The 57,671-nt window shown below is 35.3% G+C and carries 36 protein-coding genes (1 of these 36 running past the window's edge); 19 read left to right on the top strand and 17 right to left on the bottom strand.

The window, feature by feature from the left end; genetic code table 11:
• A protein-coding gene (locus tag HNP25_RS10455) for a hybrid sensor histidine kinase/response regulator transcription factor (protein WP_184133962.1) crosses the window boundary here: on the top strand, nt 1-3,970 show its 3' portion. Its footprint begins 122 nt before the window's first position; only the last 3,970 of its 4,092 coding nucleotides appear in the window; its start codon lies off the left edge, out of view; it ends in the stop codon at nt 3,968-3,970.
• Between the two features lie 177 nt (nt 3,971-4,147).
• On the opposite strand, the gene HNP25_RS10450 is transcribed toward HNP25_RS10455, so the two are convergent.
• From HNP25_RS10450 to HNP25_RS10420, 7 genes are all read right to left on the bottom strand, one after another.
• Complete coding sequence (locus tag HNP25_RS10450) at nt 4,148-6,409, bottom strand: xanthine dehydrogenase family protein molybdopterin-binding subunit (RefSeq protein ID WP_184133961.1); 2,262 nt, start codon at nt 6,407-6,409, stop codon at nt 4,148-4,150.
• Nucleotides 6,410-6,465: 56 nt separating this feature from the next.
• Nucleotides 6,466-6,918: a (2Fe-2S)-binding protein gene (locus HNP25_RS10445; RefSeq protein ID WP_184133960.1), complete on the bottom strand. Its 453-nt coding sequence runs from the start codon at nt 6,916-6,918 to the stop codon at nt 6,466-6,468.
• Nucleotides 6,919-7,327: 409 nt separating this feature from the next.
• Nucleotides 7,328-8,557: a PQQ-dependent sugar dehydrogenase gene (locus HNP25_RS10440; protein ID WP_184133959.1), complete on the bottom strand. Its 1,230-nt coding sequence runs from the start codon at nt 8,555-8,557 to the stop codon at nt 7,328-7,330.
• A gap of 336 nt (nt 8,558-8,893) precedes the next feature.
• Complete coding sequence (locus tag HNP25_RS10435) at nt 8,894-9,391, bottom strand: cyclophilin-like fold protein (RefSeq protein WP_184133958.1); 498 nt, start codon at nt 9,389-9,391, stop codon at nt 8,894-8,896.
• Nucleotides 9,392-9,408: 17 nt separating this feature from the next.
• Nucleotides 9,409-9,987: a DapH/DapD/GlmU-related protein gene (locus HNP25_RS10430; RefSeq protein ID WP_184133957.1), complete on the bottom strand. Its 579-nt coding sequence runs from the start codon at nt 9,985-9,987 to the stop codon at nt 9,409-9,411.
• A 147-nt stretch (nt 9,988-10,134) separates the two neighbouring features.
• Nucleotides 10,135-11,010 (bottom strand): helix-turn-helix domain-containing protein, encoded by an 876-nt coding sequence (locus HNP25_RS10425; RefSeq protein ID WP_184133955.1) that lies wholly within the window; start codon nt 11,008-11,010, stop codon nt 10,135-10,137.
• Between the two features lie 271 nt (nt 11,011-11,281).
• Entirely contained in the window at nt 11,282-12,262 is a 981-nt protein-coding gene (locus HNP25_RS10420; RefSeq protein WP_184133954.1) for an aldo/keto reductase, read from the bottom strand.
• Between the two features lie 193 nt (nt 12,263-12,455).
• Here HNP25_RS10420 and HNP25_RS10415 point away from each other — a divergent pair, with 193 nt between their 5' ends.
• A complete protein-coding gene (locus tag HNP25_RS10415; RefSeq protein ID WP_184133953.1) occupies nt 12,456-13,352 on the top strand; it encodes a helix-turn-helix domain-containing protein in 897 nt (298 codons plus the stop codon).
• Between the two features lie 102 nt (nt 13,353-13,454).
• On the opposite strand, the gene HNP25_RS10410 is transcribed toward HNP25_RS10415, so the two are convergent.
• The 3 genes from HNP25_RS10410 to HNP25_RS10400 form a co-directional block, all read right to left on the bottom strand.
• Nucleotides 13,455-14,222 (bottom strand): SDR family NAD(P)-dependent oxidoreductase, encoded by a 768-nt coding sequence (locus HNP25_RS10410; protein WP_184133952.1) that lies wholly within the window; start codon nt 14,220-14,222, stop codon nt 13,455-13,457.
• Between the two features lie 93 nt (nt 14,223-14,315).
• Nucleotides 14,316-15,245 (bottom strand): helix-turn-helix domain-containing protein, encoded by a 930-nt coding sequence (locus tag HNP25_RS10405; RefSeq protein ID WP_184133951.1) that lies wholly within the window; start codon nt 15,243-15,245, stop codon nt 14,316-14,318.
• A gap of 298 nt (nt 15,246-15,543) precedes the next feature.
• The gene (locus HNP25_RS10400; RefSeq protein WP_184133950.1) at nt 15,544-15,882 is read right to left on the bottom strand and encodes a zinc ribbon domain-containing protein YjdM; all 339 of its coding nucleotides are present in this window, start codon (nt 15,880-15,882) and stop codon (nt 15,544-15,546) included.
• Between the two features lie 475 nt (nt 15,883-16,357).
• On the opposite strand from HNP25_RS10400, the gene HNP25_RS10395 reads away from it, so the two are divergent.
• The 5 genes from HNP25_RS10395 (at nt 16,358) to HNP25_RS10375 (ending at nt 23,343) form a co-directional block, all read left to right on the top strand.
• Nucleotides 16,358-16,960 (top strand): cation:proton antiporter, encoded by a 603-nt coding sequence (locus HNP25_RS10395; protein ID WP_229202832.1) that lies wholly within the window; start codon nt 16,358-16,360, stop codon nt 16,958-16,960.
• Nucleotides 16,961-17,330: 370 nt separating this feature from the next.
• Nucleotides 17,331-17,762 (top strand): MarR family winged helix-turn-helix transcriptional regulator, encoded by a 432-nt coding sequence (locus HNP25_RS10390; protein ID WP_184133949.1) that lies wholly within the window; start codon nt 17,331-17,333, stop codon nt 17,760-17,762.
• A gap of 69 nt (nt 17,763-17,831) precedes the next feature.
• Nucleotides 17,832-19,163, top strand: coding sequence for a TolC family protein (locus HNP25_RS10385; RefSeq protein WP_184133948.1), 1,332 nt, complete (start codon nt 17,832-17,834; stop codon nt 19,161-19,163).
• An 11-nt stretch (nt 19,164-19,174) separates the two neighbouring features.
• Nucleotides 19,175-20,230 carry an efflux RND transporter periplasmic adaptor subunit gene (locus tag HNP25_RS10380; protein WP_184133947.1) on the top strand — a complete coding sequence of 352 codons (1,056 nt, stop codon included), beginning with the start codon at nt 19,175-19,177 and terminating at the stop codon, nt 20,228-20,230.
• Nucleotides 20,231-20,241: 11 nt separating this feature from the next.
• Nucleotides 20,242-23,343, top strand: coding sequence for an efflux RND transporter permease subunit (locus HNP25_RS10375; RefSeq protein ID WP_184133945.1), 3,102 nt, complete (start codon nt 20,242-20,244; stop codon nt 23,341-23,343).
• A 134-nt stretch (nt 23,344-23,477) separates the two neighbouring features.
• Here the strand turns inward: HNP25_RS10375 and HNP25_RS10370 are convergent, their stop codons facing one another.
• Nucleotides 23,478-23,912 carry a MarR family winged helix-turn-helix transcriptional regulator gene (locus tag HNP25_RS10370; protein ID WP_184133944.1) on the bottom strand — a complete coding sequence of 145 codons (435 nt, stop codon included), beginning with the start codon at nt 23,910-23,912 and terminating at the stop codon, nt 23,478-23,480.
• Between the two features lie 96 nt (nt 23,913-24,008).
• Here HNP25_RS10370 and HNP25_RS10365 point away from each other — a divergent pair, with 96 nt between their 5' ends.
• Nucleotides 24,009-25,460 carry a glycoside hydrolase family 30 protein gene (locus HNP25_RS10365; protein WP_184133942.1) on the top strand — a complete coding sequence of 484 codons (1,452 nt, stop codon included), beginning with the start codon at nt 24,009-24,011 and terminating at the stop codon, nt 25,458-25,460.
• Nucleotides 25,461-25,487: 27 nt separating this feature from the next.
• Here HNP25_RS10365 and HNP25_RS10360 read toward each other — a convergent pair whose 3' ends face one another.
• The gene (locus HNP25_RS10360) at nt 25,488-25,661 is read right to left on the bottom strand and encodes a hypothetical protein (RefSeq protein WP_184133941.1); all 174 of its coding nucleotides are present in this window, start codon (nt 25,659-25,661) and stop codon (nt 25,488-25,490) included.
• Between the two features lie 67 nt (nt 25,662-25,728).
• Between HNP25_RS10360 and HNP25_RS10355 the strand changes: the two genes are divergently transcribed.
• The 10 genes from HNP25_RS10355 (at nt 25,729) to HNP25_RS10310 (ending at nt 49,603) form a co-directional block, all read left to right on the top strand.
• Nucleotides 25,729-29,370 (top strand): alpha-L-rhamnosidase, encoded by a 3,642-nt coding sequence (locus HNP25_RS10355; RefSeq protein WP_184133939.1) that lies wholly within the window; start codon nt 25,729-25,731, stop codon nt 29,368-29,370.
• 194 nt (nt 29,371-29,564) lie between these two features.
• Nucleotides 29,565-30,344 (top strand): RHS repeat domain-containing protein, encoded by a 780-nt coding sequence (locus tag HNP25_RS10350; protein WP_184133937.1) that lies wholly within the window; start codon nt 29,565-29,567, stop codon nt 30,342-30,344.
• Nucleotides 30,345-30,475: 131 nt separating this feature from the next.
• The gene (locus tag HNP25_RS10345; RefSeq protein WP_184133936.1) at nt 30,476-30,934 is read left to right on the top strand and encodes an Nmad2 family putative nucleotide modification protein; all 459 of its coding nucleotides are present in this window, start codon (nt 30,476-30,478) and stop codon (nt 30,932-30,934) included.
• A gap of 450 nt (nt 30,935-31,384) precedes the next feature.
• Entirely contained in the window at nt 31,385-35,497 is a 4,113-nt protein-coding gene (locus tag HNP25_RS10340; RefSeq protein WP_184133934.1) for a hybrid sensor histidine kinase/response regulator transcription factor, read from the top strand.
• 419 nt (nt 35,498-35,916) lie between these two features.
• A complete protein-coding gene (locus HNP25_RS10335; RefSeq protein WP_184133932.1) occupies nt 35,917-38,907 on the top strand; it encodes a SusC/RagA family TonB-linked outer membrane protein in 2,991 nt (996 codons plus the stop codon).
• A 22-nt stretch (nt 38,908-38,929) separates the two neighbouring features.
• The gene (locus HNP25_RS10330; RefSeq protein WP_184133930.1) at nt 38,930-40,615 is read left to right on the top strand and encodes a RagB/SusD family nutrient uptake outer membrane protein; all 1,686 of its coding nucleotides are present in this window, start codon (nt 38,930-38,932) and stop codon (nt 40,613-40,615) included.
• A 111-nt stretch (nt 40,616-40,726) separates the two neighbouring features.
• Entirely contained in the window at nt 40,727-42,028 is a 1,302-nt protein-coding gene (locus HNP25_RS10325) for a glycoside hydrolase (protein ID WP_184133928.1), read from the top strand.
• 66 nt (nt 42,029-42,094) lie between these two features.
• Nucleotides 42,095-44,848, top strand: coding sequence for a beta-galactosidase GalB (gene galB, locus HNP25_RS10320; RefSeq protein ID WP_184133926.1), 2,754 nt, complete (start codon nt 42,095-42,097; stop codon nt 44,846-44,848).
• 215 nt (nt 44,849-45,063) lie between these two features.
• On the top strand, nt 45,064-47,640 hold the full coding sequence (locus HNP25_RS10315; RefSeq protein WP_184133924.1) for a glycosyl hydrolase 115 family protein: 2,577 nt from the start codon (nt 45,064-45,066) through the stop codon (nt 47,638-47,640).
• 46 nt (nt 47,641-47,686) lie between these two features.
• Entirely contained in the window at nt 47,687-49,603 is a 1,917-nt protein-coding gene (locus tag HNP25_RS10310; protein WP_184133922.1) for a sialate O-acetylesterase, read from the top strand.
• Between the two features lie 253 nt (nt 49,604-49,856).
• On the opposite strand, the gene HNP25_RS10305 is transcribed toward HNP25_RS10310, so the two are convergent.
• The 3 genes from HNP25_RS10305 to HNP25_RS10295 all read right to left on the bottom strand — a co-directional run bounded on the left by HNP25_RS10305 (nt 49,857) and on the right by HNP25_RS10295 (nt 54,532).
• Nucleotides 49,857-50,543: a PAS domain-containing protein gene (locus tag HNP25_RS10305; protein ID WP_184133920.1), complete on the bottom strand. Its 687-nt coding sequence runs from the start codon at nt 50,541-50,543 to the stop codon at nt 49,857-49,859.
• Between the two features lie 454 nt (nt 50,544-50,997).
• Nucleotides 50,998-52,641 (bottom strand): glycoside hydrolase family 43 protein, encoded by a 1,644-nt coding sequence (locus tag HNP25_RS10300; RefSeq protein ID WP_184133918.1) that lies wholly within the window; start codon nt 52,639-52,641, stop codon nt 50,998-51,000.
• Nucleotides 52,642-52,876: 235 nt separating this feature from the next.
• A complete protein-coding gene (locus HNP25_RS10295) occupies nt 52,877-54,532 on the bottom strand; it encodes a glycoside hydrolase family 28 protein (protein ID WP_184133917.1) in 1,656 nt (551 codons plus the stop codon).
• Nucleotides 54,533-54,899: 367 nt separating this feature from the next.
• Here HNP25_RS10295 and HNP25_RS10290 point away from each other — a divergent pair, with 367 nt between their 5' ends.
• Entirely contained in the window at nt 54,900-55,892 is a 993-nt protein-coding gene (locus HNP25_RS10290; protein WP_229202831.1) for an FAD:protein FMN transferase, read from the top strand.
• A 66-nt stretch (nt 55,893-55,958) separates the two neighbouring features.
• Here the strand turns inward: HNP25_RS10290 and HNP25_RS10285 are convergent, their stop codons facing one another.
• Together HNP25_RS10285 and HNP25_RS10280 are read right to left on the bottom strand one after the other, a co-directional pair.
• Entirely contained in the window at nt 55,959-56,795 is an 837-nt protein-coding gene (locus HNP25_RS10285) for an Rpn family recombination-promoting nuclease/putative transposase (protein ID WP_184133915.1), read from the bottom strand.
• Between the two features lie 156 nt (nt 56,796-56,951).
• Entirely contained in the window at nt 56,952-57,572 is a 621-nt protein-coding gene (locus HNP25_RS10280; protein ID WP_184133913.1) for a hypothetical protein, read from the bottom strand.
• Between the last annotated feature and the right edge of the window lie 99 nt (nt 57,573-57,671).

Genomic DNA, 57,671 nt, shown 5'->3' with positions numbered 1-57,671 from the left:
TGCCATTATTAAAGACAAAAATGGCTTTATGTGGTTTGGAACAGAAGATGGACTTAACAGATTTGATGGACAAAACTTTGTTGCCTATCACCATAAAGATAATGATAGCACCAGTATCGGAAGAGGGTCAGTAACAGCGATGACACAAGATAAATTAGGGAATATTTGGCTAGCAACCAATTTTACTTTATCTGCATATAATCTGAATCTGGATTCTTTTATTAATTATGATTTTACCAAGTTTGGATGGATTATCAGTTTATGTGCTGACCACTCAGGAAAAATTTGGGTGGGTACTTACTCGGGATTGTTTGTTTTTGATCCTCTAACGCAAAAGGTCAAAGATTTTAAGGCTAATTCTACTCCAAAATCTAGGTTAAACTCGAATACTGTACTCAGTATTTTCGAGGATAGTCGTAATAATATTTGGGTTGGTACTGACAACGGATTACACCTTTACAATCATCAAAATGGACAATTTATTAGATTTGGAAAAGACCCAAATCGCCCTGATACTATTCCAAACAACCAGATTAATACGATTGCCGAAGACAAAAAAGGTAAACTTTGGATTGGTACTAACAAAGGCGGACTCTACGTGATGGATGTAACAAAGGCTAGTTTTATCAATTATAAATCTGATATAAATAACACCAATGCACTGTCTCATAATCACATCTACAAAATAGTGTTCGATAAAGCAGGTCAACTTTGGGTTGGTTCAGAGGGTAGCCTTGATATTTTTAATCCACAAACGGGGAAATCAACAAAAGTAAAGGCATCACTGTTAGAACAAAACGGATTTGTGCCAAGTACTAGTGGGCGTTCGGTTAGAGATATTTATATCGACGATGCTGGTATTTATTGGTTTGCGGTACATCAAGGAGGCGTAAATAAGTATGATACTAATTTGACCTTTTTTAATCATAAAAAATATAATTTTTACGACCCGAACGGTTTGACAGGCAGTTCCGTTATGGCATTTGCAGAAAATCCTTCTGGAGATGTGTTCATCGGAACAGAAGGAACAGGGTTAAATTTGTTTAACCGCAAAACTGGCCAAATAAAACCTTATCGATTAAAAGAACAAAGGGCAAATGTTTCATCAGTTATTTCTTTGGAATCTTCTAATGGCACACTCTGGTTAGGGACGTATCAGGCTGGTTTATACAGTATTAACATGACTACTGGTGCCTCTAAATATTTTTATATTCCTAAGAGTAAAACGGATGTAGCGGATTGTCCCGTAAATTGTTTTAAAACAGGTGCTGATGGAAAAATATGGATGGGAACAAATGGAAATGGTGTTCATCGATACGACCCAGTAAGCAATACAATAGAGTCTGGCGAAAAAATTTTCCCAATGATTGCTGGACAAAAATTTCCACTGAATGGCTTCATTACAAGTCTCGAACAAGACAAAGCTGGTAATTTCTGGATTGCTTCAAACGGTACTGGCATAGCCGTATATTATCCAGCAAAAAAACGTTTTCAAGTATTTAATCATGCCAATAGTGGGCTTCCAATTGACAAAATTCACAGTATTTTTTGCGACCATGCAGGTAGAATCTGGATTGGCTCTTCGGGTGGTGGACTGTGTTTGTATAAAACCAGTACCAATTCTTTTGAACGATTTGATGAAAACTATTCATTATCAAATAATGTAATTTATAAAATCTTAGAAGACGAAAACGGAAAAATATGGATAAGTACAAACAAGGGAATAAGTTCTTTTGATCCGCTCAAAAAAGTATTTAGAAATTTTACTTATTATAACGGAGTTCAGCAAAGTACTTTTAACGTTGGCTCAGGCTTGAGAACTACTGACGGAACCTTATTCTTTGGTGGCTTAGATGGTTTTAACTTTTTTAAAGCAGCCAATATTTTTCAAAAAAAGAATGTGCCGCCACTGGTAATTACTAGTCTGAAAATCAACAATAAGCAGGTTAATGCAGCTGAAAATGCCGAAATATCAGAACATATTTCGATAGCCAAGGAAATGGTTTTGAGTTATAAACAAAACTTTTCGTTAGATTTTATGGCATTGAATTATACTGTTCCTCACGAAAACAGATATTCTTATAAATTAGAAGGATTTGATAAAGAATGGAATCATGCAGGAACAGCAAATACAGCCGTTTATACCAATCTTGACCCAGGTGAATACACATTTAGACTTAAAGCTTACAGCGAAGACGGTTCTTGGCAAACACCTGAAAAAGTGATTACTATTATTGTGAAACCTCCATTTTGGCGGACTTATTATGCGTATTTCTGTTATTTTTTAATGATTATTCTCGCTATTTGGGCGATAAGAAGAAGTTCTATTCAAAAATTAAAGCATGAATTTACCAGATCTCAGGAACGTTTAGAGATGAAGCATTTAATCGAAAAAGAACGACATGATGCAGAACAAAAAACTGAGCTTGAAAAAGTAAAGGTTAAGTTTTTGACCAATTTGAGCCACGAGTTAAAAACACCGTTAACGCTTGTATTGAATCCGATTGAAAACCTGATGTTTCAGGAAAATAGTTCTGAAAAGCTAGAAATGCTCAATTTGATAAGTAGAAATGCCAAAAGACTTTTGAATCTGGTGAATCAATTACTTGATTTTAGAAGAATTGAAGCGAATGAATTAACGCTCCATAAAACTGAAGGTGATTTGGTTACCTTCGCCCAAGAAATAGTAGATTCTTTTAAATATATAGCTGTAAGAAAAAATATTAATCTACATTTTGTGTGTGCCTACAGTAATTACCTTACAACTTTCGACAAAGATAAATTAGAGAGAATTTTGATTAATTTACTTTCAAACGCCATAAAATTTACGAATGATGGTGGAAATGTAAGTTTCCAGATTGCTAGTGATGGAGAAACAGGTGTCAGATTAATTCTTCGTGATACAGGAATTGGGCTACCAAGTGACATGACAGACAAGATTTTTGAAAGATTTTTTCAAGTAAATAATAATGCAGATATTTTAAATCAAGGAAGTGGAATAGGTTTGTCGATTGCACAAGAATTTGTAAAACTTCATGGAGGAACGATAAAAGTAGAAAGTGAAGAAGGAGTAGGAAGTGCTTTTATTATTTCATTACCACTTTTGCCGACTACCTTCCAACAAGCGACGGCTCAAATAGCAACGCAGCAAGAATCGGATCCGATTGAAAATTTTGCTAAAAACGAGCCTCCAAAAATGGAGATGCCTGTTGTGCTGATTGTGGATGATGACGACGATTTGAGAGCATATTTAGTTGAAAGCTTGAAGACAAAATATAAAATCATTGAAGCTTCGGATGGCAGACAAGGATGGCAAAAAGCCTTGGCGAACCATCCTCAAGTAATTATTAGTGACGTTAATATGCCTGGTGTTGATGGAATAGAAATGGTGCGGAAAATTAAAAATGATAACCGAACCAAACATATTCCAGTTATCATGCTGACCGTTTTATCGGAAGAAACAGACCAACTAAAAGGATTAGAATCGGGTGCAAGTGATTATTTAACTAAGCCATTCAGTTTCCATTTATTAAGTATCAAAATAGAAAACTTGCTTAGTTTGAACAGTTTGTTGAAAAACACTTATACTAAGCACATTCAGGTTGAAACGCCAGAAACAGAAGTAGTTTCAGAAGATGAAAAGTTTTTATTGAAGTTTTCTCGTTATGTAGAAGAACATATTGAAAATCCCAATCTTTCTATTGAGGAATTAAGCAAAGCCATGTTTGTGAGTCGAGGAACACTTTATGTAAAAGTATTAAGCTTTACTGGTGAAACGCCCGTTGAATACGTGAGGTCGTTGAAATTGAAAAAGGCACTTTCGCTTTTGCAAAAGAATGATATGAAAATATCACAAATTGCCTATTCTGTTGGATTCTCTAATCCGAATTACTTTGCCAGAGCCTTCAAAGCAAAGTATAATGTATCACCATCTGAGTATGTAACATTGAATAAAAATGCTGTTGGTTGAGATAATTAAATTAGGGAAATAATAAGCGTATTTCAACCCAATGCTAAAGCGGTCAATTAAAATATTCTTTTCCGGAAAAAGGTATTTTAATTGACCGCTTTAGTGTAATTAAGTTGAACATAACAAGCTTTCAGCCTGTCTGTCATTTGTTGGATTTTCTTTCCAAGATAGTTGAGTTTACAGTTTAGTGCCTTCAACAGTAAATGGCTGATTGTAATACCTTTTGCCCGTAGATTTATACAAAGCATTCGCTACTGCACCAAACACTGGAGGGAAGGGAGGTTCGCCAAGTCCAGTTGGGTCTATGTCGTTTTGTATAAAATGTACGTCTATTATTTTCGGAGCTTCATTATGACGAATAATGCGGTAATTATGGAAATTACTTTGTTCTGCCGCACCGTCTTTATGTGTTAAAGCTCCATAAAATGAGTTGCCAATACCATCAACCACAGCACCTTGCACCATATTGATTGCCGCATCAGGGTTTACGACTACGCCACAATCAATGGCACTAGTTACTTTTTCAACATAAGGTTGACCGTCACGAATCACCATGTCAACTACATGACCAGCATAAGAATTATGGCAAAAATAAGCGGCTACGCCACGTTTTTTACCACTATTTTCTGGTTTGCCCCAACCAGATTTTTCTCTGAGTAATTCCAAAACGCCTGCGTAACGGTCGGCATCATACTCATTGTTTTTGCCTACTGGATTTTCTTTGGCACGTTTCAACAAATCCAGACGGAAGGCGATTGGGTCTTTTCCCATAGCTTCGGCTACTTCATCTAAAAAAGATTGTTCGGCTGCGGCATTAAAGTTAGAACGTGGAGCTCGGAAAGCACCAATCGTAATATTAGAAGGAATTTCCCAGCCTTCAGCCAAGTAATTGTCCACCGCACCAGCAGGGAAACGATTGGCATGAATTGGGTTTTCGGGAATACCGCCACCTTTTACATGAAAAGCAATCAGGTTTTTATTAGCATCCAAAGCCGCACGATAAGTAGCCGTGTACATTGGACGATAGATACCATAAGTCATATCGTCTTCACGGCTATAAATCAATTTTATGGGAGCTTTCATTCTTTGAGAAATTCGAGCCGCTTCAAAGGCATATTGTCCGTAAGCTCTACGCCCAAAACCACCACCCATACGAGTCATCTGAATTTCGATTTTATCAGCAGGAAGATTCAAAATTTTTGTGAGTGTAGGCTCAATCAAACCTGGTGCTTGTAATGGCCCAGCAACTAAAGCTTTATCTTCTGAAACATGGGCAAAGAAATTCATTGGCTCCATGGTATTGTGTGCCAAAAACGGAGCATTATAAGTACGTTCGATTATCTGAGCAGCATTTTTGAAAGCTGTTTCTGGGTCGCCATCTTTTCTCAATTGCTGTGCTGGTTTTGCGGAGTGCCGCCCATTAGCATACTCAGCCATTAATTCCATTTGGCTACTTGTTGTTTCTAATCTGCTCGGAATAGTCACTTCTCTTTTTCCGCCTCGACCCATCATGGTTTCTTTGATTTCGCCAGCCGCTTCCCATTGTACTTTGATTTTTTTACGAGCGTTCATTACTTCCCAAGTAGATTTACCAACGATGGCAATCATTTCATTGAAAGTACGAGTATCAAAACCAGCTTGTACGAAACCATCATCGTATAATTTAAAGCTAAAAATATCTTTGATTCCCGGCATTTTTAGGGCTTGTGAAGCATCAAAAGATTTTAATTTCATCCCGAATGCAGGCGGATGTTGAATCATGGCAATCAACATTCCTTCCACATGAGTATCAATTCCGAAGAGAGGTTTCCCTGTAACTATTTTTTGTCCTTCTGTATTTTTTTGTGAATTTCTTACAATGGAAAAGTCTTTTGGAGCTTTTAATTTTACCTCTTTCGGAACGGGAATGGTAGCGGCTTTATTCGCCATTTCACCATATTTTGCCGATTTTCCACTTGAATGTAATAAAACGCCTGCTTTTGTCGTGATTTCGCTGGCAGGAACTCCCCAAGTTTGAGCTGCCGCTTCGATAAGCATTTGTCTTGCCGATGCTCCTGCATTTCTCAAAGGCTTCCAGTACATTCTTACGGAATTACTTCCTCCTGTAAATTGTGTTCCTAATTTCACGCTATCGTGCGTCCCCATTTCTACGACCACATTCTTCCAATCTACTTCCAATTCTTCAGCGACCATCATCGGCAGCGAAGTCATTACGTTCTGACCAAATTCTGGGTTTGGACAAATAATTTTGATAACATTATCAGGAGTAATTTTGATATATCCGTTGAGTTCATTCCATTGATCTGGCAAATTCATTGCAACCATTTTGTCCGCAGCTTGAGCATTTGCGAACCAAGAAAAACTCAACATTAATCCACCGCCTGCAAGAGCGGAAGATTTTAAAAACGAACGACGATTTTGTGTATTTGTATTTTCCATTTTGATATTTTCTTGTCTTATGCTTTATGCTAAAAATGTTGCCTAAAGCCTATTGCTTAAAGCTTTACAGATTTAATTGCATCCTTAATTCTCAAATACGTACCACAACGACAAATATTTCCGCTCATATAATTATCAATATCTTCATCGGTTGGATTAGGATTACTTTTCAACAATGCCGAAGCACTCATGATTTGTCCAGACTGACAGTAGCCACATTGAGCCACATCGTGTTCAATCCAAGCTTTTTGTACTGGGTGAGTACCGTTGGCAGATAAACCTTCGATAGTTGTAATCGCTTGTTTTCCAACTGCCGATACAGGTAAACTACAAGAACGCACCGCAGAGCCATCTAAATGGACTGTACAAGCACCACACATAGCCATTCCGCAACCAAATTTTGTACCTGTCATATTCAGGTGGTCTCTTAAAACCCAAAGTATTGGCGTTGAAGGGTCAATATCTATTTGCTGAGTTTTACCATTTATTTTTAGAGAATATTTTGCCATAGTGTTGTATTTACTTTATTGTTGATATTTAACAAGAATATATAAATAAATTAATAATAAATAATGTTTTTCAAATAAAATATTGCAGTTTTGAATATTTTCCAATTAGTAATTAAAAGGAAATACAGGTAAATTAAAGTTTTGGAGAATTGATTTATTAGAATTTCAATGAACAAAGTAAAGATATTTACTCCTGATATTAGTATAAAAATTACTGCTTTTCCTACCATTTTTACTGATTGAAAACTGTGTTTTTAAGAGAGTAAGTACATTTGTTTCAAATTAAAAAGAGGAGATTTTATATCCGATAAATCATAACAGCAATTACAATACTGACCATAATCAAAAAACACTGAACCCTTTGATGGTGCAGTGTTTCCTTGAACTTTTCTTGTTCGAATAATTTATTTTATTTCCTGTCAATCCTGTATAATCGACCTAGGTCAGTAATGGCGAACAAAGCACCATCACTTCCTTGCGTAATATCTCTAAATCGCTGACCTTCATTCGAAAGTAATCTTTCTTCTCCTGTTACTTTATTGTTCTCAATAACCAGTCGAACGATATGAGTACCGCTAAGCGAGCTTATAAAAAGATTGTTTTGCCATTCTGGAATACGATTGCCACTGTAGAAAGTCATGCCACTGGGCGATACCACAGGATCCCAATAATATACAGGTTGTTCCGTTCCACTTTGTTGCTGAATACCTGAGCCTATTGGTTGTCCGCCATATTCAATGCCGTAAGTTACAACAGGCCAACCATAATTTGCTCCCGATTGTAAGCGATTGATTTCATCACCACCACGTGGGCCATGTTCACTTTGCCATATATCTCCCGTTACTGGATGTACTGCTAAACCCTGAGGATTTCTGTGTCCGATAGTAAATAATTCAGGTAAAGCTCCTGATTGACTAAAAAAGGGGTTTCCAGAAGCTGGCTGTCCATTTGTTGTAATACGCACTACTTTTCCTAAACTACTACTAACAGTTTGTGCCATAGCACGAATGTCTGAAGAAGAACGTTCACCGATACTTACTATGAGATTTCCCAAGCGGTCAAAAACGACCCGACCACCATAATGTAAATTGCCATTATAAGGAGTATTAGAACGGTAAATAACGGTCACAGCTTCCATGTTTGTTTCGTTATTTGCTAATCGACCTTTAGCTACTGACGTTACAGTACCTCCAGAAACAGATTCAGAAAATACCCAATATACCATTCTGTTGGATGCAAAAGCAGGGTCAATACATAAACCAAGTAAACCACCCTGACCTGATGGATTGACGGCAGGTATCCCACTAATTGGGCTACCTATTTCACCAGTAGCAGTAACAATACGCATCCGCCCAGCTTTTTCTGTTATTAACAGTCGTCCGTCGGGTAAAGCAGTAATTCCCCAAGGATTGGAAAGACTTGTAGTTAAATTATTAACTTGATAGTCGGAAACTGTTCTTACACGATTGATACGGGTTTGTCCAGAAAATGCAGGAGTATAATTTGTATTTGGAGGATTACTCTCGACTGGTGAAGTTGGAGTCGTTGGCGTTGTTGTTTCTGGAGCATTATCCTGTGAACAGTGCGAAAAGATTAATAAACATGCTATGAAGTAAATAATACTGTTATTCCTGTTCATGATGAAGGAGTTTTACATGATTAAAGATTTTTTCAAGACCACATCATCTTATTTTTAAACGAATGTCATTATTCTTCATAAGATGATGGTGTTTATAGTGCCATAATAACGACTTCACAATAAGGATTATTGGCTATTTATTAAAGAAGATAAAGAATCTTATTAGCCTTTTGATGAATAAGATTCTTTACTATTTAATTATTTCAACAAATAGTTTAAATTGTTCTTGCATATCATTTTTTGTTGAAGTGTTATGTATTCCAAACCCCATAAAGGTTTTCTTTAAAAGGAAATGAGTAAAAAATTCTTAATGTCTTGACTTTAAATACCTCTTCTCTACTCTAATTCAAACTTCACCATTACATTTCCTTTACCCAATGCAGCCGCCAATCCAGCAGGATTATCAATACGCCCGAGCGGTGTGTAGCGATACGATGTTGAAAATGTTTTGTAGAAAAGTACCAAAGTATTTGAGCCATACATTCGCAAATCTCCATTTTGAATAGTTTCAGGGTTCGAAGCATTGGTAGGTAAAGCATTCGGCAAATCAAAAAACTTTTCGTTTGCATTCAGGTCGGTCATGTTGATAGTCATAGGCAGTTGAGCTTTGAAAGCCGTTGCTGTAGCATTGTTATTGAATGTAGCAGTGAAAACATTCGTGCCAATGGTTACTTTCATTTTCATACTATTTGTGGTGGAATCTTGATTGGAGGGATTTAATGGATGAGTATTATCCGTATTAGAAGTGTTTGTTGGGTTCACTTCTCCGTTTTTATTACAAGCAAACAATTGAATATAAATTAAACTGACTAAAAAGAAGCTTATGATTTTCATATTGCTGAGGTTTTAAATTAAATATTCTTGATGAATTTTGCAGGAATACCACCTACCACCGTATTAGGCTGAACATCAGCAGTAACAACTGCCCCTGCTGCAACAACTGAGTTTTCCCCAACAGTCACACCAGGTAAGATGATAGCACCTGCCCCTATCCATGCGTTTTTCTTTATCAGAATGGCATCCAATATAAGTGCTTTGCGTTCATTGGGTTTTATTGAATGACTTTCAGTAATTAATTGAACATTGGTGGCAATCAATACATCATCCTCAATCGTTATGCCGCCTAAATCTAAAAAAGTACAGCCATGATTGATAAAAACATTCTTTCCGATAGTAATGTGCTTTCCAAAATTCGTATTAAATGGCGTAAAAATAGTCGTCGAATTATCTATAATTTCACCAATAATTTCACCAATGATTTCTCTAATTTTCTCTGTGTCAGAAGCCAAATTTAAGGCAACGGAAAGTTTTTTTGTAGCACTTACTTGTTCAAAAACTTTATAAAATTGAGGGTCGCTGTTTTGTATAACTCCACCCAACAACATTCGGTCAAAAATATCTTCGCTAGATTGGTTTGTAATTTGTTTCATAACACTGTAAGTTAAAAATTCTTTAATAAGGTATTTTACACAATTAACTATTTAATGTGTATAATTCACATATCAAAAAATATGCTACAAATGTATTTCAGTCATCACTCAAACTGATAACGATTATCAAACCAATCATTAAGAATTTCAAACTTCTTGTGTGCGTAATGATTTTGGATTAGTGCCAGTATTTTTTTTGAAGAAGTTATTAAAGTAGGTAGGATATTCAAAACCGAGGGCGTAAGCAATATCTGCAATATTCCAGTCTGTATGCTGTAATAAAGCTTTTGCTTCACTAATAATTCTTTCAGAAATATGGGCAGTAGTAGGTTTGCCTGTAACTTCTTTTACAGCACGATTTAGGTAATTAGCGTGAATATTCAGATTTTTGGCATAATCCTGTGCCGTTTTTAATAGAAGCGGTCGTTCGGGGTCTTCGATAGGAAATTGTCTTTCCAAAAGTTCTAAAAAAACTGAGGTAATTCGGAAAGAAGCGTTTCTGTGTTGGTTAAAATTTTCTGAAGGTTGTAATTTCAAGGCTTCATGGATAATCAAATTGATGTAGTTACGGATTAAGTCGTCTTTATAAGCATAATCCGTTTGTTGTTCCTCTATCATTTTTTGAAAAAGAGTACTTAAAAATTCACGTTGTTGTGTTGTTATTTTTAAAATAGGTGTGCCATCAATCTTAAACAATGGCGAATGAAGTAAACTTTCAGAACGGTCTGACTTTAAAAATTCTTCTGAAAACAAGCAAGTGTAGCCCACATAATTTGTTGAGATTGTTTCCCAAGAATAAGGAATATGAGGGTTGCCAAAGAATAAAACAGTACCATCAGCATCGAAACTTTTATCGGCATAGTGAATAATACTTTCCCCAGTTGTTAAACAAATTTTATAAAAGTCTTTTCTGCTGTAAACACGTGTAGCATTTCCATCGCTTTCGATTTGGAAGACATTAAATCCTTTTAGTTTTAGTTCATTATTGAATTCTGAAACCGAACGTATATTTTTGTTTTGCATGAAGAAAATTAAGAAATTCAATCTTTATAGACAAGTCTATCAATAGTCTTTTTTTATGTGTTTGCCGATTCATCGACTATTTAATACTGAGTATTTTTTAAGAATCTTCCCAAAAGTTTTGAACGGCAGTAGGAAAGCTGTTTCATTTTCGTTGGCTACTTCTGCAACTGTTGTTTAATAATTTTCTTGCAAATATTTTCTAACCCAAGTGTAAGAAAATATTTGCAAGATTTTTCTGAATAAGGTATTTGTCAACCACGAACTCACTCAATTACTTCCCTGCTATTTGTGTGAGATGAGCAGGATAACGATCTCCTTGTACGTTAGTTTTGGCAAAAGCCTCGTCAATGGCTTTTACATCATTTTCAGATAAATCAATAGAAGCCCCACCAATATTCTCTGTCAAACGATGTGATTTTGTAGTCCCTGGAATCGGAACAATCCATGGTTTTTGTGCCAATAACCAACCCAATGCGATTTGTGCAGGGGTTGCTTCTTTTTGATGGGCAATTTCAGTTAACAATTCAACCAATTTTTGATTCGCCTTTCTGTTTTCTTGTGTAAAACGAGGAACAATATTTCTAAAATCTGTTGGGTCAAATTGTGTAGTTGCGTTGATAGTACCTGTTAAAAAACCTCTACCTAATGGACTAAATGGCACAAAACCAATGCCTAATTCTTCAAGCGTAGGTAAAATGGCTAACTCTGGTTCTCTCCACCAAATCGAATACTCGCTTTGCAAAGCAGTTACAGGTTGTACTGCATGTGCTTTTCGGATTGATTCAACGCCTGCTTCAGAAAGTCCAAAATGTTTTACTTTTCCTTCCTTAATAAGGTCTTTAACCGTTCCCGCCACATCTTCCATCGGAACGCTTGTATCTACACGATGTTGATAGAATAAATCTATAACATCCGTTTTTAATCGTCTCAGAGATTCTTCTGCTACCGCTCTGATACGTTCTGGACGGCTGTCTTGTCCTTTCTTCGAATCCCCATCTCGAAACCCAAACTTAGTAGCAATCGCTACCTCATTTCTGAAAGGAGCAAGGGCTTCACCCACTAACTCTTCATTATCTTTGCCATAAGCTTCAGCTGTATCGAAGAAAGTAATTCCTTGTTCGTAAGCCTCTCGGATTAATTTAATGGCAGAATCTTTGTCTGTAGCTGGACCATAACCAAAACTTAGCCCCATACACCCCATTCCAAGAGCTGATACTGCTAATCCGCTATTTCCTAATGTTCTTGTTTTCATGTTGAATCTTGTAATTGTTTATTAGTTCGACCTTAGTCAAAACCTTAATGACAATACAAATTTCTCCCTTTATTTTTTTTTAAAAGTATATATATTACAGATGTTGCTACCATCATTACTGATTTAAGGATGGGGCTAAACATAGATAAAATCCTAATGCTATATTTACATCGAAAGATTTAAAATTAAGGTCATGGAACAGATTATAAAGCTTGAAAAGATTTCCCAATACAATGACATAAAGGGTGTAGAAACGCAACATCCACTAATAAGTGTGTTTGATAATTCCACCGCCAGAGCGTTGCCCAATTACAGTCGTTTTCATTTTGGTTTTTACGCTATCTTTTTGAAAGAACTACATTGTGGGGAATTGAAGTATGGACGTAATAGCTATGACTATGATGATGGAACACTTGTTTTTATAGGGCCTGGGCAAGTGATAGAAGTAAATAATGAAGAAAATTATCAACCAACGGGTTGGGTATTACTTTTTCATCCTGATTTGGTAAAAGGAACAGCACTGGGAAAACTCATGAATCAGTATTCATTCTTTTCGTATGAATCGCATGAAGCACTTCATTTATCCATAAAAGAACAAGAAATTATCAAAGATTTATTGAATAAACTTGAATACGAAATAAGCCAAGCAATTGATAAACACAGTAAGAGAATTATTACAAACAACATTGAATTACTCTTAAATTACTGTGTTCGCTTTTATGATAGACAATTTATTACTCGTGAAAACATCAACAATGATGTTTTATCAAGATTTGAACATTTGTTGAATGACTATTTTCAAACTGAAGTTATACAAGATTTGGGACTTCCTTCTGTTGGATATTTTGCTGATTGTCTGCATCTTTCAGCGAATTATTTTGGAGATTTAATCAAAAAAGAGACAGGGAAATCTGCTCAGGAATACATCCATTTAAAATTAATAGATGTAGCCAAAGAAAAAGTTTTTGATACAGAAAAATCAGTCAGCCAAATCGCTTTTGAACTAGGTTTTAAATACCCACAACACTTTAATAGAATGTTTAAAAAGAGTACTGGTTATACCCCAAATGAGTACAGAAGCTTGAACTAAGTAAAGTAAAATCCCTTGAAATAAACTTCAAGAGATTTTACATAATAAAACAAATCGTACTTTATTTAGCACTATTTTTATTCAGTATCAAAAGTAATAAACCTAAATATGAACCCCTCCAGCTACTTCAATTCTTTGGGCATTTATCCATTTTGAGTCTTCCGAACATAAAAATACGATAACACTACCAATATCATCGGGCAAACCAACTCTACCTAATGCCGTATTGGAAGCGACCATATCGTTTAATGCTTTATTATCTCTTACAGCACCACCGCCAAAATCAGTTGCAATTGCCCCAGGAGCAATAGAATTAACTCTTATTTTCTTAGCACCAAATTCTAATGCTTGATAACGAGTGAGGGTGTCAATTCCAGCTTTCATAATGGCGTAAGCTGCATAATTTGGATAGCTAAAACGAGCTAAACCAGATGAAGTATTGATAATGCTTCCGCCTTCATTAATGATTGATAGTAATTTTTGAGTAAGAAAAAATGGTGCTTTAAGATGTGTGGTCGCCATTTCGTCGAATGCTTCTTCTGTCGTTTCCTCTATTGATGCATAATAGCCTGTTCCAGCATTATTTACGAGGGAATCAATTGTAGTTTTTCCAAAATCTTTTTCCAGAATGTCTTTCAAATCTGAAACAAAGCCATCAAAAGAAGCAACTTTTCCTAAATCTAATGGAAGACTTGCTGATTTTCTTCCTAATGCTTTTATTTCATTGACCACATTTTCGGCATCGGTTTTATTTGATTGATAAGTGATGATAACGTCGAAACCATTTTTTGCTAATTGTAGTGCCGATTCTTTTCCTAGTCCACGACTTCCGCCTGTTAATAAGACGATTTTGTTTGCATTATTTGCCATTGTTTTCTGATTTTTAATGATAAGGCAAAGTTGCAAACAATGTGATATATAGGGTTTGTAATAATCAAATTGATACTTGCGAAAATCAAATAATTATTCTCTGAAAAGTAATGGAGATTGATTGCTATGCTTTTTGAAGAAATTAGAAAAATGAGCAATTTCCTCAAAACCAAGCGTATAAGCTATTTCCGAAACATTCCAATGTGTTTGTTTTAGTAATTCTTTAGCTTCTTGATTAATTCTACTGGCAATAATTTCCCCTGTAGTTTTCCCTGTTGTTTCTTTTAAAACTTTGTTTAAATGATTTACATGCACGCCTAAAGTTGCTGCATAGTCTTTAGGGCTTTTCAACAACAAAATCTGGCTTGTATTTTCAATAGGAAACTGACGCTCTAATAATTCAATAAATAATGAAGTGATTCTTGCTGAGGCTGTTTTGTTACTTTCAAGGGGTGAAATAGGTTTTAATTTTTGCCCATAATGAATGAGTTCCATTAAATAATTTCGGAGTAAATCATACTTATATTCATAATCAGAGGTTATTTCAGCGTGCATTTTATCAAAAAGAGTATTAACTTGCTCAAATTGTTCTACCGTAATTTGATACACAAAATCACTTTGATTGGTAAAAATGGGAAGATTATCTATTTCTAAACCAATTTTGGATTTAGCTAAAAACTCCTTCGTGAACACACAAAAATGTCCAGCTTGCTTATTATCTAATGGCGTATAATTGTAGGGGATTTTTGGCGTAGCAAAAAGAATACCGTATTCATTTATTTCAATCGTTCTGTCGGCATATTCCACTTTATTTTTACCTGAAATTAAACTTATTTTGTAATAAGTTCTTTTGTTATAAGGCATTTCAGGCTTAGATTTAGATGATTTATACATTTTTTCAATATCAAAAACGTTGAAATGACCTATATCCTTATTGATGTTTTCACTGAGAATATCTTCTAAATCAGGATTATTTCCTCCCAAAATTTCTTCGTAAAATTGTTTAATTGTTATGATATTCATTTGTTTGCAAAATTCAAATATGTCAAGTTCCTTTTAAAAGGAAAATAATAGTATAAAAGTTCATTGCTCGTTTTCAGAAATTCTGTCATAACGGTATTTTAATTGTAAGTAAACCCATTTGTAAGTTAGTACAATAAATAATTATGATAAGGTAACGATTGTATTTTTACTTCTGGACAAGTAATTATCAACAGACACGAAATGGAATATCTAGATGTTTAACTAAAAGAGGCAATAACAGATTGCTCTGATTATCGCCTCTTTTTGATTTTGTGAATTGTTAATGCCTCAAAGCCTACTACGCTTTTCTGACAAATTCAGATTTCAATGCCATTGCACCAAAACCGTCAATTTTACAATCAATATTATGATCGCCATCTGTTAGGCGAATGTTTTTTACTTTCGTTCCTGCTTTAATGGCTTTCGGAGCACCTTTTACAGGTAAATCTTTAATGACAACCACGGTGTCGCCATCTTTCAATTCATTACCATTTGAATCTAATATTTTAGGATCTGCTATTTCGGATTCTACTTCATCGGGGTTCCATTCATAGAAACATTCAGGACATACTAAGAGCGAATCACTTGGATAAGTGTACTCACAATTACATTTGGGGCAAGGGGCAAATTCAGACATGAAATTAATTAAGAATTAGGATTTTGATGTACTATAATAATCTAAACAATGGTCAAAATTAAACATATTTCATGAATAAACCCGAAAAGCAAATTTTCAAATCCCAAATACTGTTTTTCAATTCTTAAATATCACCTATTCATAACGATTATTTTCTTGATATTTTAAAGGATAAATACTTCTTCACAAATGAAGAAGGATGATTTATTTTAGGGAATTTATGGTTGTGTTTAAGCTAACTTTTACTTCGTTAAGGATAGATTTTAATAAATATTTATATCTTAGGAATTACATTCCAACCAAAACTCTTAGACTTATACGTTTTAAAACCTTCTTTTCATGCAAAGTTTATTCATTGAATATGTATCGCTCATTTTATTATTTTGACATTGGTCATGATTGCCAATAAATTAGAAATTGCCTATCCTATCATTTTAGTATTAGGAGGTTTAGCACTTAGTCTGTTTCCAATTTTTTGGAGTTTTGGAAATGGCGAAGGGCAATCGCAAGTTTTGCTTTTCCTGTGGTGATTATTACTTCCTGCGATATTGTATTTGTTTCTAAAGCACTGATTCCCGGTTTTACTTTAGCACTTGGTTTTTTGTTAGGAGGGATTATTTCTCCGCCTGATGCCATTTCTGCAACCACCATCATGCGTCAGTTGAAAGTACCCAAAGTACTCTTGAGCATTGCAGAAGGCGAGAGTTTACTCAATGATGCTTCTTCATTAATTGTATTTCGATTTGCCTTGGCAACAGTGATTACGGGGCAGTTTCATTGGCAAGAAGCGACTTACAGCTTTTTCTCTGTTATTTTAATGGGTATATTGATTGGTTTAGCAGTCGGATTTATTTTCTTCACCATTCATAAATGGCTGCCAACAACACCAAGTATAGAAGTAGTTTTGACTTTCCTCACGCCTTATTTTATGTATTATGCCGCTGAACATTTTCATTTTTCAGGCGTTTTGACGGTAGTAAGTGGGGGACTTTTGCTAGCAAGTAAGCACGAAAGTATGCTTACTTATATGAGTAGAATTCAAAGCACCAATATCTTGAATAATTTGATGAAGAATTGATTCGGAAATATCACAACCTGATTGATATTGAGGAGTATAAAATTAGAGAGCGGAAAATTTTAAAAAAATACCTCATAGCTCAACCTTTCCCTTGTTGAGGAGTAATTCGATTAAGGATTATCAAGTGCTAACTTACAAGATTTGTGTATAAACCCTAACTTTTCTCTAAAAAGAGTTAGGGGTAAAGTTGCCTACCTTCGGAAGAATCCCAAAGAATATCGGGCTATTCATTCTTTTGAGCACAACCTTTTTTTATTCTTTTAAAAATAAATTATCATATGTTTTTGTAAAAACAATAATAGTTGTAATTTTGAATCGTTGATTTTGTCAACTATTATTTAAGTCAACAATATTGAGAATCAACTATATTATGGAAATTACAAAGACTTCATTTCAGTTTTTATTCGCAAATACAATAAGAGCTCTTTTCAAACAATCGGCTAAAGAGTTTGATAATCAAGATATTAAGATAACTCCCGAACAAAATTATTTACTCCGAATTTTAACTTCACAAGAAGAATCGATACAGTCGGATTTAGCTGAAATTATGCAAAAAGATAAATCTGCCATTATGCGTCACATCGACCAGCTTGAAAAAATGGCTTATGTTGTCAGAGTAAATGATGCAATTGACCGTCGAAAAAAACATATTGTCATCACTGAATTAGGGGCTGAAATTCTTAAAAAATGTGAACAAATTATTTCTAATCTCAGCGAGAAAAATATGGAAACTATTTCTGATGATGAGATGGAAACCTTCAAAAAAGTACTTATTAAATTAAAAGAAAACGCCGAAAGGTAGTTTTTTTGCCCTAATAGTTGATTGAATCAACTATCGTTAAAATCAATAATTTATTTATCAACTATCATTATGAAAAAGAATAAGATTTTCTTTTATCTGATATTATTCGTTTTGGGCTATGATGTTCATGGACAAAAGAATATTTCCTTAAAAGAGTGTGTAGATTTTGCTCTCAAAAACCATGTGAGTAACACCGTTTATGAGAACGAAATTGCCATCGCCAATCAAAAATCAAGAGAAGCATTGGCAGGTTATTTACCACAAGTAAGTACCAACATTACTTTTGATGATAACCTCAAAAGACAAGTTTCTATCATTCCTGCTGGTGCATTTAGTCCGACGGAAATTAGGTTACAATTCGGTACGCAATACAATACTACTGGTACAGCTCAATTAGACCAAGTATTATATGATAAGTCGATGTTAGTAGGCATCAAAGCGGCTGAACCTAATAATCAATTGTCGATTTTGAAAAAAGAGCAAAACCAAGACAATATCATTTACAATACCGTCAGTGCTTATTTTCAAGTATTGGTTTATTTAGAACAAGAAAAAATCACGCTGGAAAATGAGAAAAAATACCGTGAACTATTAGACATTCTAAAGTTGCGTTTAGAAAAAGGAGTCATCAAAAAGACCGATTACGACCGTACCAAATCAAGCTTAAATAATATCATTTCGCAGAAATCTATTTTGGAAATGAACAAGCAAGTGGCATTGAACAAACTAAAACACGCCATGGGGATGTCGTTGGATGAAGAAATTAATGTGATAGAATTTTCAAATTATGAATCTTTAGCAATTGTTGAAAAAGACAATAATTTCCAAGTAAATAATTTGTTGGATTACAGAATTCAAAACAACAATGCTCTTTTACAAGAATTTGACGTAAAACGTAAACAAGCCGCTTTTATGCCAACGGTTTCGATGTACGCTCGTTATGGAGCTACCAGTTTGAATAATGAATTTGCAAAATCTTTCTCTAATTGGTTCGATTTTTCAACGATTGGTTTGAAAGTAAGTGTGCCAATTTTTAGTGGTTATCGCAAATTAAGTCAGTTGAAACAAGCAGAAATTAGTTTATTGAATGCGAAAGCAAACATGCAAATTAGTGCTAATAATTTGCAATTATCTTTCAAAAACTCCAATGCACAATTGCTGAAATCTCAATCAGATTTAATCATCAATCGTGAAAATCTTTATTTCGCCAAACAGGTTTTTGAAAGTAGCGACTTGGAATATCAAAAGGGCGTTTCAACGCTTTCAGATTTACTCAATGCAGATTATTCATATAAAGAGGCACAAAGTAATTATATCACTTCTTTGATTAACGTAATGAGTTCAAGACTTGAATACGAAAAATCTAAAGGGAACTTAAAAAGCTATATCAACCAATTCTAATCTTCAGACACATGAAAAAGTCTTTCATCATAACATTATCATTACTTGTTTTGGCAGGAGCAATCTCATTTACGCTTGTTAAAAATAAGAAAAAAATTGAAGCGAATAAAGTAGTTGTTGACCGCTCAATTATTCCTGTAGCAGTTTCAACAATTAAAGTAGATTTTCAACCTTTTGATGGTAAAGTAAGTTTGCCAGCCAATTTGGAATTGACTAATGAAGCTACCTTGGCGATTGGTGTGCAAGGTAAAATCGAAAAGCTTTCTATCGAAGTGGGTTCAAGAGTATCAAAAGGACAAGTGATTGGACAGTTAGATTCTAAATTGAAAATTATCAATTTAAAAGCTAATGAATTAACGCTTAGTAAATTAGAAAAAGAATACCAACGTAACAGCGATTTATTCAAAGGAAATGCAGGAACAGAACTGAGCGTAATCAATTCAAAATATGATGTTGAAAATACTCGCATTCAAATTGAACAAGTAAAACAACAAATTGCTGATGGAAACATTATCGCACCAATCAGCGGAATCGTTACTTCTCGCAAATTGATGGCAGGTGAATATGTAAGTCCGGGAACAGTAATCGCCACAATCGTTGACGATGTACATTTGAAAGCCGTTGTATTTGTGAATGAAAAAGATGTTTATCAATTGAAATTAGGACAAAATGCTACGATTTCATCAGACGTTTTTCCTGATAAAAACTTTGTTGGAACGGTAAAGTTTATTACGCCAAAAGGTGACGAAAATCATAATTACCGTGTGGAATTACAAATGCATACCAATCAATTAAGAGCAGGTACGTATGTCATGGTGAATTTTGATTTAGGTCGCAAAGCGAGCGTTTTACAAATTCCTAAATTGGCTTTGGTAGAAGGTACAAAAAATCCTTATGTATATGTCGTAGAAGGCAATGTAGCGAAGGTTCAAAAAATTACTGTTGGTCGTGAAATGGGTGAAAATATTGAAGTAGTTGCTGGTTTACAAGCTGGACAAGAAGTAGTTACGAGCGGACAAATCAATTTGACCAACGGAAGTAAAATTTCAAAAACTTCTAACCAATAAACCTTAAAAATATGTCAATTACCGAAATATCCATCAAACGACCATTATTGATTACAGTAATTTTCGTAACGCTGATTCTATTTGGTTTTGTGAGTTATAAACAATTGAATTATAACCTTTTACCAAAATTTGAAGCCAATGTAATCATTGTTCAAACTACTTATCGTGGTGCGTCTTCTGACGAAATTCAGAACGTGCTTACCAAACCCATTGAAGAAGCCGTTTCGGCTATCGAAGGAATTGATAAAATTTCTTCTACTTCTTCTGAAGGTCTTTCATTGATTACTGTTCAGTTGAAATCGGGCATTAACACACTTGATGCTCAAAGAGATGCAGAGCGAAAAATCAATCAGATTAAATCTACTTTGCCCGACGATGCCGATGACCCCGTGGTAAACCGATTCAATACTGACGAAATTCCAGTATTAAGAATCAGTGCTTCGGCAAATATGTCTGAACCTGAATTGTATGATTTAATCGACCAAAAAATCAAACCTATTTTATCAAACGTCGCTGGCGTTGGTACAGTTCGTTTGATTGGTGGGAATGAACGTGAAATACAAGTAAACTTAGACAACGACAAGCTCCAAGCTTATAATATTTCTTCGGCACAAGTCAACCAAATGATTGCCAATAGCAATAGTTCGTATCCTGCTGGAAGCGTATTGAGTAACAGCAATCGTACTTCAATCCGTTTGGATGCCAAATTGGTGAAAGTGGAAGAATTAAGAAACTTGATTATTCGTCAGAATGCCGATGGAAGCAGAGTATTGTTGAGAGACCTTGCCGTCATCACAGACGGACAAACCGAAACTAAAACCTTAAATCGTAACAATGGAAAAGCAGGTATAGGTATCGAAATCGTAAAACAAGCGGATGCCAATGCAGTAAATGTAAGTAAATCTGTAAAGGAAAAATTACAAGTAATTAAAGCAAGTTACGCTTCAAAAAAATTCTCTTATGACATTGCAGCCGACCAATCAATCTATACTTTGGCTTCTGCTGATGCCGTAATACATGATTTGTTCTTGGCGATTATCATTGTGGGAGCGGTAATGTTGTTTTTCTTGCATAGTTTCAGAAGTTCACTCTTTGTATTGGTTGCTATTCCTTCGGCGATGATTCCGACCTTTATTTTAATGTACATCTTTGGCTTTTCGCTCAACTTGATGACATTAATGGGGCTTTCCTTAGTCGTTGGTATTTTGGTGGATGATAGTATTGTGGTATTAGAAAATATCTATCGTTACCTTGAAATGGGTAAAACCAAAGTAGAAGCAGCGATTGAAGGACGACAAGAAATTGGTTTCACCGCTATTGCCATTACTTTGGTGGACGTTGTGGTTTTCTTACCACTTTCGATGAGTGGCGGTTTGATTGGAAATATCTTGCGTGAATTTTCATTGGTAGTTGTATTCTCTACTTTGATGAGTTTGTTTGTGTCTTTTACCCTTACACCATTGTTGGCTTCAAAATGGGGAAAAGTTGAAATCTTGAGTGAATCAAGCCTTTGGGGGAAAATCAACTTAGGTTTTGAAAGATTTTTGGATGCCGTAAAAGAAGAGTACGGAAAACTCCTTACTTGGTCTTTGGGTCATAAAAGATGGGTTTTAATTGTGATTCTTGCCATGTTTATAGGTTCGGTTTCATTGTTGGCTACTGGTTTTATTGGTTCATCTTTTGCAGGTTCGGGCGACCGTGGCGAGTTTGCTGTTCAACTTGAATTAGCACCGCAAACACCATTATCACAAACCAATTTGATGACCAAAAAAGTAGAACAATTACTTCTCCAAAAGCCAGAAGTAACAAAAGTATTTGCTAACGTTGGTACACAAACGGGTGCGGTAGGTACGGGAAGTTCAAATGCCAACATTTCTGAAATATCTGTTACTTTGGTTGAAAAAGAAGATAGAACTGTTTCTACAGATGCTTTTAGTACGGCTATTCGTGATGAAATTAGTAAAATTCCAGGTTTGAAAGTCGTAATTCGTCCCGTAAGTCTTACGGGCGGTAGCGAAGCACCGATTCAGATTGCGATAAAAGGCGTAGATATGGCTGTAATTCAGGAGGTTGCGAATCAAATTAAAGCCATTGTTCGTAAAACACCCGGAACTGATTACGTAGAATTTAGTACGAAAAGCTTGAAAACTGAAATTGCTATTCAGCTCGACCGTGACAAAATTGCCAATGCAGGTCTAAGTATTCCAGAAGTAGGAGGGGCGATTCAGTTGGCATTTAGAGGAAACGACCAATCGAAATTCAAACAAGCAGGGGAGGAGTATCCGATTAATATTTCTTTAGAAAAATCAGATAAACGTTCTATCGAAAATGTGCGTGAACTTACGCTTCGCAATAGTAGAAATGCGATTATTAAATTGAAAGATGTAGCCACCGTTGCTGAAATTGTAGGACAATCAGTTTTGGAACGTTCAGACCGAATGAATTCTATTAAAGTAACGGCTTCAGCAGTGGGTCGCCCAACGGGAACTATCGTAGCAGATTTACAAAAACAAATTGCTAAATTGAAAATTCCAGATGACGTAGTGATTGATTATCAAGGAGAAGCACAACGTCAGAAAGATGCTTTTGGAAGTTTAGGAACAGCCATGTTATTAGGAATTTTGTTGGTGTATTTAATCATGGTTGCTCTTTACGAAAGTGTGGTTTATCCGTTTGTGGTACTCTTTTCAATTCCTGTGGCATTAATCGGGGCATTATTAGCCTTGGCTTTAACGATGGAATCTCTAACGATTTTCGCCATTGTAGGTTTGATTATGCTTTTAGGTTTGGTAGCCAAAAACGGTATTTTGATAGTTGACTTTACGAATCACCTCAAAGAAAAAGGTTTATCCGTAAAAGAAGCCTTGATTGAAGCAGGAAAAGAACGTTTACGTCCAATTTTAATGACTACCATCGCTATGATTACAGGTATGTTGCCGATTGCTTTAGCTACTGGTTCAGGAGCAGAAGTAAAAAATGGGATGGCTTGGGTAATTATTGGGGGCTTAACCAGCTCAATGTTTTTGACCCTACTTTTAGTGCCTTGTATGTATTATATCATTGAGTCATTGAAGAATAAAATTTTAGGGATTAGAGCTAAAAAAGCAGCATAATTCTGTTCCCAAAAAACAATCTATGGGCTTCGTTTTATCAATAGAGATGGAATTTATTTCATCTCTATTGATATTTAAAATCAATCCTTAGTCATCGACCTAAACTACGTGGTGGTTTTATTACAAAATAGCTTTTATTCTCGTTTACAATTTTCTACAATAATCTGCATCAGTGATTGACTTACTTCAATATTTTCAGAAGCAGTACCTGCCAAGGCATTTTCTCTAAATTTTGGCACTAATTGGTTTAACTGTTCAATGGTTTTCAGCCCTTTGGGTGTGAGTTGGAATTGAAACATTCGTCCATGAGTCGGATGTCCTTCACGAGTTAAATACTCATTTTTTATCAATAATTCTATGATACGAGTAATAGAGGCTTTGTCTTTAAATACCTTTTCAGCAATTTCTGTCTGAGAAGCATTTGGATAGTCGAGTATTGTATTTAAAATTAACCATTGGTCGAGTGTAATATCAAATCCATGCGTTTTCATTTGAGCTTGAAAATATTGACGATAGGTTTTTACGGTCTTCTCTAATTGATAAAAGAAAGTATTACTTATTTTTTGCATAAGATAATCAGAATCAGGTTGTTGATATATCAACAAAAATATAATTATATTTGTTGCGTATTTCCTTTCAATATCAACATTTTTTAATCCTCAGCAATGAAAAAACTTTTTACGTCTTTAAGTTTATCACTTTTATTAGTGACGAGCTACGCACAAAACAAAGTTACTTGGGTAGCTACTTCGCCTGATAAACAATGGGTTACACAAACAGGTTTAATCCCACAAAAATCTTCTGGAAAAGTGGATGTATCAATCCAATTCAGTAAAACACAACAAACCATTGAGGGCTTTGGTACTTGTTTTAATGAATTAGGTTGGACTTCTCTTAATTCATTACCAGCAAAAGACCGAGAAAATATACTGAAAGAACTTTTTGCTCCAAACCATGGAGCTAATTTCACGATTTGTAGAATGCCTGTTGGTGCGAACGATTTTTCGAGGAATTGGTATTCCTATAATGAAACAGAAGGTGATTTCGATATGAAAAATTTTAGCATTGCCAACGACTTTGAAACCTTGATTCCCTTTATCAAAAATGCTCAGAAGTACAATCCAAAGCTGAAAATATGGGCTTCACCGTGGTCGCCACCTCAGTGGATGAAATACAATAAACATTATGCTTCACGCAGTGTTTTGGGGAATAGTACATTTAAATCAGAAAAGTGGGGGATGGATTTTACAGGCATAAATAACGGTTTGCCAGTAGATAGAGAAGGAAAAGAAGGAACAGATATGTTTATCCAAGATGAAAAGTACTTTAAAGCTTATGCCTTATACTTTTCAAAATTTATTGAAGCCTATAAAAAACAAGCTATTCATATTGGAATGGTAATGCCACAGAATGAATTTAATTCTCCACAAGTGTTTCCAAGCTGTACTTGGACAGCCGCAGGACTTACTCGTTTCGTGTCATATCTTGGCCCTGAAATGCAAAAAAGTGGTGTTAAGTTATTCTTTGGAACGGTTGAGCGAGCTAATGAAAAATTAGTAGATACCTTATTGACTGACCCCAAAAGTAAAGATTATATCAAAGGAGTAGGTTTTCAGTGGGCTGGCAAAGGAGCAATTGAAGGCATTCATAAACGTTATCCAAAGCTACCTTTATATCAGTCTGAGCAAGAATGTGGTACTGGTACTAACGACTGGGCTTATTGCAATTATGCTTGGGACTTGATGAAACAATACCTCAATAACGGTACAAGTGCATATATGTATTGGAATACATCATTAAACAAAGGAGCTATCAGTACTTGGGGTTGGAAACAAAATTCATTAGTAAGTGTAGATACAAACACGCATACTTATAGCTATAATTATGAATTTTACTTGATGAAACACTTGAGCCATTTTGTGAAAACAGGAGCCAAAAAAGTAGCAAGTTCTGGCTTATATACTGATTTACTGGCTTTTGTTAATCCTGATAAAAGCCTTGTAATTCTGATTAGAAATGCTGAAAATCAAGATAAGACAGTTAGCATTCAACTAAAAGATAAAATAATACAACCTACTTTAAAAGCTAATACGATTAATACAATTCTGGTAAATTAGAGAAGAATAATTTTAGATAAAGCGAGGCTACTTTAAAATATTAAGGTAGCCTTGCTTTTTTTGTCGAATATCAAAAGCCACATTGCCACTCATGGAAGAAAAAGTAGCCACCTGACAACATGCAAGCCTATTTTTGAGCATCATTTTAGCAATAGAATGATGCTCACTATGTTTACTTTGGTATTTAACAGGTGATTGCATAAAGGTTTGTTTATAAAAAATCTATATATTGTAATATCTATTAATCGGTTTTAATAAATATTCAATTATGAAGCTTAAACAAAAGGCTTATTGGCTTACCTTTTTCTTCTTTACTTTGTTCTTTGGAAACGCATTTGCGAATGTATCTGTAGGAAATTTAACGGTTGATTATCAAGCTAATCCTTTGGGTATCGACATCCAGAATCCGCATTTTGCTTGGCAAATGAAAGTATCGGATGTCCAGAAAAGAGGATATTTTCAAAAGGCTTATCAAATCATCGTTTCGGATGCCCAAAATCAAGTCGTTTGGGATTCTAAAAAAGTAAATTCCGACCTTTCGCATGGCATTGAGTACACCGGAAATCCCCTAAAAGCTACTACTCGTTATACGTGGAAAGTAAACGTTTGGGATAATTTCAACCAAATAAGTAGTAATACTTCATGGTTTGAAACGGGTTTGATGAACCCAAATCCAGATTTATCGGCTTGGTCTGGGGCAAAATGGATTGGTGGTGGTGACGAAGATTTGGTTTTATTTTCGCAATACCTTTCGGTTTATAAATTTCAATATACTGTTCAGCTCGATAAAGCTTCAAATTCAAGCAAAGCAGCTTTTGTTTTCGGAGGAAACGACCGCCGTTTGTTGGATAAGAATCTGAATTTAATGGCGGTACAAAATGCTTTAAACCAAAGCTATATCGCCTTGGAATTAGACATCGTAAACGTTTCCGACGCTGCTGACGGCTTGGCAAAATTTAATATTTACAGAGTTGGTTATGACAAAACAGACTCAAAAGACAAGGTTTTTAAATCTTTTGATATTCCTCAAACCCTTATCAACCAAGCCAACAAGTACGAAAAACATAAAATTTATGCAGAATGTAATTTTGGCGTTTTTGAGTTTTTTGTGGATGGCACAAAAGCGGAAAATCTGTTGAAAGATAAAAGTGCTGCTCCAACTTCGCCTTTTGCACAAAGAGGTTTCAACTTGAATCCTGTCGGAAGTGGTAATAATTTTATCAGTTTCCCGATGTTGGCAGACATTGGTTTTCAAACTAATGACAATCAGAAAGCCTATTTTTCTGAGCTTGAAATCAAGAATTTCCGTTTCCCTTCTAATACACTTTTTACTGAAAAGTTGACGAATAGTAATTATTCAGGCATTTTTAAAGCTGAAAAACTAAGTATTGTAAATGCTACTTATGCCATTTCGGGCGGAGCGTTGATTTTGACAAATCCAAGTAAAAATGCCGCTCCGATGCTTAGAAGTACTTTTGCCACACAAGCGAAAGCCATCAAAAATGCTCGGTTGTACGTAACCGCAAGAGGGATTTATGAAATGTATTTGAATGGCAAAAGAGTTAGCAACGATTATTTCAATCCCGGACTTACGCAGTACAACAAACACCATTTGTACCAAACTTACGATGTTACTTCGGCATTGAAACAAGGCGAAAAAAATGCGATAGGTGCTTGGTTGAGCGAAGGTTGGTGGAGTGGAAACATTACTTACAGTGGCGAAAGCTGGAATTATTTTGGCGACCGCCAATCGCTTTTGACAAAATTGGTCATTACGTATTCAGATGGTTCAGAGCAAGTAATTACTTCAAATCCGAAAGAATGGAAGTTTTTCAACGACGGCCCAGTTCGTTATGGAAGTTATTTCCAAGGCGAAGTTTATGATGCTAACAAAGAGGAATTGATTAAAGATTGGACAACAGCCAATTATAACGATAATGCTTGGAAAGCATCAGTAGAAGTACCATTAGAAGGCACTGCTTATGAGGGAACTTTCACAGATTTTATGGGTAGAAAATCTACGTTAGATTATCAAGATTGTAAAATCGTAGGACAAATGGGCGACAACGCCAGCATTGTAAAAACAATGATTGCCCAAAGTGTAGAAGAAGTTCGTCCGAAAGTATTTGTGTATGACATGGGTCAAAATATGGTTGGTTTTCCACAAATCTTGATTAAAAATGGAAAAAAAGGACAAATCATTACGCTACGTTATGCAGAAGTAAAATACCCAAGTCTTCCCGACTACAAAGGAAACGAAGGAATGGTAATGATGGAAAACATCAGAGCGGCATTGACACAAGATATGTATATTTTAAAAGGAGGCGATGAAATTATTCAGCCAAGATTTACCTTTCACGGTTATCGTTATCTTGAGCTAACTGGCATTGACGAAGTGATTCCTGTGGCGGATGTAAAAGGTTTAGTGATTAGTTCGGTCAAAGAATTGAGTTCAATTTATGAAACTTCAAACGATTTGGTCAACAAACTTTGGAGAAATATTACTTGGTCGCTAAGAAGTAATTTCCTTTCAATCCCAACTGATACGCCTGCAAGAAATGAACGTATGGGCTGGAGCGGTGATATTTCAGTATTCTCTAAAAGTGCTACTTATCTTACCAATTCAGATTTATTTTTGAGAAGACACCTTTTGGCAATGCGTGATGTACAAGCCGAAAGTGGTAGATTCACCGACGTTGCACCCATGGGTGGCGGTTTTGGCGGTACACTTTGGGGAAGTGCGGGTATCGTGGTGGCTTGGGAAACTTATCAGCAATACGGCGATGTACAATTGTTGAAAGAGCATTACGATGCCATGAAACGCTACATTCAGTTTTTAGAAAGTAAAGTAGATAAAACGACTGGTATTTTGAACGAAGGTCCATTGGGCGACTGGTTGAGTCCAGAAGGCAATAAAAACGATAATACTTTATTTTGGATGGCGTACTTTGCTTATGATTTAGAAATTATGAACAAAGTGGCGACGATTCTTCAAAAAACAGAAGATGCAACCGCTTTCAAAACACGTTATGAAGCAATAAAGAAAGTTTTCAATGAAGTATATGTCGATAAAAATTCGCATAAAACCGTAAAATCGGGTGTTAAAACGGGTTTTATCGCTGCCCCAAATGAAGCGGATACTCGTGGAAAATCTGATAAGGGTACATTGATTGATACTCAGGCATCTTACGCCATTCCTTTGGATTTGGGTGTTTTCGATGAAACAAATAAAGCTTATGCCATTCAAAATTTGAACGAAAGTATTCAAAGAAAAAACAAAGACGACCTTGGCGTAGAACGTCCTGAATATTCATTGATGACAGGTTTTATCGGAACGGCTTCTATATCTGAAGCACTTTCTGAAAATGGAAGTTCAGCCAATGCTTATCGACTTTTACAACAAACTAAGTATCCTTCTTGGTTGTATTCAGTCGTAAACGGAGCCACTTCTATTTGGGAAAGACTTAATTCTTATACCGTAGAAAATGGTTTTGGAGGCAATAATAGCATGAACTCTTTCAATCATTACTCTTTCGGAGCAGTAGCAGCTTGGATGAATAATTACTCTTTGGGCATTCAAAGAAGTCCAGAAAAGGCTGCCTTCAAAGCCATCGTCCTAAAACCAACGCCCGACCCTGACAAAGTGATGACTTGGGCAAAAGGTTATTATGATTCAGTGTATGGAAAAATCAGCAGTGAATGGCGTTATGAAGGCAATACTTTTGTGTATAAAACCAGTATTCCAGCCAATACAACCGCCACACTCTATTTGCCAGCCAAGAGCATTGCACAAGTAAAAGAAAGTGGAAAAGCCATCGCACAAGTGAAAGGAATTAGTCAAGTAAGTATTGAAAACAATCAAGTAAAAATGACATTAGTTTCAGGTTTGTATCAATTTGAAGTGAAATAGTGTTTGTATATTTATCAAAAAAGTCTGAATGGTATTTGCTGTTTGGACTTTTTTTTGTTGGGGTGGATGTAGTTAAATAGACCCATTAAATTTGGTTATATTTTGTGTACTTAGTAGCTTTAGATTATAGAAATTTGGTAGTAATTATTTCTTGCATATAAAGAAAGCATTACTCTTATAGCAACGAATTCAACATGAGGACAAAACTACTTTTATTGTTTTTAACCTTTGCCATTTCAATCTGTTCGTTTGGACAAGAAATTTCCCAAAATGAAATATTAAAATTCAAAATAAAATCAATTAAAACAATTGATGAAGACGGAACAATTACTAATATTAATTTTTATAATCAACATGGTAATCTTTTCAAACAAGCTTCACCCAATGAGGATAATAAAATCATCATTAATAAAGAGTTTATTTATGATGAAAATGATAAATTAATTCAAGAACGAACCTTTGATTTTAAAGGGGATATCACCTTGGTAATTAATCACAGTTACAACAATTTAAATCAACTTATTCAAAGCAAATTAATCCGAAATGAAGAAATCATTGCAATATGGCTTTTTGATTATGATAAAAATGGAAACAAGATAAAGGAAACTCAAACTTCAAATACGATGGGTAATTCAGTGACACAATACACATACGATTTGAACCAATTACTGATTCATGAAGACAAATCAAACACGACAATCGGAAAGGAAGAACTAGTAGCCTATCAATATAATTCTGCTAAATTATTAATCGAGAAAAAGACGATTTCATATTATTTCAACACGACTATCAAAGTAACTTACTTTTATAACGACAAAAACAAATTAATCAAACAAGTTGAAGATTCTTCAAACGGAGTTTCATCAATGAAAACATTTGAATATAATAACGATAACTTGCTAATTCGTGACAATTGGAGAGGTTCAATTAGTAAAATAACCCATAAAACAACCTATGAAATAGGTTATAAATAATAAAAACGATGGTATAGTATTCCCCACTACATCAGAGTTTACAGCAATGTTACATGGTAATTATCCAACGTATTTTATAAGTTTGTCCACCCAAAGGTTTACATAAATTAACCAATAAACATTATCAAAAAATGCCTAGACTTTTCTCATATTGTATTCTATGTGACGATGGATCAGCCCCTAATCCATTTTGGGGTGTTTGTACCCTTAATATTTGTAAGCCCAAAATCCGCAGAGTTGCTAATATAGGAGACTGGGTAGTTGGTACAGGTTCGGTTGAATTTGGATTTAAAAACAAGGTTGTTTACGCAATGGAAATAACTCAAAAATTAACAATGCAGGAATATGATAATTACTGTAAAGAGCAAGTACCAAATAAAATCCCGAATTGGCATAGCAAAAAGTATGAGGAAAAAATGGGGGATTGTATATATGATTTTTCTGTTGACCCACCTAAAATAGTAGAAAGCAATCATTATGAACATAATAGAGAAGGTGATTTAGGTGGGCGATTCACCTTTCTATCTGACCATTTTTACTATTTTGGGGATAAACCAGAACCTTTACCAGAACATCATTATCTATTGTAAACCAACACCGTGGACATAAATCAAATGCGAACAAACGTTACTTCCATGACTTTGTAGATTGGATATTAACACAAGAAAAAGCAAAAAACAAGGTTTATTCAGACCCTCTAGGTAAAAAGAACTGTTCTTCTCATAAGCTAATATGTTAGATTTTGTTAGTCCTGAGCATCTTATAAAAACAAAAATTCTTGAGTTATTTGCTAACAACCCTAATTGTGTGATTTACAAACTTGGCTTCCTAAATAATTGGGAAAATGAGCCGCTTTGGCAAGTATTAATAAAAAAATCCTTAAAGTAATCCTATAGATAGAGTTTTAACTATTTTCCAACATAACGTTCACAGAATGGTTTAACCAAACACACTAGCTATTTTAAATGATGGATAGCTTCAACTAGTGGAAATAAAATGCCGATATTCGTCTCTGAAATAGCGTATAATATTAATTAGGAATGAAAAATAAATATTTTATCATCGTTTTACTTTTGATGTGTCAACAAGCTATTGGACAACAAAAAGACTATAATTTTATTAATCTTGATAGTAAAAATGGGATGTCCTCTAATACCGTAAATGCCATCTTAAAAGATAAGTATGGGTTTATGTGGTTTGGTACAGAAGATGGCTTGAACAGATTTGATGGTATTAACTTTACGGTGTACCGACACACTGAGTCTGAGCCAACCAGTGTTGGTCGAGGTACAGTAATGGCACTGCAAGAAGATAAAGATGGTAATCTATGGGTTGGTACTACTGTTACTTTATCGTTGTATAATCGGAATCTCAATAATTTTACCAATTATGATTTTTCTCCCTACGGTTGGATTAGGAGTTTGTACGCAGAACAATCTGGAAACATTTGGGTAGGAACTTATACGGGGCTGTATTATTTCAATCCTAAAACCAAAAAGATACTAACTTTCAAGGCAAATTCCACAGATAAAAACAAACTAAATTCTGACGTAATACTGAGCATATTTGAAGACCACAAAAGTAATATTTGGGTTGGTACAAGTATCGGTTTGCATTTATTTAATAAAGAAAAAAAGACTTTTAAACGTTTTTTACACAACGTTACCGATAAAACAAGTATTTCAGATAGTATTATCAGAACAATTACTGAGGATGAAAAGGGAAATCTATGGCTGGGTACAGACGGAGGCGGACTGAATGTAATGGATGTGAAAAATGGAACATTTAAGTATTTTAAATCTATCAAATCAGAAGAAACAACACTTAGTAGTAATAAGATTTATAAAATAGTATTTGATAAACTTGGGAAACTTTGGGTAGGAACGGAAGATGGATTAAACATTTTCGACCCCAAAAGTAACAAAACCACAAGGATAAAATATTCAAGCTCAAGTAAATTTAGTGAGATAGGTAGTTTTATTGGGCATTCAGTAATAGAGATTTATTTGGATAAATATGGTATTGCTTGGATTGGCACGCTACAAAGTGGCGTGAATAAATATGATATAAACCTTGCGTTTTTTAATCATGAACAATTTAATCCAGTTGACACTCATGGATTGAGTGCTGGATCTGTTACCGCTTTAGCAGAACACCCATCTGGGGATATATATGTTGGAACAGATGGTGGCGGGCTGAATATTTTCAATAGAAAAACAGGTTTGTTGAAACAACTTTCAATAAATGGTTTTAGAGGAAAAGCGAATACTTTAGAGCGTTCGGGCAATAGCCTTTGGTTAGGAACTTATCTTCATGGACTTTTCCAAATCGACCTAACTAACAATGCTGTAATCAGAACAATCCATTTCCCTAAAACTAAAACAGATTTATCCGATATTGGTATCAATTGTATCAAGACAGATAGCCAAGGAAATATTTGGATAGGTTCTAATGGAAATGGTATTTATAAAATAGACCAAAAGACGGCTAAAATATCTCATTTTAGTCAGCTTTTTCCTCAAAAAGATGATAGAAATTTAGCCATTAACGGCTATATCAACGCCATTGAAGAAGATAAGCAAGGTAATTTATGGTTTGGTGCCAATGGTTCTGGGCTTGCTTCATTCAATCCAAGGCGAAATGAGTTAATTATTTTTAATCATGGAAATAGCAATTTGCCTTTAGATAGAATAATGAGTATTTGCTGTGATAAAGTAGGACGAATATGGCTTGGCGTATTTGGCGGTGGATTGTGCTTGTATGAACCCAACACAAAAAGGTTTATACAATTTGGCGAAAAACATTTGCTTGCTAACGACATGATTTACATGATTTTAGAAGATAAATCTGGAAAATTATGGGTAAGTACCAACAAAGGAATTAGCGTTTTTGACCCCAATAAAAAGATATTTAAAAACTATACACATCATAATGGAATTCAGCAGAGTTCTTTCAATATTGGTGCGGGTTTAAAAACAAGTACAGGAGAAATGTATTTTGGAGGGCTTGATGGCTTCAATTTCTTCACGCCCGAATACCTGAATCAGAATAAAAAAATCCCTAATCTGGTTATTACAGATTTAAAAATTGCCAATAAAAGTATTAATCCAAGCGAGAATTCAGAAATTACTGAACCCATTTATATTGCTAAAAAAATTGAACTGAGTTACAAACAAAATTTCACCTTAGACTTTATTGCCTTAAATTACACATCGCCCAAAGAAAGCCAGTATTCTTATATGTTGGAAGGGCTTGACAAAGAATGGAACAAGGTGGGTTCTGCTACTTCGGTAGGCTATACAAACTTAGATCCAGGAAAATATACATTCAGGCTGAAAGCAAACAGTGAAGATGGAGCATGGCATACTCCAGAGAAGACAATCGAAATCATCGTAAATCCACCTTTTTGGCGTACTTTTTATGCTTATTTTTTCTATTTCTTCATCATTGTATTTACTTTTTGGTCGCTACGCAGAAGGGGAATTCAGAAATTACGGAATGAATTTGCCTTAGAACAAGAACGTCTTCAAGTAAAGCATTTAATCGAAAAAGAAAGAACTGAGGCTGAACGAAAAATGGAATTGGAACAACTGAAAATCAAGTTTCTAACCAATTTAAGTCATGAGTTAAAAACACCCTTAACTTTGGTTATTAATCCTATTGAAAGTTTATTATCGCAAGAAAAGAGTAACGATAAACTCAATACGCTGAACCTGATCAATAGAAATGCAAGACGATTATTGAACCTAGTGAACCAGTTACTAGATTTTCGTAAAATAGAAGACAATGAATTAAAGCTAAACCCTACTGAAGATGATTTGATTGCGGTTGGAAAAGAAATATTTGAATCTTTTAAGTACATCTCTGAACGGAAAAAAATCAATCTTCACTTTGAAAGCTCAATAAGTGAATTTTATACAGTTTTTGATAAAGAGAAAGTAGAACGCATTTTATTCAACTTACTTTCAAATGCAATTAAGTTCACGAACGAAAATGGAGATGTATATTTTCATATCGAAACAGAAGCCGATAATGGAATCAAACTGATTATTGGAGATTCTGGAATTGGTTTGCCAAAAGATATGCTCGAAAAAATATTTGACAGATTTTATCAGATAAATAATCATACAAATATTCTCAATCAAGGAAGTGGCATTGGTCTTTCTATTACTCAAGAATTTGTAAAACTTCATGGAGGGAACATAAAAGTAGAAAGTGAAGAAGGTATGGGAAGTGTCTTTACTGTTTATTTACCATTAATAACAAAACAATTTAATTCTAATAACACAGTAGTAAACGTATTATCAGAACCATTAGAAGAAGTTTCAACAGTAACCGACATGGTAGTTGTAGAACCAACTCAGATAGATAAACCTGTGATATTGATAGTTGACGATAGTGAGGATTTAAGAACATATTTGAAAGATAACTTGAAGGAAAAATATAAAATTATAGAAGCCGCAGACGGAAAACAAGGTTGGCAAAAAGCACTTACGTTCCATCCGAAAGTAATTGTTAGTGATGTTAATATGCCTAATATGGATGGAATTGCACTAACCCAAAAAATCAAGAAAGACAGTAGAACCAAGCATATTCCTGTGATATTATTAACCGTATTATCAGAAGAAATAGACCAATTGAAAGGCTTACAAACAGGTGCTAGTGATTACCTAACGAAACCATTTAGCTTTCAGCTATTGAACGTAAGGATAGAAAATCTACTCAATTTAAATAGTGCGTTAAAAGATACTTATAGCAAGCAAATCAATCTTGGAACTGCTGAAATTGAGATGGAAACCGAAGATGAAAAATTCTTGGTGAAAATCATCCGACACATCGAAGAGAATATCAGTGAGGCAGATTTGTCGATAGAAGAACTCAGTAAAGAAATGAACATGAGTAGAGGAACATTGTATAGCAAGATATTGAACTTAACAGGAGAAAAACCTGTAGAGTTTGTTCGCTCAATTAAGCTTAAAAAAGCAGCAATGCTTTTGGAAAAGAGTGATATGAAAATTTCGCAGATTGGCTATGAAGTAGGTTTTTCAAACCCAAATTATTTTGCCAGAGCATTCAGAGCAAAGTACAATGTTTCACCTTCAGAATATATTCTTCTAAAAAAAGATTTATCAAAAAGTATTTTGTCAGAATAAATGAAATATACCAATCATGATTATATAAACCGTAGCAACTTTTAGTAGCTACGGTTTTTTACTTTATAGCCCAAAAGACGAACAGACAAAGTGCAAACAAAACAGCCTTTTCACTGAATCTATAAAAGAGTATCGCTGACTTTTAAAGAAATCTGGATGATACAGCCACTTTCTTGTAATATTAAATGCCATAATTTAACGATTCTATGTCCATTGAACAAACGGTACATATATTTGACGTTATGTGCTAATCCGTTTTTTTCCCATCAGCTTACTTTACACCGTCAAAAACGCCTCAAGACATGAGGAACGTTAAATAATTTATTAAAACAATCATATTTTGCATTACTATGGAAAAATTAAACGAAACTATTTTACAACGGCAGAACAAGCTATATTTTATAGTATTGTGTGTTCTGATGCTATTCATTTCCAGCTTTACGATACAGGCACAAACAGTAAAAGGAACTATAAAAACTAAAAATGGTCAGGTTCTGGTGGGTGCTTCTGTAAGAATAAAAGGAACAACAAGAGGTACAACGACCAACAATGAAGGACTTTTTTCAATCAATGCCACTCCGACTGAAATATTGGTAATAAGTTCTGTAGGTTATAAAACAGAGGAAATCACGGTTGGCAATAAAACTTCGATAGAACTTACATTAGAAGAAGATTTATCAGCCTTGGAAGAAGTAGTTGTAGTTGGTTATGGTACACAGAAAAAGTCAGATTTAACAGGTGCGGTAGCGAGTGTAAATCTTGAAACAATGCGTAATGCACCCAACACTAACATTGGGCAATATCTTCAAGGAACAGTACCGGGATTAAACGTAGGTTTGTCAACAAGTGCTGGTGGTACTCCTCCAATTTCTATCAGGGGACAAGTAACCTTGAATGGTAGCCAAAGCGTATTGATTATTTTAGATGGTATTCAATATACAGGTTCGTTGTCGTCAATCAATCCTGATGATATAGCTTCTATTGATGTATTGAAAGATGCGAGTTCAACGGCGGTTTATGGTGCTCAGGCAGCTAATGGTGTAATTTTGATTACATCAAGAAAAGGGAAGTATAATCAAAAACCACGTATTTCATTTTCAAGTGCTTATACTTCACAAACACCTACCATTGGTAATTTAAAACCTTATGACCGTGATGGTTTTATCAAGCAATTGACCGAGGCTTTTTATGATAGAGCATATCTTGCACCAGGTTATACAGAACCGAATCCTAATTTCAAAGTATCAGATGTTGCAGATGCTTCAATGCGTGATGGTGCTGGCAATTTACTTCCTAATAACTATGATTGGTTTGGTCAGGGAACAAATAGAGGTTCAATTTTTGAAAATAACCTAAGTATTTCTGGGGGAGCCGAAAAAGTAACCTATTTGATTTCAGGGTCATTAGTAAACCAAAGTGGGTTTATTGTAAATGATAAATTCAAAAGACAATCGATTCGTGCCAATATCGAAACGCTACCATTTGAATGGATGAAAGTAGGTTTAGTTTCATCTGGTTCTTTTGTGAACCAAGATGGGCAAGAACCATCTTTTAGTAGTCTTATTCGTATATCGCCATTGTTAGTGCCTTACGATGCAAAGGGAAGTCTTATTCCTTTTCCAACGAATACTTTAGAACCTAGCCCATTTACCACTTATGAAGTAGATGATTATGATAGAAACAAGTACCTTTTTGCCAATATTTATACAGAAATAGATTTCCCTTTCTTGCAAGGACTAAAATATCGCATGAATTTTGGTAATAATTACCGACTTTCTCAGCGATTCAATTCAAGTATTTATGGAGCAGGGCAAACGGGTTCAGCTTATAAAAATACTCAAGACTATTACGACTATACTTTTGATAACATTCTTACTTACAACAAAACTTTCGGACAACATGAAGTAACGGGTACTTTGTTATATGGTTCAGTAGAACGAAAATTTAATTCTGTCAATGCAAGAGCAGAAGGTTTTTCTAGGCTTTCATTAAGTTATAATAACCTAGCATTAGGTACTACAAAATTTATAGAATCTGAGGCTTGGAACGAGTCATTGAACTACCAAATGGCAAGACTGAACTACAAGTTCAAAAATAGATACCTTCTAACGGCTACAGTGCGTCGTGATGGTTTCTCTGGTTTTGCCAAAAATAATAAGTATGGTATCTTTCCTGTAGCAGCTTTGGGATGGGTTATTTCAGAAGAAAATTTTATGAAAGAAGTTAAAGCGGTTGATTTCTTGAAATTGCGTGCTGGATATGGTACAATTGGTAACCAGACTTCTCGCTATACTTCTATTGCAAGGGTTTCTACTGGAAATGAATATTCTTACGTATATGGAGATGGGGGAACTACTTCTTTTGGACAACAAGTAACTTCTTTGGGCAATGATAATTTAAAATGGGAGCGTACTACTGGTCTAAATTTAGGGGTTGATTTTACGCTCCTCAATAGCCGATTAAATGGTTCACTTGAATACTATAATAATAAAACCAGAGATTTGTTATTTAGCGTAGCGATTCCAAATGTAACAGGGTTCGGTAATATTAATACCAACTTAGGACAAATCAACAACACTGGTTTTGAGGCATCTCTTACTGGGAAAATTTTAGAAAAAGGTGGTTTTAAATGGTCTTCAACTATCAATTTTTCTGCTAATACCAACAAAATTGTTTCACTCACGGGTGTAGATGCCAATGGTGATGGTATAGAAGATGACCTTATTTCAAGCAATCTTTTTATCGGGAAATCAATCGGTACGATTTACAATTACCAAACAAATGGTATTTATCAATTTACTGATGAAAGATTACCAAGCTTTCCAGTAGGTTCGGTGAGAATTGTCGATCAAAATGGGGATAAAGATATTACTCCTCTAGCTGACCGAATTTTCTTAGGAAGAACGGAGCCTGCATATCGTTTTAGTATTTCAAACAGTGTTGAATATAAAGGATTTACACTAAGTGTTTTAATTAACTCTGTACAAGGAGGAAAAGATGGCTACCTTAGAAATAACAATCCATCATATTTCCGTGATGACAATAGCATAAGAGTAAATTATTTACAAGGAATAGATTTTTGGTCGCCAACAAACCCTACTGGGAAATATCCTAGAAATATCTCGGGCAGTAGAGCTAAAATCGAGCCTAATATGTTCCAAAGTAGAAGCTTTATCAGATTACAAGATGTTTCGCTTTCTTATAATTTAGGCAATTTGTTGAAATCAACGAAAGCACAATCTATCAATCTATACATCAGTGGTAAAAACCTCCATACTTGGACTAAGTGGGAAGGATGGGACCCTGAAGTAAATGATAATGATAGCGACGGAAACCCTGTAAATGGTCTGACAACTTCAGGAAGACCCGTATTAAGAGCCATTACGGTAGGCTTAAATATAATTTATTAATCAAGATTAGAACAATTCGGAAATGAAAAAAATAAAATTACTATCGTTAGTTATTCTCCTGCTATTTAGCTTTTCTTGCAAGGAGAGTTTCCTAGATGAAACCCCAAGCTCATTTTTGAGTACAAGTAATGCTTTCAAAACAGCCAAAGATTTTGATGCTTCGGTCAATAACCTTTATGCTTTAGTGAGAGCAGAATTTTATTCAAGAAGTGACTGGCAACCTATGCACTATTTGTATAGAACTGATTTAGGGATAGAAGTAACAGTAGGGACAAACCCAAACCTTGCTTCAGATTTTAGTTCAACAGGAGCACTTGCCAATAATCACTGGTCTCAGATTTATAAGATTGTGGCAGAATCGAATACTGTAATTAGTAGAATTCCTAGTTCATCACTTTCTGCAACAGATAAGTTAGTGTATGAAGCAAAAGCAAAGTTTTTTAGAGCTTTTGCTTACAGAACGCTTGCATACTTGTGGGGTGGTGTACCTTTGATAACAGAGGAAATCATTGCTGAAAAAACCGATTTTAAAAGAGCAACTAAAAAAGAGGTTTTAACACAAGTTATTGAAGATTTGAAATTTGCTACTGTGAATTTGCCGACTATCGCACTTGTAAAAGATGGAGAGATTTCAAACCTTGCGGCACAACATTTATTGTCGGAAGTATATCTAGCGGATGGACAATTCAAAAATGCGGCTGATGCTGCCACAGTTGTAATTGATGATGCCGCCACAGATTTAATGCAGAATCGATTTGGTTCTCGTTCTTCCGTTACGCCTGGTGATGTATATTGGGATTTATTTCAAGCAAATAACCAAAACAGAAAAACAGCAGGGAACAGAGAAGGTATTTGGGTGATTCAATTTGAAACGGATGTACAAGGTGGTGGAGCAACTTCAACGGCTCAGGCTGGAACATATCAATTAGAAAGAGTACACGTTCCTCTTTTTCGTGATATGCGAGTAAATGGCGTAGCCTTGTTTACATGGCCAGTAGGTGATTATACAGGTGGCAGAGGTGTAGGATTCTTACAACCGTCTAGGTATTTTGCAGATTCTGTTTGGCAAAGCGATTTCAACAACGACATTAGGAATGCGAATCATAACTTTGTTCGTGAAGTAGTGGCTACTAATCCTGCGAGTCCTTTCTTTGGAAAAGTAATTTCTACGAAAAACCCACCAGCTGGAGCTGGAATTACTTATCCTTCTCGCTTTTTCTATCCATATCAGTCAAAAGCCACAACACCATTCAATCATCCTGCGGGCTTATATGTAAATCCGGGTTCATCAGACCCTATCAAGAAATATGAGTTGAAATCATCGGCTGGAGGTACTTATGCTGATCAGTATATGTTTAGATTAGCTGAAACATATCTACTCAGAGCCGAAGCATATATTGGTTTGGGCAATCAAGCCGCTGCTGCCACAGATATTAATGTGGTGCGTGCACGAGCAAAAGCTTCAGCAGTATTGCCAAGCAATGTAAACCTTGATTATATTCTTGACGAGCGTTTGCGTGAATTTGGAGTTGAAGAAAAGCGAATGCTAACTTTGATGAGAACGGGTAAATTATATGATAGAGTTGTAAAACATAATCCTTTCTATGGTGTAAATATGAAGCCTCATTTCAATCTTTGGGCTATTCCAAATGGAGAAATAGAAAGAAATAGAAGTGCAAAATTAGAACAAAACCCAGGTTATAATTAATATTATATAAAAGTAATAGAAGAGGTAACATGTTTATCTCTTCTATTCTTTTTAGGGAAAGAATAGACTTATGAAAATGAAAATAGTACCTCTTAAACTTGGATAATTGAAATGAAACGAATCTCAAAAAACACCATTTTATTAGCTATCTGTATTGCTTTTAGTTTTTCTTGTAAAAAATCAGAAGAAGAAACAAAACCCGTAGTAGTCAAGACAAATCCTTTTAAAGTAACTATTACGTCCCTCACTACTTATCAAACTATTGCAGGTTTTGGCGGTGCAAATAGGATGTGGGGAACACAATCTTTAAAACCAAGCGAAGCCTCAAAGGCTTTTGGGCTGAACGACAATCAATTAGGATTGAGTATTTTCAGGGTTAGAATATCATCTAACAAAAGCGAATGGCCTATCATCATTGAAGCTGTAAAGGAAGCCAATAAGTATGGTGTGAAAGTGCTCGCTTGTCCGTGGTCGCCACCAGCATCTTTAAAGAGTAATAAAAGTGATATTCAAGGACATTTATTGCCCGAAAATTATAAAGCATTCAAAGACTATATCAATGAATTTATCGCTTACATGGCTCAAAATGGAGCAAAAATTGATGTAGTTTCTATCCAAAATGAACCAGATTGGAAACCAAATTATGAGTCCTGCGATTATACGGCAGATGATTTTATCAATTTTTTAAAAGCACCAGGTCAAATTATTGGAGCAAAGCTTGCTGCACCAGAATCATTAAACTTTAATCAAAACCTGACAAATGCTATCCTTTTAAATGATGAAGCTTCCTCAAAAATAGACATCGTAGCAGGGCATATCTACGGAGGCGGATTGGCAAAATTTCCTTTGGCAGAACAAAAGAAAAAGGAAATCTGGATGACAGAGTATCTATTGAATTTGAATACAGGCAATGCTGGTGCGGCTGAATGGAAAACCTATTCTGAAACCGCTAAATGGGCAGAATCTATCACTATGCTAAAAACTGTTCACGATGCGATGACTAACAATTGGAATGCTTATATCTGGTGGTATCTTCAGCGTTATTATTCTTTTATTGGCGATGGTGAACAAAATACAACCAATGGAGAAGTGCTTAAACGTGGTTATGCTTTTTCACATTTTTCAAAATATATCAGACCTGATTTTGTAAGAATTGGTGTTGATGTTCCTGCTAATAATTATCTAAAAATTACAGCTTATAAAAAGGAATCACAGACTGTTGTGGTGATTATCAATCCAGAGGCTTTTTCCATAAAAAGTGTTCAACTAAATGGCTTAACGCCCAATACTGCCATTGCATATACCACTAACGAAACATCTACACTCAATAAGAAAAACCTTGAAGTAATAAACAAGACTGTAGAATTGGATATTCCTCCAAGCAGTGTAACAACCATTATATTGAATAACTGATAAGAATTTCTTCTTCCTCAATATTCTCTTAGATTTTGAGGAAGACAAATACTAAAAGATAATTAAATGCAGCAAGATTTGTTAACCAACCTTTTATTAAAGATAAAAAGAATTGCCTTTTTATGGGTGATTGTATCGTTGAATGTTCAAGCACAAAACACATCAATAAAAAATAAAAACGAAAGAGTAAAACTCAACGAAGGTTGGCGATTTATGCGTTATCAAGCCGATCCTGATAAATTGATTTATGACGTTCGTCCAGCCATACAAGAAGTAAACGACAGCAAAGTTGCCGATTCAAAACCCGATGAGGCCATAAAAATTGAAGCAAAAGAACAAGTATTGAAAGCGTGGATTCTTCCCACAGCCAACGATTTTATCAAAGACCCTTCTAAAAAACACGTTCCCCCCGCTGGAAATCCGACGACAGATTTTCCTTTCATAAAAAGTAATTTTTCAGATAATAATTGGGAAAAAGTGAATTTACCCCACGATTGGGCGATTAATCAAGCCTTTTACGAAGGTGACAAACCAGAAGTTGGTGGCGGAATGGGACGTTTGCCCAGTCAAGGCGTAGCTTGGTATCGTAAAAAAATAAGTATCAATCAAGCAGACAAAAGTAAAATTATTTACTTAGACATCGACGGAGCAATGTCTTACAGCATGGTTTGGCTCAATGGTCATTTAATCGGTGGTTGGCCTTATGGCTATAATTCTTATCGTTTAGATTTAACGCCTTACTTGAAAATTGGTAACAACAACCAATTGGCGATTAGAATTGATAACCCCAATCATTCCGCTCGTTGGTATCCAGGCGGTGGCATTTATCGCAATGTTTGGCTGACGAAAGTTGCTCCTGTTCATGTGGCTCAGTGGGGTACTTTTATCACTACGCCCGAAGTTTCTGAGAGCGAAGCCATTGTAAATTTGGCTGTACAAATCGTCAATAGAGCAAGTGTGAATAAAAAAGTAACAATAAAAACCGAAATCTATGCTTTAGATTCATTGTTAAAACCCATTGGAAAAGCCCTTGCCAATTTTCCATCAGAAATTATCAGTATCAAAACTGGCGAAAATTATCTTCAAGAAACCACTTTAAAGCTCAAAAATCCAAAACTTTGGGGAGTATATCCCAATCAAAAACCTCATCTTTATCTTGCTCGTACTCGTCTTTTCAGTGAAGGAAAAATAGTAAATGAATACGATACACCATTCGGGATTCGTAAAATTGAATTTCACCCTACGCAAGGGCTTATGGTGAATGGCAAAAAAATCAGGATTCAAGGCGTGAATCAACACCATGATTTAGGAGCTTTGGGAGCAGCCTTTAATGTTCGGGCAGCCGAGCGTCAGCTTGAAGTACTTCGAGAATTGGGCTGCAATGCCATTCGGATGGCACACAATCCGCCTGCTCCCGAATTACTTGATTTAACCGACCGCATGGGCTTTTTGGTGATTGATGAAATTTTTGATAGTTGGGAACGCAAAAAAACACCCCACGATTTTCACCTGATTTTTCCAGATTGGCACGAACCCGATACTCGTTCATTCATTCGTCGTGACCGCAACCATCCATCTATCATCGCTTGGAGTTTTGGGAATGAAGTAGGCGAACAATATACAGATGTGGAAGGAGCAAAAATTGCTAAAAAATTACACGATATTGTTCATGAAGAAGACCCTACTCGTCCAGCTTCGGCATCACAGAATTTTGCCAAAGCTGATATGCCTTTTTCAAAAGAAATGGATTTTATGAGTTTGAATTATCAAGGCGAAGGCATTCGAGACGCTTCTGCTTACCAACATTTAAAAGGCGGTATCAGAACGTCACCATCTTATCCAGCATTTCAAAAGGCTTTTCCTGATAAAATAATTATCAGTAGCGAAACTGCATCAGCATTAAGTACTCGTGGTTCATATATTTTCCCTGTGGCTTCCGAAAATTCCGCTCCTGTGAGCGATGGCGTAGGCGGGAATCCTGTTACCAAAGAAGTAAGTGCTTATGAACTTTATACCGCTCAATTTGGCTCTTCACCCGATAAAGTTTTTGCTACTCAGGACCGACACCCTTACGTAGCAGGCGAATTTGTGTGGACTGGTTGGGATTATATCGGTGAGCCAACACCTTATTATTCAGCCCGTAGTTCTTATTCTGGTATTATAGATTTGGCAGGTTTCAAAAAAGACAGATTTTACTTGTACCAAGCTCGTTGGCGACCAAATTTACGAATTGCACACATTTTACCGCATTGGAATTGGTCGTATCGTATAGGCGAAATCACACCAGTGCATGTGTTTACTTCTGGTGATGAAGCAGAATTATTTTTAAACGGAGTATCGCAAGGGAAAAAGAAAAAAGCCGAATATGAGTACCGTCTTCGCTGGGATGAAGTGAAATACCAAGCAGGCGAATTAAAAGTAATTGCTTATAAAAATGGTCAGTTTTGGACCGAAGAAATCGTAAAAACGACTGAAAAAGCTTCCAAAATTCAGGCTTCGGCAGACCGTTCTATCATCAAAGCCGATGGTGAAGACCTTGCTTTTATTACGGTAAAAATTACGGATAAAAACGATTTGACCGTACCTGATGCAAACCATAAACTATCTTTTAGTATAGAAGGAGCAGGCGAAATTGTAGCTACGGATAATGGAAATCCTGCCGATTTAATGTCATTTGCTTCGCACCAACGCCAAGCATTTAAAGGTTTGGCATTGGTGATTGTTCGTGCCAAAAAAGGACAGACAGGAAAAATAAAGCTATATATCAAAGCGGAAGGCTTAACAACGACAAGTATTGATTTATCAAGTAAAATACAATAAGAATATAGGTTGCTTGAACATTTGGAATATAGATTTAGTGTTATGTGACATTCAATGTTTATCGTTTCCACTTACTTTACGCCTCCAAATTTTTACAGGCTTGAAATATAATCAAATAGTGGGGAGTACTTCAATGGAAAAAATCTTGATTTCCATCATTGAAAGAAAAATACTGGCTGGATATGTTCAAAAACGTAGCTCAAAAAACAAAAATAATGAAACATATTTTTAGCGTATTTTTATTACTATTTCCACTATTTGGTTTTTGCATAAATCCTGACACTTATGTAGCTTTTCAATCAAAAGGGAAAAGCTTTTGTGTAGCCTCAAAAAGTAAAATGGCTTCTATTTTGGTTTCCCAAAAAGATGAGCAAGCCGTTATTCGTGCAACAAATGATTTGCAAAGTGATGTAGAAAGAGTAACAGGTAGAAAACCCAATATCATCAACGAACTCAGCAAAAAAGATGAATTGATTATTGTGGGTACTTTAGGAAAAAATCAATGGATTGATGCACTGGTGGCTCAAAAGAAAATTGATGTAAAAAGCCTTCAAGGAAAATGGGAAACTTTTGTGATTCAAACGATTGAAAATCCTTTTCCGAATGTAAAAAAAGCCTTGGTGATTGTTGGTTCAGATAGGAGAGGAGCAATTTATGGCATTTATGATTTATCTAAGCAAATAGGCGTTTCGCCTTGGTATTTTTGGGCTGACGTGCCTGTGCCAAAACACGATGAAATTTATGTTTTGAATGGTCGCTATTCAGAAGGAAGTCCAAAAGTAAAGTACCGTGGCATTTTTATCAATGATGAAGCTCCCGCTTTATCAGGTTGGAGTAAAGAAAAATTTGGGGGATTTAACCACAAATTTTATGGAAATGTGTTTGAATTATTACTCCGTTTAAAAGCCAACTACATTTGGCCCGCCATGTGGGGAAGTGCTTTTTATGCCGACGATGCAGAGAATATCAAAACAGCAGATGAGTATGGTATTGTGATTGGAACGTCTCATCATGAACCTTTGATGCGTGCCCACGATGAATGGCGAAGAGAAAAAGGTGGCGTATGGAATTATGAAACCAATCCGACAAAGCTACAAGCCTTTTGGAGAGAAGGCATAAAGCGAGCCACCAATGAAAAAATTGTAAGTGTTGGTATGAGAGGCGATGGCGACGAACCCATGTCAAGAGAAACTGCAACGGCTTTATTAGAAAAAATCGTAAAAGACCAAAGAAATATCATCAGCGAAGTAACAGGTAAACCTGCCAGCGAAACTCCACAATTATGGGCATTGTACAAAGAAGTACAAGATTATTATGATAAAGGCATGACCGTTCCTGACGATGTAACGCTTTTACTTTGTGATGACAACTGGGGAAATCTTCGTAAACTTCCTAAGCCCGATGCCAAACCACGCAAAGGCGGTTATGGAATTTATTATCACTTCGATTATGTGGGCGGGCCACGCAATTATAAATGGCTGAATACCAATCCGCTTCCTCGAATTTGGGAACAAATGCACTTAGCTTGGGAACACAAGGTGAAAGATATTTGGATTGTAAACGTAGGCGATATTAAACCGATGGAGTATCCAATTTCTTTCTTTTTAGACTATGCTTGGAATCCAGAAAAGATTCAAGCCAATGATTTACAGCAGTATAGCGAACAGTGGGCAAGCAAGCAATTTGGCGATAAATATGCCAAAGAAATAGCCTTTTTGCTGAATCAATACAGTAAATTCAACGGAAGACGTAAGCCTGAATTATTAGATGCAAATACTTACAACCTGAAAACTGGCGAATGGAAAACCGTAGTGACAGATTATAATAGGTTGTTGCAGAAAGCCGAAAGTATCAAAAAATATTTATCTCCTGAATATCAAGATGCTTACTTTCAACTGGTTTTACATCCTATCAAAGCTTGTGCTAACCTCAATGAAATGTATTACAATGTGGCATTGAATAAGGAAGCTTTTGAGAATAAATGGAAAGAAACCAATACTTATGCCCAGCAAGTAAAACAACTTTATGATAATGATTCTTTAATAACAAAAGAATACCATCAACTCAATAATGGCAAATGGAATCATCTGATGAGCCAAACGCACATTGGTTATACCTATTGGCAACAGCCCGAAAAACAGAAAATGCCAGCAGTAAAGTATCTCAGCGATGAGGCTGTTATTGAGAAAAAAGAAATAGCCATTCAACCAGTAAAAAGAGCCGAGATTCCAAACAATACAAAAGGAAATGTCTTTTATCAAGACGAACAAAATGGGGTTGTCATCGAGGCAAACCATTTTACAAAAGCGATTAACGCAAATGGCATAACATGGAAAATATTACCCGACCACGGTAGAACAGGTTCGGCAATTACTACTTTTCCTGTTACCGCTAAAGAGCAAAAACCTGAAGGAAATGCTTCGCATTTAGAATATGAAATTTATACTTTTAGTGAAGGTGACGTGACGATTCAAGCTTACTTTTCACCAAGTTTAAATTTCTACGGAACAGAAAATGGTTTGCAGTATGCCATTTCAATAGATGATGAACAGCCTCAAATCATCAGTCTGAACAAAGAAGATAAAACAAGTGATAAAGGTATTTGGAACAAATGGGCCGCCGAAAATATCATTATCAAAACAAGTAAACACTCACTTGTTGGAAAAGGTAAACATACTGTAAAATATTGGATGGTGACTTCGGGAGTTGTTTTACAGAAATTAGGCTTGAATTTTGGTAGGACAGAACAAAACTATCTTGGTTCGGCAGAAACTATCAGTACAAGTAAGTAAAATCCAATTCGATAAAGAAATTAAAACGATAGAGTACAGTAGCAAGATGAAAAAAATACTATTTAGTTGCTTATTTTTTACGATAAGTATCATTGCACAAGCACAATTACGTTTACCAAAACTGATTAGTGATGGAATGGTACTTCAAAGAAATACGAATCTTAAAGTTTGGGGATGGGCAAAACCGAAGGAAAAAATCACAATAAAATTTAAAGGTAAAAGCTATAAAACTATCACCAATCTAAATGGAGATTGGCAAGTAAATATACCTGCTATGGAGTCTGGCGGCCCATTTACGATGGAAATTTTGGGTGATACTCGTCTGGAAGTAAAAGATATTTTGATTGGTGAAGTATGGTTTTGTAGCGGACAAAGTAATATAGTTCATCAGTTGAATATTCATGATGTTACTTACGCTAAAGAAATTGCAGAAGCGAATTTTCCTCAAATTCGACAATTTTGGATTCCAACACTTACCAATTTGCAGTCGGTTCAAAATGATTTTCCGAATGGGGAATGGAAATCGGCGGTGGGAGAAGATGTGCGTCCATTCTCGGCGGTAGCTTATTTTTTCGCTAAAAAAATCCATGAAAAATATCAAGTTCCTGTCGGGATTATCAACGCAAGTGTGGGCGGTACGCCTATTGAAGCATGGATAAGCGAGCAAGGGTTTAAGGATTTTTCAGTACAAAAAGCGATTATAGAAAAAAATAAAGATACGGCTTACGTGAATAGTTTGAACCGAAAAATTATTCCAAATAATACCCCACAAGCCATTGACGAAGGTTTAAAAAACACAAAATGGTTTGATACTGCTTATTCGCCTAAAAACTGGAGAAATATAAATATTCCGGGATATTGGGAAGACCAAGGAATAAAAGACCTCAATGGAATAGTTTGGTACAGAAAAGAAATAGAAATTCCTGCTACGATGGTTGGCAAATCGGCAAAAGTGTTTTTGGGAAGAATTGTTGATGCTGAAGAATTGTATATCAATGGCAAAAAGGTGGGAAGTACTGGTTATCAATATCCTCAACGCAGATACAAAATTCCTGCTGATGTACTGAAAGCTGGTAAAAATCTTTTCGTAGTACGAGTAACAAACAACGCAGGGAAAGGCGGTTTTGTACCTGATAAACCTTATTGCATTTTTTCAGAAACTGACACTGTTGATTTGAAAGGTACTTGGCAATATAAAGTCGGGCTTGTTTTCAAACCGAATATTTTGAATGGAAATACAGGCATTTCTGCCCAAAATCAACCAACGGCTTTGTTTAATGCGATGGTTTCACCTGTTATTAATTATGCTGTAAAAGGTTTTTGTTGGTATCAAGGCGAAAGTAATACAGGGCGACCTTATGAATACAATAAACTTCTGCCTGCTTTAATTAACGATTGGCGGAATCAATGGAAACAAGATTTATTGCCATTTTTGTATGTTCAACTTCCGGGTTTTATGGATTATAATTATTTGCCTTCCGAAAGTAATATGGCAGTTGTTAGAGAAGCCCAATTGAAAACTTTGGCTGTTCCCAATACAGCCATGACCGTAGCCATTGATTTAGGAGAATGGAACGATATTCATCCAGACAATAAAAAAGATGTTGGCGAACGCCTTTCACTATCAGCCATGAAACTCGCCTATCAGGAAAATATTACTTACTCAGGACCAATTTTTCAGTCTTCAAGTATTGAAGGAAGTAAAATGACGCTTCTTTTTTCTAATATTGGTTCAGGCTTAATAAGTAATGATGGAGAAGAATTAAGTGATTTTGCGATAGCTGGAGAAGATAAAAAATTCGTTTGGGCAAAAACCAAAATAGAAGGGGATAGAGTAATTGTTTGGAGTGATGAAGTAGCCAAACCATTGTATGTAAGATATGCGTGGGCAGATAATCCTGTTAATCCAAACCTTTTTAATAAAGAAGGATTACCAGCTTCGCCTTTCAGAACAGATAAATAATTGTTGAGGCTAAATTTCCAAAAACAATCAGGATTTCTCAATATGATATTTAAAGAACTATTTAATATTATGGTTATTATTTTAAACTAACGATTTAAAATAATAACCATAATATTAAATCTTGCTATTTTGATTCTGTTTTGACTAAGAATCTACTTTAATTAAATTCTATCTAAATTCGTTAGATTAAAGCTTTTATAGACACATTTTTATATAAACGTTTCAATAGAGTTCAATATAATTGGTTAATCCATTATATCTCTATGGAATTTAATGAAATAAACTCTGATTTTAAAGAGCTTAATTGCTTGGAAATACTGTGGATAGATTTATCGATACTTTCGGTACTTTCGTAGAGTGAACCAGCAAGCCATTGTAAATCTTCAACCTCAACCATTTCTTTATTCTCTTTCGAAAACTCAAGAATACTTAATGTTTTACTATGTTCATGGCGAAGTTCATGTGATAGAGAAAAGGATATTTCTTCAATTTTCTTGATTTGTTCAAAAAGCTTTTGCCTAGCTTTTACCTGAAAGGTAACTTCGATGCCAATACCCAACACAAGTTTTGGCACACCTGATGGCTCTCTTTCAAAGATAGTAATATAATTTTTAAACCATTTGTAGCTTCCATCTTTGCAGATACATCTGTGTACTAAAATATGTGAATCGTCTTTAGGAGAGTTGGTTAATTCTTCTAAGAATTTATAGAGATTTTCAAAATCTTCTGGGGGAATCATTTCTTCCAAGAAATCTTTTCCAAACGATTCAAATTCCTGAGCGGTATATCCAATAGCTTTGTAATACTGTTCATTCATAAAGATATTGCGTCTTTGTGCTATATCAAGTAAGTAGATAGATAAAGGTGTATCGTAGAGTAAATGCCTAGTAACTTTACTACGAATGTCAGTTTCTAGATTGAAAAATGGCTTGCGTTCCATGTGTTAAGAGTGTTTTTATTAAAAATAAGTTTACGATGAATTTGGAGGAATCCATAGGAAACCAATATCCTATGATGGGCAATGTTTATTTTAATTCAATTGTAAATACATTAAAAGAGCATAAATAATATAATTTTCATTCACGTTATCGCTGCGACGGTTACAGAATTTCAAACGTTAGTGACTATACTAAAGCTACAAATGTATTACTTTTGATAAAAATGGGCTGTAAAAAAATAAACTTAAATGGCTATAAATAAAAATTAGCAACCAATACAAATTAATGTACTGATTGCTAATTAGTAAAAAATTACACAGTAATTATTCTCTTAAATAGAAGAATTATTTTTATCTATAATGTTCTTAAACACAGGCATTTTTTTATGTAAAGGCGATACTTTTCATAATTGTTTATGACTTTTACAAGCCATTGCAATAAATTTATAACCACTTTTTAGTCAGTGATTGGGGTTACTCTAAACCAGTCGAAATCGGCATAACCTGCATCATTACTCTGATTGTTTCTGGTACAATAAATTCCCATTTTTGCACCAATCCAATGACCAACTTCTGCTTTAAATTCATTACCAGTATTGATAAATGTTTGCCCATCAAGGCTGTAACTAAATTGACAAATAGCACCCTTATTTACTTTTACACGTAGATAAATAGCTTTATGTTGCTCAATACGAGTAATCACTTTTTCTGTTTCGGGTGTTTTATCTATGGCTTTGATACTTTCTCCTAATACTAGATTAATACCTTCTTTGCTACTTCTCAAACCTAAATTTGTGTAGTTTTTGCCCAAAATAATCAAGGCTACTTTTTCAGAATCTATTTTAGGATTGGGCTTAAAACTCAATTTGGTTGTTACCATGAATTCTTCTGTCGGGAATTTTTGCAAGAGGATATTAGGAATTTCCCAGCAGTTTTTTGCTTCGCTAGGTGCTTGATATGAATACAATCTTAAAAAGCCTTGTTTACTGGTAGTATGCCAAATACCTTTGGGGTTAGCCTGCCATTGCCATTGTAAACCCAAAGTAGATTCGTCAAATTCATCTGATTCTGCGGGAGTACTAATTGGATAGTTTTTTCCAACGTTGGGTTTTTTATAAGTCAAAACTGGCTCACCTGTTCCATCGCCATCTTTGTCGATGCCAATTACTGGCCAGTCGTTCAGCCATTTCATAGGTTGTAAATGTACAACTCTGCCATAAACGCCTTTGTCTTGAAAATGAAGAAACCAATCTTCACCCTGCGAAGTATTTACCCATGCACCTTGATGTGGCCCATTGATTGGCGATGAACCTTGATTCATCACTACTTTTCGTTCGTAAGGTCCATAAACATTTTTTGAACGTAATACCAATTGCCAACCGGTAGAAACGCCACCAGCGGGGGCAAAAATGTAGTAAAACCCATTGCGTTTATACATTTTGGGACCTTCAATAGTTGGGTCAGATTCGTGTCCGTCATAAACGATTGTGCCTTCGTCTAATACTTTGGTGCCATCTGCACTTAATTTTTTGATGGTTAGAATACTTTTGATACCCGCACGACTTCCAGCCCAACCATGTGCCAAATAAGCTTCGCCATTATCATCCCAAAAAGGACATGGGTCGATAAGTCCTTTTCCTCCTTCTACTAAAAGTGGTTCAGACCAAGGGCCAGTTGGATTTTTACTTTTTGTTAAATAAATACCAAAATCTGGGTCTGGGTAATAAATCATAAATTCGCCATTATGATAACGAATAGCAGGTGCCCAAACACCATTACCGTGTTGTGTTTTTGAAAAATGTTCGTAAGGAGGTTGGCGTTTTAGGGCATGACCAATAATCGTCCAATTGACTAAATCTTTAGAATGTAAAATCGGCAAACCCGGTACAGCATCAAAACTTGAGGCTGTCATATAAAAATCTGAACCAACCCGACAAGCGTCTGGGTCGGAGTAATCGGCATCGATGACAGGATTTTTGTACTTACCGTTTCCTAAATCAGCCACCCAAACTTTGGAAACCGTTTTTTTTGTCTGTGCATTGATGTGAATGATGCCAATTCCCAGATTTAACACTAAGATTGTTATAATTTTCAGCGTCATATTTTTTGATTTTTTTTGAGAGATAATGATAAATCTAATGGTTAACTCATTTTTTCAGGAGTATCATTCGTAAAACGTTTACATTTAGAATGTTTTAAGTTTTACTATTGAATGGTCGGGTTTTGAACAATAAAAGAGTATTCGCCGTATTTTTTTGGGCAAATACTCCGAAAGTAGTCATTAGAATAACTAAACAAGGATTTTATGAGGATAGATTAAAGGACAAATTGCTGTGTTATTTTCCAGTGTTTACAGTAATTGCTTCTTTAGTAGCACCTTCCGTAAATTCAATTTGTTTTTGAGCTTTACTGCTATCGGTTTGTAGGATTTGGATAGCCTTGCTACGCTCGCCAGCGATAGCAAAAAGTAATGCTGTATTGGCTTTATATTGTATCGCATTAAAAATTAAACTATCGCTATTATTCACAGCAATAACGGGTTTTGTATTTTCTGAAATAAGTGTAACTTTTTCAAGAGTAATGTTACTTGCGTCTATGAATTCAGCTCCAATTTTAGTGTCTAACACAATATTACTCATTTGAATATTTTGAATAGGCATTTCAGATAATCCACGTACAAAAATGCCTTTATTAGCTCCTCTGCAAACAATATTTTCAAATCTCATATTTCTGAAAATTGGTGTTCCTTCATTTACGACAGGTCGCTCGTCACGTGGGCTATCAGTGGCGAATTTTACGAAATAGTACATATCAAAGAAAATAGCTTCTTGAGCAATGTCTTTCATAAAGATATTTTTGGCATAAATATTTTCAACAATTCCACCTCTTCCTCTTACAGATTTGAAACGTAAACCTTTGTCTGTTCCCGTAAAAGTACAGTCATATACAAAAATATTTCTTGCTCCACCACTCATCTCACTTCCTACCACAAAGCCACCGTGACCATTATAAACGATACAATTTCTGACGATTCCGTTTTCTGTAGGCATACCTCTTTTACGACCTTCTTCGTCTTTACCCGATTTAATACAAATGGCATCATCGCCAACATCAATTGTACAGCCGTCCACCAAAAAGTTTTTACAAGATTCAATATCCATTCCATCGCCATTATGGGCATACTCTGGATTTTTGATGGTTAAATTACGAAGTGTAAGGTTTTCGGACATCAATGGATGCAAACACCAAGCGGGCGAATTTTGGAAAGTAACGCCTTCAAGCAATACTTTTTTACATTTAGTGATTACCAACAAATTCGGGCGAAGGAAATCTTTCATATCAGCAAAACTTTGAAGTGATACGCCTTCTTTCAATAACATACTTCTATTTTCTACACTAGCTTTCATAAATTGTTCGCTAGGATACCACGTCAGTCCGTTTGCCTTCAAAACTCCTCCAGAAGCTTTCTTGGCATTCCATGCTGATTCAGTTAGTTGAGCTTTATTGACCGCACGCCAAACATCGCCACTTCCATCTATGATTCCTTGTCCAGTAATGGCTATATTTTCTTGATTGGTCGCCGAAATTGGCGATTGATTTCTTGCTGCACTTTTACCTTCATAACTTCCTTCAACCAATGGATATTGACTTTTATCTTCCGTAAATAAAAGTGTTGCGGCTTTTTTAATGTGTAAGTTCACATTGCTTTTTAGCACAATTGGGCCCGTCAACCACATGCCATTTGGCACAAGTACTACACCACCACCTTTCTTACTACAAGTAGTAATCGCCTCATTAATTGCCTGAGTATTTAAAGTAATTCCATCTGGTCTTGCTCCAAATGTGGTGACATTGAAAGTATCTTTGGCAAAAGTGGGTTGTACTATTTTGGGAAGATTTTTCCAGCTATAAGTAGGTGTTTTTTGTGCTATAAGATTATTATAAAACATTGCCGATGAAATGGCAATTAACAAAGAGATTCTTTTTTTCATGATGTTGTATTTTACGATATTGATAAAAATAATCAAAGTTTCAGGAAGTCGAGAGATGAAAACTGTGAGATTTTTAGCTTAGTAAGCTTCAATATTCAGTTAGCATATTGGATTTAGCAAACAAAATTTTATCTTTTTTTGTGCAATCGTTGCCGGCAACGTTGCCGAAAATGATTCTCTCAATTTAATGTTACAATTTGCCAGTTGATTATTTGTATTTAAAATGAATAGGCGGACTACTTCTTTGCTAGTGAATATTGAGACAAACGATTTTTGATTCAAAGATTCGTAATAACGCTTGTTTTAGTTTTTAGCGATAAAAGTCAAGATTAACTGCTTAACTTTGTCATCAAACATTCATCTTATAATGAAAAAAATATTCTTCTTTTTACTCCTGATTATTGGCTTCAATACTTCTGCTCAGGTACTTCGTAAAAGAGCGGTGAAACTAATGGGCAGTCGTTTTGATATTACGATTGTTGCCAATGATGCTTTATCAGCAGAAAATAACATTGATAGCGTAATTGCTGAAATCACTAGAATAGAAAACCTTATTTCCGACTGGAAAAGCGATACACAAGTATCGGAAGTAAACAGAAATGCAGGCATAAAACCCGTAAAAGTTGATGCAGAAGTATTTGCCTTGACGGAACGAGCGATTCATTTCTCGAAAATTACAGGAGGAGCTTTTGACATTAGTTTTGCGGCAATGGACAGAATTTGGAAATTCGACGGTTCAATGAAAGAAATGCCAAGCCCCGAAGCTATCAAAAAATCGGTGGAAAAAGTGGGTTACGAAAACATTGAATTAAACAAAGAAAACTCTACCATTTTCTTGAAACGCAAAGGCATGAAAATTGGCTTTGGAGCATTGGGCGAAGGCTATGCCGCCGACAGATGCCGAGAAATGATGTTGGCAAAAGGCATTAAAGCGGGCATCGTAAACGGTTCGGGAGATATGAGTATTTGGGGAAAACGTCCAGACGGAAAAGCGTGGTCGGTAGGCATTACCAATCCGATGAAGAAAGATACCATTTTTGCCATTATTCCTTTGGTAAAAAGTGCCGTAGTGACTTCGGGAAGTTATGAGAAATTTGTGATTTTCAATGGTAAACGATATGCACATATCATCAACCCAGTAACGGGCTATCCCGCCACGGGACTTTGTAGCGTAACCGTATTAGGCCCAAGTGCCGAAACCGCCAACGGTTTTAGTACTTCTATCATGGTTTTAGGCAAAAAAGCAGGCTTAAAACTCCTCAAAAAATATCCAGACTATCAAGCCATCTTAATCACCGACAAAGGCACAATTTTCTCGACACCCAATATTGATGTTTCAAAGTATCATGTGAAGGAGTAATATTACTGCTATTGCTCTTGTCTTCACGAGCAATTTATAGCCTTTGTTTGAGTAGTGCTAATTGTTCTACAGCTTGTCGATTTCATTTTCAGAAAGTCCTGTTAACTTAATAATGTCAGCCAGTGAAAGTCCCATTTGTTTTGCAGATTTCGCAACCTCAAATTTCCCTTCTAATTTCCCCTCATCAAAAGCGGTTTCAATTACGCCTTTTAAATCACGGTATATTTTTAGGCTGTTTTCATAGCTGTCCAAATCTGCTTGCCCGTATTTTGCAAGTTCAGCTTTTTCAAAAGCTTGGGTGAATACTTCATCTCTAAAGATTGTTGGAATGCTTTGAAAATCTTCTAAATGTTTGATGAAGTATAACCATTTATCCAAACGGGTTTTCAAATCGCTTTCTGTCTGCTTGAAATTGGGCATTTCAAGATAAATATAAGTTAGCTTATCGTAGAAAACCTTTCCGTATTCGTTTTTGAGCTTAATGGTATGAACTACCTCACTTTTTTCGGGTTCATTTTCGTAATCGTCAAAGGAAAAATCCAAAATTCCAACACAATAGACTGCTTTCAATTTATAATTCCATTCGCCCTTTTCCGCTTGTTCACGAATTGGAAAAGTTGAATAATAAATAGTTCTCTCTTTGAAGTAGTTTTGTTTCGCCTTCTGAAGTTCAACTATAAACTTCTCACCATTTTCATTTTCGCAATAAATATCATAAATGGCTTTTCTGTCGGCATCTGTTTGACCTAATTGCTCAGTGTTTTTGAAATTCAGGGCAACGATTTGGTTAGTTTGAGGCAAAAGAGCATTCAAAAAGTCGATAAGCAAAGGCTTACTGGCTTCTTCTCCGAAGATTTTCTTAAATCCAAAATCAGTAAATGGGTTTATATATTTTGCTCTCATTGTTTTGTATCTAAAACCTTTAGACAAATTTAATCAATTTTGTCGATGTTCGTTTGGTTATCCGAATTTTGTGCGGTTGTTACGGCGTTGGTTTATTTACATGTATTTTATTTATTCGTTCCAAGTTGAAAAACTTGAAACAGCGATGAACTGCCTTTATTGATTTTTAATTGCTTTGGTTATTCCTGTTACATATTCTCTTACTCCATTTGGAAGGTTTTGAAATTCCTTTTTTGCATTGTCATCAATTATTGTAATATCAGAAATCATTAAACAAGTAAGATAAATTGCAAGTTTTGTTATTGGGTTTACGTACTCATCAGGTATTGGTATTCCACGTGTTTGCTTAAAATGTTCAATTGATAAATAATTTGTATGAGAATGAGTAGAAGTGTATCTATAGGTATTTATAAATCCTTTTGTTTTACAAGTATGCTTAATTAAGTCAGTAATTTTTAAAGGTGTAATTTTTAAATTGTCATCAATTAGGAATCTCCAATTTGTTCTTGATTTATCTGGTTTATAAACCTTTTCTAATTCCAATTTTGGCAAAACATAGTAAAAATTACAGGCTTCAATTTTAGCAATAGTTTCAACTAATATTTTTTTATCTCTTTCCAATAGTTCTTTTGCTTTAGGAAAATCATTTTCTCCAATTTCAAACTTTTCTTTATCAAATAGACCATCAAGTTTCCATAGGAGAAATCTAAATTCTTCTTCTTCATCTGATTTTGATTCTATGAAAATATTATTGAAAGTAGCATAACTCTCCATCATTGTCTAGGTTAAACGCATTTAAATATTAAAGAGCATTTCGATTAGATATTGGTCATTCCAACCTGCCAATTTCCTTCTACTTTTAATGCTTTCTTTATC

Origin of the sequence: Arcicella rosea (assembly GCF_014204325.1) — a bacterium.
GTDB classification, from domain to species: domain Bacteria; phylum Bacteroidota; class Bacteroidia; order Cytophagales; family Spirosomataceae; genus Arcicella; species Arcicella rosea_A.
Note: the sequence above shows the minus strand (reverse complement) of the source record. Positions and strands in the feature narration are given on the sequence as shown.

What these genes read in the sequence shown, in the direction of transcription:
- HNP25_RS10315 (WP_184133924.1), top strand. Translation starts at nt 45,064, where the DNA reads ATGAAACATATTTTTAGCGTATTTTTATTACTATTTCCACTATTTGGT.
- HNP25_RS10425 (WP_184133955.1), bottom strand. Translation starts at nt 11,010, where the DNA reads ATGCAAAACAAAAATATACGTTCGGTTTCAGAATTCAATAATGAACTA.
- HNP25_RS10390 (WP_184133949.1), top strand. Translation starts at nt 17,331, where the DNA reads ATGGAAATTACAAAGACTTCATTTCAGTTTTTATTCGCAAATACAATA.
- HNP25_RS10405 (WP_184133951.1), bottom strand. Translation starts at nt 15,245, where the DNA reads ATGAATATCATAACAATTAAACAATTTTACGAAGAAATTTTGGGAGGA.
- HNP25_RS10360 (WP_184133941.1), bottom strand. Translation starts at nt 25,661, where the DNA reads ATGCAATCACCTGTTAAATACCAAAGTAAACATAGTGAGCATCATTCT.
- HNP25_RS10445 (WP_184133960.1), bottom strand. Translation starts at nt 6,918, where the DNA reads ATGGCAAAATATTCTCTAAAAATAAATGGTAAAACTCAGCAAATAGAT.
- HNP25_RS10375 (WP_184133945.1), top strand. Translation starts at nt 20,242, where the DNA reads ATGTCAATTACCGAAATATCCATCAAACGACCATTATTGATTACAGTA.
- HNP25_RS10345 (WP_184133936.1), top strand. Translation starts at nt 30,476, where the DNA reads ATGCCTAGACTTTTCTCATATTGTATTCTATGTGACGATGGATCAGCC.
- HNP25_RS10300 (WP_184133918.1), bottom strand. Translation starts at nt 52,641, where the DNA reads ATGACGCTGAAAATTATAACAATCTTAGTGTTAAATCTGGGAATTGGC.
- HNP25_RS10340 (WP_184133934.1), top strand. Translation starts at nt 31,385, where the DNA reads ATGAAAAATAAATATTTTATCATCGTTTTACTTTTGATGTGTCAACAA.
- HNP25_RS10440 (WP_184133959.1), bottom strand. Translation starts at nt 8,557, where the DNA reads ATGAACAGGAATAACAGTATTATTTACTTCATAGCATGTTTATTAATC.
- HNP25_RS10355 (WP_184133939.1), top strand. Translation starts at nt 25,729, where the DNA reads ATGAAGCTTAAACAAAAGGCTTATTGGCTTACCTTTTTCTTCTTTACT.
- HNP25_RS10330 (WP_184133930.1), top strand. Translation starts at nt 38,930, where the DNA reads ATGAAAAAAATAAAATTACTATCGTTAGTTATTCTCCTGCTATTTAGC.
- HNP25_RS10325 (WP_184133928.1), top strand. Translation starts at nt 40,727, where the DNA reads ATGAAACGAATCTCAAAAAACACCATTTTATTAGCTATCTGTATTGCT.
- HNP25_RS10350 (WP_184133937.1), top strand. Translation starts at nt 29,565, where the DNA reads ATGAGGACAAAACTACTTTTATTGTTTTTAACCTTTGCCATTTCAATC.
- HNP25_RS10280 (WP_184133913.1), bottom strand. Translation starts at nt 57,572, where the DNA reads ATGATGGAGAGTTATGCTACTTTCAATAATATTTTCATAGAATCAAAA.
- HNP25_RS10450 (WP_184133961.1), bottom strand. Translation starts at nt 6,409, where the DNA reads ATGGAAAATACAAATACACAAAATCGTCGTTCGTTTTTAAAATCTTCC.
- HNP25_RS10400 (WP_184133950.1), bottom strand. Translation starts at nt 15,882, where the DNA reads ATGTCTGAATTTGCCCCTTGCCCCAAATGTAATTGTGAGTACACTTAT.
- HNP25_RS10380 (WP_184133947.1), top strand. Translation starts at nt 19,175, where the DNA reads ATGAAAAAGTCTTTCATCATAACATTATCATTACTTGTTTTGGCAGGA.
- HNP25_RS10310 (WP_184133922.1), top strand. Translation starts at nt 47,687, where the DNA reads ATGAAAAAAATACTATTTAGTTGCTTATTTTTTACGATAAGTATCATT.
- HNP25_RS10415 (WP_184133953.1), top strand. Translation starts at nt 12,456, where the DNA reads ATGGAACAGATTATAAAGCTTGAAAAGATTTCCCAATACAATGACATA.
- HNP25_RS10295 (WP_184133917.1), bottom strand. Translation starts at nt 54,532, where the DNA reads ATGAAAAAAAGAATCTCTTTGTTAATTGCCATTTCATCGGCAATGTTT.
- galB (WP_184133926.1), top strand. Translation starts at nt 42,095, where the DNA reads ATGCAGCAAGATTTGTTAACCAACCTTTTATTAAAGATAAAAAGAATT.
- HNP25_RS10365 (WP_184133942.1), top strand. Translation starts at nt 24,009, where the DNA reads ATGAAAAAACTTTTTACGTCTTTAAGTTTATCACTTTTATTAGTGACG.
- HNP25_RS10305 (WP_184133920.1), bottom strand. Translation starts at nt 50,543, where the DNA reads ATGGAACGCAAGCCATTTTTCAATCTAGAAACTGACATTCGTAGTAAA.
- HNP25_RS10285 (WP_184133915.1), bottom strand. Translation starts at nt 56,795, where the DNA reads ATGAGAGCAAAATATATAAACCCATTTACTGATTTTGGATTTAAGAAA.
- HNP25_RS10385 (WP_184133948.1), top strand. Translation starts at nt 17,832, where the DNA reads ATGAAAAAGAATAAGATTTTCTTTTATCTGATATTATTCGTTTTGGGC.
- HNP25_RS10290 (WP_229202831.1), top strand. Translation starts at nt 54,900, where the DNA reads ATGAAAAAAATATTCTTCTTTTTACTCCTGATTATTGGCTTCAATACT.
- HNP25_RS10410 (WP_184133952.1), bottom strand. Translation starts at nt 14,222, where the DNA reads ATGGCAAATAATGCAAACAAAATCGTCTTATTAACAGGCGGAAGTCGT.
- HNP25_RS10370 (WP_184133944.1), bottom strand. Translation starts at nt 23,912, where the DNA reads ATGCAAAAAATAAGTAATACTTTCTTTTATCAATTAGAGAAGACCGTA.
- HNP25_RS10430 (WP_184133957.1), bottom strand. Translation starts at nt 9,987, where the DNA reads ATGAAACAAATTACAAACCAATCTAGCGAAGATATTTTTGACCGAATG.
- HNP25_RS10435 (WP_184133958.1), bottom strand. Translation starts at nt 9,391, where the DNA reads ATGAAAATCATAAGCTTCTTTTTAGTCAGTTTAATTTATATTCAATTG.
- HNP25_RS10420 (WP_184133954.1), bottom strand. Translation starts at nt 12,262, where the DNA reads ATGAAAACAAGAACATTAGGAAATAGCGGATTAGCAGTATCAGCTCTT.
- HNP25_RS10335 (WP_184133932.1), top strand. Translation starts at nt 35,917, where the DNA reads ATGCTATTCATTTCCAGCTTTACGATACAGGCACAAACAGTAAAAGGA.